Source organism: Maritimibacter sp. 55A14 (assembly GCF_003122205.1).
Lineage (GTDB): Bacteria > Pseudomonadota > Alphaproteobacteria > Rhodobacterales > Rhodobacteraceae > QEYE01.
The window spans coordinates 115343-171537 of record NZ_QEYE01000007.1 but is presented as its reverse complement, the minus strand read 5'-3'; the positions used below and the strand labels follow the sequence as shown (position 1 = coordinate 171537).

Here is a 56195-nt window from a genome sequence, read left to right as displayed (position 1 = left end):
CGCCAGTTGCGCGCCGATCGACCATGCGGAGAAGGAAAAACTGTCGCGCCAGTGGGATATGGTGAGGCGCGGCATCATCGGGGCGGCGCCGAAGGTGACGACACCGCGCGTGGCCTGGGCCAGGAAGCTCGCCGCCACGATCGACCAATAGTCGCGCCACAGCCAGGCTAGGAAGATCGCCGTGACGGAATAGACGATCCGGCTGGCGGTTTCCTCGGTCGCGGCATAGCCGAAGCGCAGGCCGCGCTCGAAAAGCAGGAAGCGCGGGCTGCGGATCGCCACCACGAGCGCCAGGAGCGACAGATAGGGCATCAATGCGACGAGCGCCGGGATTTCCAGCAGCGCCACCAGTGGTTGCGTGCCGAGGAAGAAGAGCGCACAGCAGAGCCCCAGACCGATTTGCAGCGTGAAGACCGTCGCCAGGTGGTCGCCGGTGACGTCCTCCAGCCGGATCAGCACCATCGTGATCTGGCGTTGCAGCATTTCCAGGAACATCACCGCGATCAGGAAATAGGCGACAACGCCGAAATCTTCGGGCGTGAGAAGCCGTGCCGTCACGGCGAGCGTCACCAGGCTCAACCCCTGACGGAACAAGCCGGAGGCGAAAAGCGTCGCCGCCCCGACGGCGAGCGCGGAACTGCGCCGCTGCCTGGTCTCTGGCGTGTCGTCCTGCTTGTCTGCGCCCAATGCCTGTTCTTTCTGCCACGGCACCAATGCCGGACCCGGTTAGCCCGTTCCGTGCCGCCGCAATTGTTTTTCAGATCAATATGGTAGAATTTTGATCTTGCAGCGGATAGTCAGGGCATCAACGGGGCCGGATAGCCCTGGATGGACAAGGACCGCGACCCCGATATGGCGGAAGATGTAGCTTTTTTGCGCCGCGATGTTCCAGATATTATTCGCCGGCCGGGCCGGAATGGGAGAAAATCCGCAGTCCGGACCGCCAGCAAGCGGGGTTTTTCAACCTTTACGTGTCGTTGCGCCGCCCTGCGCCCGCGCAAGGTTCCGCTGCCGTCAAGTTGCTGTCCGAAAATGACGCGCTTTATGTCCAGCTTGGGGCCAAAGACTGCCTTGATGGTCGGTGAAAACGGCCTTGGCATGGCGGGCGCCGCCGCCATGTTCAACTGTATTTCGGGAACGGGGTTATTGATGCGTGCGATTGAAACCAGAGGAACGTTGTCCGGGCCGGCGCGCAAGGGGGCACGGCCATGAAGATCGTCATTTTCGGCCTGGGGTATGTGGGCTTCACCGCCGCTTGTTGCCTGGCGCGCGAGGGGCATGAGGTTTTCGGCATCGACGTGAATGCCGACAAGGTGGACGAGATCAACCGCGGCCAGGCCCCGATCAAGGAGCCGGGCGTGGAGGACCTGCTGAAGGCCGCGCTGGAGCGTGGATTGATCCGCGCCGCGACCGGCATCGAATCGCTGGCAGAGACCGATCTGGCGATCGTCTGCGTCGGTACGCCGAGTGCCACCGACGGCTCTCACAACATGAGCTACATCGCCGAGGTCACGCGCCAGATCGCGGCGGCGGTACCGGAGGGCCGGGCGCGCCCGCTGACGGTGGCCTACCGGTCCACCTTCCGGCCCGGCACGATCACCGGGCTGGTGGAGCCGATCTTCCACAGCGCTCTGGGGCCGCGCACCGGCAATCTGGTGGAGATCGTCTATAACCCCGAGTTCCTGCGCGAATCCGTGGCGGTGGAGGATTTCTTCAACCCGCCGAAGATCGTCGTGGGCACCGCCGATGGCGGCCGTTCGGCAGTGATGGACAAGCTGCATGAAGGGCTGGACGCGCCGGTCTTCTACACCCGCTACGAGGAAGCGGAGATCACCAAATTCGTGGACAACACCTGGCACGCGGTCAAGGTGGCCTATGCCAACGAGATCGGTCGGGTCTGTCACCGCATGGGTGTGTCGGCGGGCAAGGTGCACGAGATCTTCGTCTCCGACACCAAGCTTAACATCTCGCCCTATTACACCCGTCCGGGCGGGGCGTTCGGCGGCTCCTGCCTGCCCAAGGACGTGCGCGCGCTGCAATACATCTCCAACGAGATCGGCGCGCATACGCATCTGATCGACAGCCTGCTGCGCACCAACGAGGCCCACAAGACCTATCAGGTGGACGACATCCTGCGGCAATTGCCGGAAAAGGGCAGGGTGCTGATGGCCGGGCTGGCCTTCAAGGCCGATACCGACGATCTGCGCGAGAGCCCGAACGTGGATATCGCCCGGCGGCTTCTGGAAAAGGGTCATGCGCTCTCGGTATACGACCCGTCGATCCGGCCGGCCGATCTGCGCGGCCAGAACCTAGGCTATGCCTTCACGCATCTGCCCGGCGTGGCCACGCTGCTGGTGGACCGCGAAACCGCCGAGGCCGGGCCCTGGGACCTGGTGATCGGGTCGAACCGCACGCTCGACGGGCTGCGGCTGGGCGACGCGCGGGTGCTGCGGACGGACCGGTATGAATAAGACCGCGGATATCCCAGTGCCCGTCACGCTGGAGGAGCTGCGCGAGACGCGGCCGCTGGCCGGCCTCAAGGTTCTGATCGTGGTGGAAAACCTGCCCGTACCCTTCGACCGCAGGGTGTGGATGGAGGCGCGCACGCTCAACGCCGCGGGGGCGCGCGTGACGGTGATCTGCCCCACCGGAAAGGGCCATGAGGAACGCGTCTGGGAGGATGAGGGCATCCGCGTCTACCGCCACGGGCTGCCGCTCGATGCCAGCGGGGCGATGGGCTATCTGCTGGAATACGGCGCGGCGCTCTTCTGGGAGACCGTGCTGGCGGTGCGCGCGAAGTTCACCCGCGGCTTCCATGTGATCCACGGCTGCAACCCGCCCGACCTGATCTTCCTGGTGGCGCTGCCCTTCCGTCTGCTGGGGGTGCGGTATCTGTTCGACCATCACGACATCAACCCCGAGCTCTACGAGGCCAAGTTCGGCAAGCGCGGCTTCTTCTGGAAGCTGATGCGCAGTTTCGAGCGCTGGACCTTCCGTGCCGCGCGCGTCTCCATCGCGACCAATGAAAGTTACCGCCGCATCGCCATCGAACGCGGCGGCATGGCGCCGGAGGACGTCTTCATCGTGCGCTCCGGCCCCGACCTGTCGCGGCTGGACCGGGTGCCCGAGAACCCCGCCTGGCGCAACGGGCGCAAGCATATGGTCGGCTATGTCGGGGTGATGGGCGATCAGGAGGGAATCGACCTGCTGCTGGAAGCGGTGGAGCATATCGTGCGGCGCACGGGGCGCGAGGATATCCAGTTCTGCCTCGTGGGCGGTGGCCCGAGCCTGGAGAAGCTGCGCCGGCAATCGGCCGATATGGGGCTGGCCGATTACGTGACCTTCACCGGGCGGGCGCCGGACCGCGATCTTTTCGAGGTGCTGTCCACCGCCGATGTCTGCGTGAACCCCGACCGGGTGAACGAGATGAACGACAAGTCTACGATGAACAAGATCCTCGAATACATGGCCTTCGAGAAACCCATCGTGCAGTTCGACGTGACCGAGGGGCGTTATTCCGCGCGGGAGGCCTCGCTCTATGCCCGCGCCAACGATGCCGGGGACATGGCCGCGAAGATCCTGGAGCTTCTGGACGATCCGGAGCGCCGCGCGGAAATGGGCCGCTACGGCCGCGCGCGCGTCGAGACGGAAATGTCCTGGCCCCACCAGGTGCCCGCGCTGATCGCGGCCTACAAGCGGGTCTGGAAGGGCTAAGACGTTTCGGGGAGATGCCTGAATCGTCGGGGATGCCCTTGAGCGGCCATGCGTGAAACCTCCTGTTCGGGAGGATCGATCATGTCGGCTCTATTGCGATCCGTTCCATCCGCAGGACCGTCTCTGGCACAGGCGCCGAACGGCAACGGGCCGGACCCTCCACTACCGATCGGGCGATCATGGTTCGGATTGCCCGATGTCGGACGCCTTGGTGGGTCAGAAAGAGCGGCGCAGGGCCATCGCCTGCCGGAGCCTTGCCTCGGCCAGCGAATTGGCGGCGTCCCGCGGCAGCACACCGTCGGCGTTGACCCGCTGAAATACCTCCCTCGTATTGTGGCGAATTCTCTCCGTGATTACCGCCAACGCCTGGCTCTCTGTCCCGCCACGATATTCGACCGATCCGCAGATCACGCCACCTGCATTGGCGATGAAATCCGGAATGACCAGCACGCCGCGCTCATGTAACGCGGCCTCGGATTCGGCGGTGGCTGGAATGTTCGCCCCTTCCACGACAAGCCTCGCCTTGATCGCGCCGGTATTCGAGCTGTCGATGGCATCGGGCCGTGCGGCGGGGACCAGAATGTCGCACTCGGCAACGATGACCGCCTTCCGGTCGCCCGCGTCGGCACCGGGATAGTCCGTGACCGACCGGCCGTCGGCCTTGATCGCATCGAGGCGGACCAGATCGAACCCATCCGGCGCGAAGGCAGAGCCGTGAGAATCGGCAACAGCGACGATCCGTGCGCCGTGCTCGGCCAGACATCTGGCCGCGTGTCTGCCGACCGCACCATAGCCCTGGATCGCCACACGGGCGCCGTCGAGCGGGACATCGCAGAATTCTTCGGCAACAGCCGCCGCGACGGCGACGCCGTACCCGGTGGCTCCGATCTCGTCGAGCGGTATGCCGCCGACGACGCGCGGCAGACCGACGGCGCGGCCGATCTCGTCCTGAACCCAGGCCATGCAGGTTTCGTTCGTGCCCATGTCCGGGCCGGGAATGTAGCCGGACAGCGGGGCGATTGCCTCCGCGAAGGCGCGGATCACGCTTTCCTTTGCGTCGGGTGGCATCGCGGGGTCGGCGACGATCACCGATTTTCCGCCGCCATTCGGCAGGCCCGCCGCAGCGTTCTTCAGGCTCATCGCCCGCGCGAGGCGCGCGCATTCCTCCAACGTCGCGTCCGGGGCCATGCGCACACCGCCAATGGCCGGGCCAGCCGCAGTGTTGTCGAGGACCACGATGGCCCTGAGCCCGGCGCCTGGATTACTGACGTGAAGAACCTTCTCCGGCCCGAGATCGTCCGCCATCTCGAAAATCGTCGCCATGATCTACTCCTTTGCCTCTTGCGCCGGGCGTTCGAGGTCGGTCCGCAGGGCGGCAAGAAACCGCGCGGCTTCGCCGCCGGTGACGGCCCGGTGATCGAAAGTCAGCGAAAGGGGCATCACCCGCCGCACCACCGGCTGACCGTCCTCAGCCAGGCACGCCTCGGAAATCCGTCCGGCCCCCAGGATCGCCACCTGCGGCGGCGAGACCACCAATGCCGCGAACTCGCCGCCCAACATGCCGAAATTCGACAGCGTGATCGTGGCGCCCTTCATGTCTTCGGGCGCGATGGACCGTGTCTCGACCGCGTGCCTGAGCTGGGCGATCCCGGCGTCGATATCCGCGGTGCCGCCGATATCCCGCAGAACCGGCGCGAAGAGGCCGTCTTCGGTATCCACGGCGATGGCCAGGTCGACATGATCGTGAAGTTGCCGTCGGCCGCCGTCGAACCAGGCATTCAGGGCGGGCTCCTCGGCACATGCGAACGCAATGGCCCGAACAAGCCGGGGTGTCGGTTCTTCACCCTCGGGCCAGGCCGATATGTCGGCCCGGTCCGTCACCGTCGCGGGAACGACATTCGCATGCGCGCGTGCCATCGCCTTGGCCATTGCCCGGCGCACGCCGCGCAGTTCCTCTCCGCCGGTCAGACCGGAGGCCGCCGCCTCGATATCGCTGGACACAACGGCGCCGCCCGGCCCGCTGCCGGTCACGGTCGAAAGATCGACGCCCTTTTCGCGCGCCAGTCTGCGCACGGCCGGTGTCGCCTTGCCCTGGGCGGGCGGGCGCTCTCGCGTTCTTCCGCTTCGGGCCGGTCACTGCCTTGCAACTGGCCGACGATCGCACCTGTGTCCTCGGCCGCGCCTGTCTCGATCTCGACCAGCGGGGCGCCGACGGCGACGACGGTGCCCTCCTCCGCGAGCAGCCGCGCGATGGTTCCGGAATTGGGCGCCGGAACCTCGACGACCGCCTTGTCGGTTTCCACCGAAACCAGCGGCTGGTCGGTAATGACATGATCGCCCTGCGAGACATGCCAGGTGACGATTTCGGCCTCTTGCAGGCCCTCGCCGAGATCGGGAAGTCTGAAGACCGTCATGCAAACTCCATCACATCGCGCACCGCCCGCAGGACGCGGTCGGTCGAGGGAAGATAACTGGCTTCGAGCCGCAGATAGGGCATCACCGTGTCATAGCCCGTTACCCGCCGGACCGGGGCCAGCAGGCTGATCAGGCAATGCTCGGCCAGATCGGCGGCAATCTCGGCGCCCAGTCCCGCCGTCAGGGGCGCCTCGTGCACGATGACGCACCGGCCGGTTTTCTCGACCGAGGCGCGCAGGGTAGCACGGTCGATCGGTTTCAGCGACGACAGGTCGACAAGTTCGGCGGAAATGCCTTCGTCCGCAAGCGTTTCGACCGCCTCCCGCGCCTCGGTCAACATCGCCCCCCAGCTGATCAGGGTAACGTCGTCGCCTTCCTGCAAGACCTCGGCCTGCTCGATGGGCAGCGCGGCGCCGGTATCTTCGACCGGCTCGCCCCCGGCGCGGTAGAGGCGCTTGGGTTCCAGGAACACAACGGGGTCGGGATCGCGGATCGCGGCGAGCAGCAGGCCGTAAGCGCGTGTCGGACTGCCGGGGACCACCACGCGCAGGCCGGGGATGTGGGCCAGCATCGCCTCCATGCTCTCGGAATGGTGTTCGGGGGCCTTGATGCCACCGCCGAAGGGCGCACGCAGAACCATCGGGCAACTCAGCCGCCCGCGCGTGCGGTTGCGCAACCGCGCGGCGTGGTTCGCAAGCTGGTCGATTGCCGAATAGAGAAACCCCATGAACTGGATCTCGGCCACCGGCCGCAGCCCGTGCGCGGCGGCGCCCACGCACATGCCGGCGATGACAGTCTCGGAAAGCGGCGTGTCACGGACGCGTCCCGAGCCGAAGCGCTGCATCAGCCCGTTGGTGGCCCGGAAGACCCCGCCGTCGATCCCGATGTCCTGACCGAAGAGGATAACGGTTTCGTCCTCGTCCAGTGCGCGGGAGAGCGCCATGCGAATCGCGTCGATCATCGTATGCTCAGCCATCGCCCGCCTCCCCGGCCTGGGCCGCAACGTCTTCGGGCAACGATGCGTAAAGATGGGCGAACATGGCGCGGGCGGGTTGCGGCGCGGTGGCGAGATAGCGCTCGGCGGCGGCTTCGATCTCGTCGTGGCAACTGCGCAGCAAGGCGTCCTCCTCCGCTTTGCCCCAGCCGTGTTCGGCCACGAGGTGGTTGCGCAGCCGGATGAGCGGTTCCTCTTTCCAGTGTGCGCTGACCTCTGCATCGTCGCGATAGCGGCTGGCGTCGTCGGCGGTGGTGTGATCGCCCAGCCGGTAGCTGACGCACTCGACCAGCGTGCCGCCCTCGCCGCCCCGCGCCCGCCCGATCGCCCGCGCGGTGGCCTCGCGCACTGCGATCACGTCGTTGCCGTCGACCTGTTCGCCCGGAAGCCCGGCGGCGACGGCCTTGTCGGCAAGCGTTCTGGCGCGGGTCTGCTCGGTGCGCGGCATGGAGATGGCCCATTGATTGTTGTTGATCACGAACACCGCGGGCAGATCCCACGCCCCGACCACGTTCAGCGCTTCGTAGAAATCGCCTTTGGACGTCGCCCCGTCGCCGCCGATGGCCACCGCGACGCCCTCGCCCGTCTGCTGCATGGCCAGAGCGACGCCCGCGGCGTGCGGGAACTGCGCGGCGACGGGGACGCAGACCGGGAAATCCTGGCGCGGGCCGGCGAAGTCGTTGCCGCGTTCGTCGCCGCCCCAATACAGAAACAGCTCCTCCGGCGTCACCCCGCGCCAAAGCTGCCCGCCATGCTCGCGGAAAGAGGGCAGGAACACATCCTCCTCGGCCATTGCGGCTGCCACGCCGACGCTGACCGCCTCCTGCCCCAGGCTGGAGGCATAGGTGCCGAGCCGTCCGGTCCGCTGCAGGGCGATGGCCTTGGCATCGAAGGTCCGGGCGCGCACCATGGCCGTATAGAGTGCGCGCAATGTCTCCGGCTCGCGCGCGAAGTCCGGCAGGTCGCGTAGGACTTCGCCGCGTGCGTCGAGGAAGGCAGTTTCAGGCATGGGCCACCTCCGCCGCTTCGGCCAGGTTCGACGCCCGGATCCCGATCCGGTCTCCGGGGTCAGGCCCCATGGCAATCAGCCCGGTCGCCAATTGATCGGCCTCGCGTGTCAGGTCGGCATTGGCCCACCGGACATCCTGACTGGGGACAATGCGGGTGACGTTCTCCGCAAGGCGCGCCACGGTCCGGCCCAGCAACCCGCCGACGGTTACCCCCATCAACGGTATGTGCGAGGTGCCATGCAGATAATAGCTCGGGGATGTCGATTGTTGTGCCATTCTGCACCTTCCTCCCATCCGAGGGGCGGAGTTCGGCTGCGCCCGCACGACCTGGGCGAAGGGCGAGGGATGCGAATGTCCGCGCCGACGATAGTCGAAAGCCCTTGCTCTCACTCTATCACCGATCTCCGGTTTCCAGCATATGCTTATGCGCCAAGACCGCATTGCTCTGGATCAATTGCGGCACATGGCCGAACCGGAATTGCCCCCGGAACAGGGGCCGGAGCGCACGAACTGGCGCAGCCATAATCAGGCCCTGAGGCAGCGATATATCGGTCCATCGCGTTGGCCTAACTGAGTTGGGCGGGTGGGTTGTGTCAGGCACGCTGGCTCCAAGAGGCATCTGCCCAGACTGCGGATTGCATTCGCGACGACGCCACGGGTGGAGGCGTCGGCGGTTTCAGGACTTCCCTGCTCACGGTGAAGCTGTCTGGGTGGAGTTACGCGTTTGGCGCTGGCGATGTTCGTCTTCTGGCTGTCGCCGCGGCACATTTTCCGATCAAGACCCCACGATTGCACCTCCGTTCACTCGCGCATTTCGCGAGTGGCACAGATTGCCAGTCATCTGGGGCATGCGCCTGGCGAGCGACCCGCCGAACGTCTCTTGCACCGATTGGGCATTGGGGTATCCGCTTACAAACTCGCCCCGCTCATCAGGTCTCGCATCGCTTTCCGGTACGTCCCGAAAATCATGTCTCGCGAGACATGCCGCCCCCCCTGCACCATGTGGCGTCCGGCAGACCAGACATCGGTGACGACATCGTCCTTGGCCGCGAAAACGAGCCCATCCAGAAGCTGTTCGCGGGTAAGGGCGCATAGGGCGGGGGCGGCGCTGTCGATTGCGACGAGGTCGCCCAGTTTGCCCTCGGCGATCTCGCCCGCATCGCGATCGAGCGCCTGTGCGCCGCCTTGCGCCGCTGCGGTGTAAAGGAACGCGCCGACAGACCCTTCGCCCGCGACCATCACGTTTCGGCCGGTGTCCCGCAAACGCTGCGCGTATTCCAGCGTCCGGAGTTCCTCGGTCAACGAGATGTTGACGTTGGAATCGGAACCGAGGCCGAACCGGCCACCCGCCGCGACGTAATCCGGCCCGTTGAAGGGGCCATCCCCCAGGTTGGCTTCGGTGATCGGACAAAGGCCCGCAACCGCGTTCGAGGCCGCGAGGGCACGGGTTTCGGCCCCGGTCATGTGGGTGGCGTGGATCAGGCACCAGCGCCTGTCCACCTCCGTGTTGTTCAGAAGCCATTCCACCGGCCGCGCGCCCAGCCAATCCTGGATGTCCGCTATTTCCTTGGGTTGTTCGGCAATGTGGATGTGAATCGGCCCATGCCCGTGCGCGGCGACCACCCGGTCCAGGTCTTCCGGCGCGGTAGCGCGCAGCGAATGCGGGGCTATGCCGATGCGGGCATCGGACGGCAGCGACAGCAGGCCCGCGGCGGCGGCCTCGACAAGCCTGGAGAAGCCGTCAACGCTGTTGCAAAAACGCCTCTGCCCCTCGGTGGCGTCAGCCCGTCCAGCCCCGCCATAGGTGTAGAGCACTGGCAGATGGGTCAGGCCGATGCCGGTCTCGCTCGCGGCGGCGAAGATCCGGTTGGACAGCTCGGCGAGGTTTTCATAGGGTCGGCCGCCGGGCTGGTGGTGGACATAGTGGAACTCACCGACGCTGGCATAGCCCGATTCCAGCATCTCGACATAGACCTGCGCGGCGATGGCCTGAATGTGGTCGGCCGTCAGCCGGTCCATGAAACGATACATCAGCGTCCGCCAGGTCCAGAAACTGTCACGTCCGGGCTGCCGGTACTCCGTCATGCCCGCCATTGCGCGCTGGAACGCGTGGCTGTGCAGATTGCCAAGCGAGGGCAGCAGCGTGTCCACCGTCACATCGCCCGGCTCCGCGCCGGAATTCGGGTGGATACCGGTGATCCGGCCATCCGTTACCGTCAGCCGGACGTTCTGTGCCCAGCCCTCTGCCAACAGGGCCTGTCTTGCATGTATCACGGGCTTTCTCTCGCGGTTAATCATGTTATGTCTAGACATATAAACGAGTCATCTGTACGAGAAAAGCAGATTGTTGAAGGAGACCCCATCAATGAACGCCCCGCCCCAACTGCTGACCAACCTGACCGCGGCGACCCTGACGCAGGACGCGGACCCTTACGGGCTGATCGGGGATGCGGCGATCGCGCTGGACGGCGGGACGATCCGCTGGGCCGGGCCGCTTGCCGAACTGCCGCAGGATCTGCGCGATGGTGAGCGGCACGACCTGGGCGGCCGGCTGGTGACGCCGGGGCTGATCGATTGCCACACGCATCTGGTGCATGGCGGCAACCGCGCGGCGGAATTCGAGATGCGGCTGAAGGGCGCCAGCTATGAAGAGGTGGCGCGCGCCGGGGGTGGCATCGTCTCGACCGTCTCGGCCACGCGGGGCGCCTCCGAGGATGCCCTGCTGTCGGATGCCCTGCGCCGCGCCGATGCGCTGATCGCCGAAGGGGTGACCACGCTGGAGATCAAGTCGGGCTACGGGCTGGATATCGAGACCGAGTTGCGGATGCTGAGGGTGGCGCGGGCCGTCATGGCGAACCGGGCGGTGCGGGTGAAGACCTCTTTCCTGGGCGCGCATGCGGTGCCACCGGAATACAAGGGCCGCGACGACGCCTATATCGACACGATCTGCATCCCGGCGCTGCGGGCCGCGCACGCGGAAGGGCTGGTCGATGCGGTGGACGGGTTCTGCGAGGGCATCGCCTTCTCGCCGGCCCAGATCGCCCGTGTCTTCGACGTGGCGGCGGCGCTCGGCCTGCCGGTCAAGCTGCATGCCGAACAGCTCTCCAACCTCGGCGGCGCGGCTATGGCGGCGGGGTACGGGGCGCTGTCGGCCGACCATATCGAATATCTCGACGAGGACGGCGTGAAGGCCATGGCACAGGCCGGTACCGCAGCGGTCCTGTTGCCGGGTGCCTTCTATACCCTGCGCGAGACGCAGGTGCCGCCGGTTGCCGCCCTGCGCGACCACGGCGTGCCCATCGCCCTGGCGACCGATGCCAATCCGGGCTCCTCGCCGCTGACCTCGCTGCTTCTGACGATGAACATGGGCTGCACCCTGTTCCGCCTGACCCCCGAAGAGGCACTGCGCGGCGTGACCGTCAACGCGGCCCGCGCGCTGGGGCTTTCGGACGTGGGCACCATCGCCGCCGGGCAGCGCGCTGAGCTGGCGGTCTGGGATATCGAGCATCCCGCCGAGCTGTCCTATCGCATCGGGTTCAACCCGCTTCACACTCGCATTTTCGGAGCATTGGAATGACCACGCTGACACTTACACCGGGCGAGGCGACCCTGGCCGATCTGGCGCGGGTCTATCACGAGGAAGCCGCGGTCCGCCTTGACCCGTCCTGCCACGCGGCGGTCAAACAGGCACAGGGCCGGATCGATGCCGCCGCGAAGGGCGACACGGCGGTTTACGGCGTGAACACCGGCTTCGGCAAGCTGGCCAGCGTCAAGATCGCGCCCCGCGACACCGCCACGTTGCAGCGCAACCTGATCCTGTCGCATTGCTGCGGCGTGGGCCATCCCATCCCGCGGGCCCATGCTCGGTTGATGATGGCGCTAAAACTCCTGAGCCTCGGGCGTGGCGCGTCGGGCGTGCGGATGGAACTCATCGCGCTGATCGAAGGGATGCTTGCCCGTGGCGTGACGCCGGTGATCCCGCAGCAGGGATCGGTCGGGGCCTCGGGCGACCTGGCCCCCCTGGCGCATATGGCGGCGGTGATGATCGGCAATGCGGAGGCCGTCTTCGAGGGCGAGACCATGCCGGGGGCGGAGGCGCTGCGGCGGGCCGGGCTCACGCCGGTGGAGCTGGGGGCAAAGGAGGGGCTGGCGCTGATCAACGGCACGCAATTCTCCACCGCTTTCGCGCTGGCCGGGCTGTTCGATGCTTGGCGTGCGATGCACGCCGCGCTGGTGACGTCTTCGATGTCCACGGACGCGATCATGGGGTCAACCGCGCCGCTTCAGCCGGAAATCCACGCCTTGCGCGGCCATGCCGGGCAGATCGACGCCGCCGCGACAATGCGGGCGTTGCTGAAGGGTTCCGAGATCCGTGAAAGCCACCGTGAGGGCGACACCCGGGTGCAGGACCCCTATTGCATCCGCTGCCAGCCGCAGGTGACGGGGGCGGCGATGGACATGCAGCGCATGGCGGCGCGCACCCTTCGGATCGAGGCCAATGCCGCTACCGACAATCCCCTGGTGCTTGCCGATGCCGGCCTGATCGTCTCGGGCGGAAACTTCCATGCGGAACCCGTGGGCTTCGCCGCCGACATGATCGCGCTGGCCGTGGCCGAAATCGGCTCGATCGCGCAGCGGCGCATCGCCCTGATCGTCGACCCGACGCTGAGCTTCGACCTGCCACCCTTCCTGACGCCCGATCCGGGCCTGAATTCCGGCCTGATGATCGCCGAGGTGACAACAGCGGCGCTGATGAGCGAGAACAAGCACCTCGCCAACCCCTGTGTGACCGACAGCACCCCCACCTCCGCCAACCAGGAGGACCATGTCAGCATGGCCGCCCACGGCGCGGTGCGGCTGGGCCGGATGGTCAGCAACCTGGAACGCATCCTCGGGGTCGAGCTGCTCTGCGCCGCGCAAGGGATCGAATTTCGCGCGCCGCTGACCACGAGCGCACCGCTGGCGCGGGTGCTGGCGCGGCTGCGCGACACGATCCCGACGCTGGCCGAGGATCGCTACATGGCCCCGGACCTGGAAGCGGCGGCCGCCCTTGTGCGGACCGGCGAGGTGACACGGACCGCCGGCGGCACCATGCCGGAGCTTGCCGCATGACCCCGGTCGAGATCACCCGTGGCGACGGCCCGGTGGTGCTGGGCCTGCCCCATACCGGCACCTGGCTGCCGGACGATATCCGCGCCCGGTTGAACGCAAGGGGGCAGGGGCTGGACGATACCGACTGGCACATCCACACCCTCTATGACGGGCTCCTGCCGGGCGCGACCACGGTGCGCGCCACCTTTCATCGCTACGTGATCGACGCCAACCGCGACCCCGGTGGGGTGAGCCTTTACCCCGGCCAGAACACCACCGGGCTGGTGCCGCTGACCGATTTCGACGGCGCGCCGATCTGGGACGCGCCGCCCTCCGGGGCCGAAATCGAGAACCGCCGCCTGGCATTTCACGCGCCCTATCACGCGGCGCTCGGGGCCGAGCTGGAGCGGGTGCGCGCCCGGCACGGCGTGGCGATCCTCTATGATTGCCATTCGATCCGCTCGCATATCCCGTTCCTCTTCGAGGGCACCCTGCCGGATTTCAACATCGGCACCAATGGCGGCGCGACCTGCGCGCCGGAGATCGAGGCCGCGACGCTGGAAATCTGCGAGGGGGCGGAGGGCTATTCCTCGATCCTCAACGGCCGCTTCAAGGGCGGCTGGACCACGCGCCATTATGGCCGCCCCAACGAAGGGCTGCACGCCATCCAGATGGAACTGGCGCAATCCACCTATCTGACGAAGGAAGCGGCGCCGTGGCGCTACGACGCGAAGAAGGCCGAAAGGCTGCGCTCCCGGCTTTCCGACATTCTGCAATCCCTGGCCGCGCTGGCCCCGAGACTTGGAGGCACAAGATGACCGATCCCCGCCACAACCTCCGCGACATCTATCCCCCGACCGGGCCGGAGATAACCGCCAAGAGCTGGCTGACCGAAGCGCCCATGCGGATGCTGATGAACAACCTTCATCCCGACGTTGCCGAGAACCCGCATGAGTTGGTTGTATATGGCGGCATCGGCCGGGCCGCGCGGACGTGGAACGATTTCGACAAGATCGTCGCCAGCCTCAGGGAACTGGAGGACGACCAGACGCTCCTGGTGCAATCCGGCAAGCCCGTGGGCGTCTTCCGCACCCACAGGGACGCGCCGCGCGTGCTGATCGCCAATTCCAACCTCGTGCCGCATTGGGCGACCTGGGACCATTTCAACGAACTCGACAGGAAAGGGCTGGCCATGTACGGCCAGATGACCGCCGGATCGTGGATCTATATCGGCAGCCAGGGCATCGTTCAGGGCACCTACGAGACCTTTGTCGAGGCCGGTCGCCAGCATTACGACGGCGACCTCGCGGGCCGCTGGATCCTGACGGCCGGGCTTGGCGGGATGGGCGGTGCGCAGCCGCTGGCCGCGGTCATGGCGGGGGCTTGCTGCCTCGCCGTGGAATGCGACGAGACCCGCGCCGATTTCCGCCTGCGCACGGGCTATGTCGATGAAAAGACCCATTCTCTCGACGATGCGTTGGCGATGATCGACCGCTGGACGAAGGCGGGCGAGGCGAAATCCGTGGCGCTGATCGGCAATGCGGCGGATGTCTTCCCCGAACTGGCCAAGCGCGGCGTGAAGCCGGATATCGTCACCGACCAGACCAGCGCCCATGACCCGATCCACGGCTACCTTCCCCAGGGCTGGAGCGTGGCGGAATGGCGCGAGAGGCAGGAGAGCGACCCCAAGGCGGTGGAAAAGGCCGCCCGCGCCTCGATAAAGGTCCACGTGGCCGCCATGGTCGATTTCTGGAATGCCGGGATACCGACGCTGGATTACGGCAACAATATCCGGCAGGTGGCGCTGGAGGAGGGGCTGGAAGACGCCTTTGCCTTCCCTGGTTTCGTACCCGCCTATATCCGCCCGCTGTTCTGCCGTGGCATCGGCCCGTTCCGCTGGTGCGCGCTGTCGGGAGACCCGGAGGACATCTACAGGACCGACGCCAAGGTGAGGGAGCTGGTGGACGACCCGCATCTGCACAACTGGCTCGACATGGCGCGGGCGCGGATCAGCTTTCAGGGCCTGCCGGCGCGGATCTGCTGGGTGGGCCTCGGCGTGCGGCACAAGCTGGGGCTCGCCTTCAACGAGATGGTCCGCAAGGGCGAGTTGTCCGCGCCGGTGGTGATCGGCCGCGACCACCTCGACAGCGGTTCGGTCGCGTCGCCCAACCGCGAGACCGAGGCGATGAAGGACGGCAGCGACGCCGTGAGCGACTGGCCGCTTCTGAATGCGCTTCTGAACACCGCCAGCGGGGCCACCTGGGTGAGCCTGCACCACGGCGGCGGGGTCGGCATGGGCTTCTCCCAGCATTCCGGCATGGTGATTTGCTGCGACGGGACCGAGGATGCCGACCGCCGCATCGCCAACGTGCTGTGGAACGATCCGGCCACCGGCGTCATGCGCCATGCCGATGCGGGCTACGAGATTGCGCTGGACTGCGCGCGCGAAAACGGGCTGAACCTGCCCGGCATCCTCTGAGCCCTTCCGTGTCGGGACTTTGTTTTTGCCCTGTCCCAGCTTGGGGCGGCGTCAGTAGCGGGTCGTCATCCGGTGTCCGCGCCGGTAGGTGAGCTGCACCAGCGTGATCGCGCGGTCCTGAAGCCAGGTGGTCCGCTCGATGCGGAACAGGGCGGCGCCTTCGCCGCAGCCGAGATGTTCGGCCAGGCCGTTCTCCGCCTCGACCGCCATGAAGGAGATCTCGGCATCGGAAAACGGGATCTCCGAGACCAGCCATTCGTTCGGACCGGAGGCCGTGAAATCCGCCTTCAGGACATTCGGCACCACCTCGGGATTGATCCAGCGATCCTCGTGCTGATAGGGAACGCCGTCGGCATAGTGCATGCAAACGAGGTGCAGCACATCCTGCCCCCTCTGCAGCCCCAGCCGGCCGCGCAGCCAGTCGGGAACCGGCAGCACATCGCGGCCGACCAGGGCATAGCGATACTTGGCGCCGAGCGCCTCGATCTCGTCGCGGACGATGGGGATTGCGAACCGCGCCTGCCGGATCGGCGCCATTCGGACCCGTGTGCCGGCCTTGCGCTTGCGCTCGATGATGCCTTCGTCGGCCAGTTCGCGCATCGCCCGGTTCACCGTGGCGCGGGCACAGCCGTAGCTTTCGGCCAGATCGGTTTCGTTCGGCATCAGGCTGCCCGGACGCAGCGCCCCGCGCGCAATCTGGTCGAGCAGGTCGGCTTTGACGTCCTTGAATGCCACGGTCATGAGCTCTGCCTCGTCTGGGGTTGGCCGATCTGGAGACCAGACCGGTCAGGGTAAGCAATCTTTGGCTATGGAGCGCATCGTGGCGCTGAATAAGGATATACATAATGAAATAAGAGCAGACAATAGGCTAGCCATGGCCGCCAATACTGCGGATTATCGTGCTGCGGCTTCTGATAGGCAGTCGATCCTGCCGGGCGCCATGTAGCTGTTCAACGCGGCGATGCGATAGCGCGCGGTCATCGAAGCGCTGAGCAGAAGGACGGACAGGCCAACGTTCTATTGCCCCGCGTTACGTTCCTGCCGTGGGAGTTCCTGTTGCGTTTGCTTCGATCAGTCTTCATACCGATTCATGTCAGGTGCCCCGCGAGGGGAGAATCGGGAAGCCGGTGAGAAACCGGCGCGGGCCCGCCGCTGTATGGGGGACTGGCCGGACCAAAGCCACTGGGGTTTCCCGGGAAGGCGTCCGCCCGGGAGAAACCCAAGCCAGAAGACCGGCCTGACGACATGGGTATCGCAACTGGACCTTGCGATACCGTTGTCATTTGCGGAGACCAAACATGCAGCAATCCACCGAGCCCAAGCCGGCGCGCGCCTTCTCTCCAGCCGAACGTCAGGCCCTCTATGACATCATCGCCGCGCGGCGCGATGTGCGGAACGAATTCCTGCCGGACCCCATCGCGCCGGACCTGCTGCTGCGCATCCTCCGGGCGGCTCATGCCGCGCCGTCGGTGGGGTTCATGCAGCCGTGGAATTTCATCCTGATCCGCGACGAGACCCGGCGCGCACAGATCCGAGATGCCTTTGCCACGGCAAATGAGGAAGCCGCCGCCATGTTCCCGCCGGACCGGCAGGCCGACTACCGCGCGCTAAAACTCGAAGGTATCACGAAGGCTCCCCTGAACATCGCCGTTACCTGCGACCGGACCCGCGGCGGCAAGGTCGTGCTGGGGCGCACGCATAACCGTGACATGGATCTCTACTCCACGGTCTGCGCGGTCCAGAACCTCTGGCTGGCCGCGCGGGCGGAGGGTGTGGGCGTTGGCTGGGTCAGTATCTTCCGCGCCGAGGATCTCCGCACAATTCTGGGCATTCCCGACCATGTGGAAATCGTTGCCTATCTCTGCCTCGGCCATGTCGAGGAACTGTTCGACAAGCCGGAACTGGCGGCGCGCGGGTGGCGGCAGCGGCTCTCGCTGGAGAGCCTGATCATGGAAGAACACTGGTCCCCCGCCGAGGATTGATGGCTCAGACCGGCAGCAGCACCGCGAGAACGGCCCAGCACGCGGTTTCGGACGCAAGCTGGGCCGCCCCAAGCACGTCGCCGGTCTGTCCGCCGATCCGGCGCATGGCCAAGGCACCTATGGCCAGCGCCACGATGGCCGAGGCCAGGATCGCCGAAATGCCAGCCAGCCCGCCGAGTGTCGCGATGGCCAGCACGGTCAGAATAACCACGGATCGGGCCGCCCAACTGCGCCCTTCCGCAAATTTGCCCAGCCCGTCCGCGCGGGCGGCGGGCAGGGCTTCTTGCAGGCAGACCATGGCGGCGCGGCTGAGCATTGCCACGGCGACGAACCAGCCCGCGCCTGCACGGGCCGCAAGATCGGTCAGCGCAGCGGCCCATAGTCCGGTCACGAGGATCATCGCCAGCGCGCCATAGCTGCCGATCCGGCTGTCGCGCATGATCTCCAGGCAATGCGCCTTGTCGCGGCCGCCACCGATCCCGTCGGCGAAATCCGCCAACCCGTCGAAATGCAGTGCGCCGGTGACCAGCGCCAACGCGGAAATCGCCAGCATCGCCGCCATCAGCGGCGCGGCGCCAAGCGCCAGCGCCCCTGCATGGGCGCCCCAGCCGATCAGTCCGACCGGCACGCCCACCAGGACGAATGCCCAGCGGGCGGCATTCAATGCGGGGCCTTCGCCCCTGATCCGGCCCGCAGGAAGGCGCGTCAGCAGCATCACGGCAAGCCGGGCTTCCTGCATCCGGGCTCGAAGCGCCTTCATCCGTCCGACACCCCGGCCTCGGCAAAGGTGGCCATGCCGTTATGGCATTCCAGCGCCGCCCTCAGCACCCCGAGCGCCAGGGCCGCCCCCGATCCTTCCCCGAGCGCCATGTCAAGCGACAGGATAGGAGCCTTGTCCAGTGCCGCCAGCAGCTTCGCATGGCCCGGTTCGCAGCTGACATGGCCCACAAGGCAATGATCGAGGAAACGCGGGTCGGCGGCGAAGAGCGGCGCGGTGGCGGCGGTGCAGATGAATCCGTCCAGGATCACCGGAATGCGCCGCGCCCTCGCCTCGATCACCGCGCCGCAGATCGCGGCCTGCTCACGCCCGCCAAGCGCGGCCAGCATGCCCAGTCCGCGCGTGTTTTCATGCCGTGCGCAGGCACGGCGCACCGCGTCGGTCTTGCGTGCCACCCCGGCTTCGTCCGAACCGGTTCCGCGCCCGATCCATCCCGCCGTCGCGCCGCCGAAGGCCGCGCAGGCCAGCGCCGCCGCGACGGTCGAGTTGCCGATCCCCATCTCACCCAGGATCAGCACCTGCGCGTCGCCCGGCACCGCCTCGGCCCCGCGGCGCATCGCCGCGAGGGTTTCGGCTTCGTCCATCGCGGCGGCTTCGGTGATGTCCGCCGTGGGACGGTCGAGGTCCAGCGCAATCACCGTGAGCTCGGCGCCGGAGACCCGGCAAAGCTGGTTGATCGCCGCGCCGCCGGTCTCGAAATTGGCCACCATCTGCGCGGTGACCTGCTGCGGGAAAGGGTTCACACCCTGCGCACAGACACCGTGATTTCCGGCAAAGACCAGCGCCTGGGCCTTGCTGATCGAAGGCCGCCCGGTGCCCTGCCACGACGCCATGAAGATCGCCAGCTCCTCCAGGCGGCCAAGCGCCTTGGGCGGCTTGGTCAGGCTGTTCTGGCGGTCGGTCGCCGCGCGCGCCGCATCGGCATCCGCCACGGGCAACGCGTCCACGAGGGACGCGGCCGCGTCCAGGGTTGCGATCTCAGAAAGAATGGTCATTCGGTTTCACCCTCATCGGGTGGCCCGCCACCGCAAGCCAGACCTCGTCGCAGGCTTCGGCAACGGCCTGGTTCATCCAGCCGGCCGCATCGCGGAAATCCCGCGCCAGCCGGTTTTCCGGGACGATCCCCGAGCCCACTTCGTTCGTGACGAGAATCACGCAAGCCCGCTGGCGGCCGATGGTTTCGACCAGCGCGGCGGTCTCGGCCCGCCAGTCCATCCCGGCCAACATCAGGTTGGTCAGCCAAAGCGTCAGACAATCCACCAGCCGGGGCAGGTCGCCATTGCTGTCGTCCAGCGCACCGCACAGGTCCATCGGCGCGTGGATGGTCTGCCACGCCCCCCCCCGCCGCGCGCGGTGGGCGGCGACCCTTTCGGCCATCTCGTCATCGCCGTCATGGACCTGCGCTGTGGCGATATAGATCGCCCGCCCGCAGGGTCGGAGCGCCCTGCGTTCCGCCAGCGCCGACTTGCCGGACCGCGACCCGCCAGTGAAGAGTATCGACTTTTCCATTGCGGCGTGGGAAAGCACTTTCGACGCAAAAAGGAAAGCTGAAAGCCGACATCTTGGGGAAAGACGCGCCACAGTCCGGGGAACTCATCCTGATCCGACATGCCCCGATTGCCGAACCCGGACGGCTATGCGGACAAAGGGATGTGGCGGCGCGGATCGATCCCGAGGCCATAATCCCGTTGCGCGATGCGCTGCCTGTTGTCGGCCGGGTCGTCACCAGCCCCGCCCTGCGCTGCCGGCAGACCGCCGACGCCCTTTGGCCCGACCACGACCAGACCCACGACCCCCGGTTGTGGGAACAGGATTTCGGTGCCCATGACGGCCTTCCCCACGACCGGCTGCCCGATCTCGGGCCGATGGATGCCCGGACCCTGTCCGACTGGACACCGCCAGGCGGCGAAAGCTTTTCCGATCTCTGCGCCCGTGTCGCACCGGCCTTGTCCGAACATGCCCTAACCGCCTGCGGGCTGGGTCGGCCACTTGCGCTGGTGGTCCATGCGGGTGTGGTCCGTGCGGCCGTTGCCCAAGTGACCGGGACCGTCCATGCCGGGCTTGCCTTCGAGGTGGCGAACCTGTCTGTCACCCGGCTGCGCTGCGGGGCGGACGGCCCGTTTTCGGTGATCGAGGTGAACCGCGAATGCCCCCGCCGGTCGTGAAGGTGGAGGGCCATTTCGGGGAGTGGCTGCAAGGACGCTTGGGCCCGGACGGCCCCGTCGTGCTGGTCACGGTGCGTTGTCCGCCGCTGAGCGTCGAGGCACCGGGCGAAGGCACGCCGCCCTTCACCCCGGCACAACTCGACCGGTTCGCGGGGCATCTCGGCCTTGGCGCGCTGCCGGGTGCCCGGCGGAACTTCCCGATGGGCGCGGGTGCCGGCGGCTCGACCGCGACGCTGGTCGCAATGGCACGCGCAGGCGGATTTGGCGGCCCCCCGGACACTTTGGCGGCGGCCTGCCTTGCGATCGAAGGGGCGAGCGACCCGCTTATGTTCGAGCGTCCCGACCGGCTGCTATGGGCTTCGCGAGAGGGGCGCATCCTGCGTGACATCGCCCCGCCGCCCCGCTGCGAGATCCTTGGCGGGTTCTGGGGGGAGCCGAGGCGCACCGATCCCACCGATATGGATTTCGACGATATCACCGACCTCACAGATGACTGGGCACAGGCGACCGAGGCCGCCGATCTGCCGCGCGCCGCCGCAATCGCGACCGAATCCGCCCGCCGCTGCACCGCCCGGCGCGGCCCGGCTGATCCGACGGCCGACCTGGCGGGTGCGCTTGGCGCGCTGGGATGGCTCCGGGCGCATACCGGCTCGGCGCGGGGGTTGATCTTTGCCCCCAGCGCCCTTCCCGCAACCGGCGCCGACGCGCTGTCCGAGGCGGGCCTGACCCAGGTCCTGACATTTCGCACGGGGTCGATATGAGCTTTGCCCTGATGATGCTGGCCGGCATGGCGCTCGACCTCGGTCTGGGCTGGCCGGACCGGCTTCATGCCCGGATCGGCCATCCCGTGACATGGCTGGGCAAGGCGATCTCTGCCCTCGAATGCCATCTGAACCGGGGCAGCCGCAACGTGCGGCTTTGCGCGGGCGCGCTGACCACGGGCGCGATCGTCCTGCTTGCCGTGCTGCCCGCGCTGGCCTTGCAGACAGCTTTGCCGGACAGCATCGCGGGCAGCCTGATCGGCGCTGTACTGGCCTGGCCCCTGATTGCGCTGCGCTCCATGCACGATCATGTGGCGGCGGTTGCACATGCGCTGGCCGGGGGCGATCTGCACGGCGCACGCCGCGCGGTTTCGATGATCGTAGGACGGGATCCCGCGCGGCTGGACACCGCGGGCGTTGCCCGCGCGGCCACCGAAAGCCTGGCCGAAAACAGCTCGGACGGGATCATCGCTCCGGTATTCTGGGGGGTGGTCGCGGGTCTTCCGGGGATCGCGGCCTACAAGGCCGTGAACACGCTCGATTCGATGATCGGTCACCGCACCGACCGCTACGAGGCCTTCGGCAAGGTCGCCGCGCGTCTCGACGATGTGGTGAACTGGGTGCCCGCCCGCCTGACCGGTGTGCTGTTCGCACTGGCCTCCGGACGGCATGTGGGGCGCGGGTTGAAGGCGATGATACGCGACGCGGCCAAGCACCGGTCCCCCAATGCGGGCTGGCCCGAAAGCGCGATGGCCGCTGCGCTGGACATCCGGCTTTCCGGCCCGCGCGTCTATGGCGACCGGGTCTCGGACGAACCGTGGCTGAACGACGGGGCCGCCGACCCAGCGCCACGGGACTTGTTCCGTGCGCTGTCGCTCTATCGACGCGCGATGTTTCTTTGCGCCCTTGCGCTCGGCGCTTTGGCGCTGCTCTAACGGCGGAATGACACGGATGACGACAGAGCGGGATCACGGGGGCAACCTCGACGTGGCGATGGCGCGATTCGGCGGCACGCATGCCGATTGGCTGGACCTGTCGACCGGCATCAACCCCGACCCCTACCGCGTGCCCCCGATCCCGGACGAGGCCTGGGCCATTCTGCCGCGCAAGACCGACATGGCCCGTCTGATCGCCGCCGCCCGCATCGCCTATGACACGCAGGCGCGGATCATCCCGACGAATGGCGCGCAAGGGGCGATCCAGACCGTGCCGTGGCTGCGTGCTCCGGGCCGGGCCGCCGTCCTGTCGCCCACCTACAACGAACATGCGGCCGCCCTGCGCGCAAGCGGCTGGCAGGTCGACGAGGCGGCGACAGAGGCGGCGCTGCACGGCTCGGATCTCGCCGTGGTGGTCAATCCGAACAACCCCGATGGCCGCTGCACAACGCCGGAGTCGCTGTTGACGCTGGCACAGAGCGTGGGGTTGCTGATCGTCGACGAAAGTTTTGCCGACCCGGAACCGGGACTGTCCATGGCGCCCCATCTGGCGGATGCGTCCGGCAACATCGTCGTCCTGCGGTCCTTCGGAAAGTTCTACGGGCTCGCCGGTCTGCGGCTGGGCTTTGCGCTGGCAACCGGACAGATCGCCGACAGGCTGGCCGCCCTGGCCGGACCATGGCCCGTCTCCGGCCCCGCTATCGAGATCGCCTCGGCCGCGCTCACCGACACCGATTGGCAGGCCGCCACAACGACCCGGCTGCGCGACGGCGCCGCGCGGATGGATCGCCTGGCCGAGGACGCCGGGTGGCGGATCATCGGCGGCACGCCGCTATTCCGCACGTATGCCACGCCGGATGCACAGGCGGCGCAGGACGCGCTGGCGCGGGACCGCGTCTGGTCGCGCAGCTTCCCCTATTCGCGGCACTGGATCCGGCTTGGCCTTCCCCCGTCAGACCGCTGGGGCCGGTTGCAACGAGCCTTCGCGGCGCCTGGATAAACGCTACCTGGCCAACGATAGCAGCCCGGCAATGTCGAGATGCGTTTCGAGGTGCCGGGCCAGTGCATCCAGCGTCGTCTCGACCGTGGCTTCGTATGCGAGGTCGGACGCCGCCACCCCCATCCGCCGCAGCCAGGCCCGCCGGAATCCGTCATCCGAGAACATGCCGTGCAGGTAGCTGCCCGCCACGCGCCCGTCCGCGGAAACCGCGCCTTCGGGCGCACCATCCACATGGGCGAAGGGCCGTGCCCGGTCCGCCCCGTCCGAGCGCCCGATATGGATCTCGTAGCCGGTGAAGGGCAGGCCAAGATCCGCATGGACCGCCGCAACCTGTCGCAAGCTCTTGTCGCCGCCCATTTCGGTTCGGATGTCGAGCAGTCCCAGACCGGGTGTCTCGCCCGGCGGACCTTCGATACCCGCAGGATCGGCCACGACCCGCCCCAGCATCTGGTACCCGCCGCAAATGCCAAGCACGCGCCCCCCGCGCCGGTGATGCGCAAGCAGGTCGATGTCCCAGCCCTGCAGCCGAAGAAATTCCAGATCGCCACGGGTCGATTTCGATCCGGGCAGGATCACCAGACCGGCATCGGCCGGGATCGGCTGTCCCGGCGGCAGCATGGTCACCCGCAGGCCCGGTTCCTGCGAAAGAGGGTCGAGGTCGTCGAAATTCGCGATACGCGACAGGCGCAGGCAGACAACGTGAAACGAGCCGCTGGACGGGCTGGCCGTCATGTCCAGCGCGTCCTCGGCGGGCAGGCGCCATGCCTCGGGGAACCACGGCGCCACGCCGAAGCCGCGCCAGCCGGTGCGATCCTCGATCATCCGGTAGCCTTCGTCGAAGAGCGACGGATCACCGCGGAACTTGTTGATGACAAAGCCCTTGATCCGCGCCTCGTCCGCTTTTGACAACACCGACTGCGTGCCGACGATCTGCGCGATCACCCCGCCCCGGTCGATATCGCCGCACAGAACGACCGGCACATCCGCCGCCTCGGCAAAGCCCATATTGGCGATGTCGCCCTTGCGCAAATTCACCTCGGCCGGGCTGCCTGCACCTTCGACGATGACAAGGTCGTGGCGCGCCTTGAGATTCTGGAAACTGCCGAGCACCGCGTCCAGCAGCGCCGGTTTCAGGCTGGCATATTCCCGCGCCTTCGCAGTGGTCAGCCGCCTGCCCCGAACGATCACCTGCGCGCCGATATCGGTTTCGGGTTTCAGAAGAACCGGGTTCATGTCTGCCTGCGGCGGCAATCCGCAGGCCCGCGCCTGCAAGGCCTGCGCGCGGCCAATCTCGGCGCCGTCGGCTGTCACCGCCGCATTGTTCGACATGTTCTGGGGCTTGAACGGTGCGACCGACAGCCCACGCAGCCGCGCCGCGCGGCAGAGCCCCGCCACGAGCATTGATTTGCCCACGTTGGAACCGGTTCCCTGGATCATCAGCGCACGGGTCATGTCCGGTCCCCGATCACGGGACCCATACGGGGCCGGAAGAACCGCGGGGCATCAGAACTCCACCCCCTTCTGGGCCTTCACCCCGTCACGGAACGGGTGTTTGACCAGGGTCATCTCGGTCACGAGATCGGCGGCTTCGATCAATTCCGGTTTCGCATTACGGCCCGTCAGACAGACATGGGTCATGTCCGGCTTTTCGTTCAACAGGAACTCCACCACCTCATCGATATCCAGATAATCGTAACGCAGCGCGATGTTGATCTCGTCCAGCAAGACGAATCGGATTTCCGGGTCGAGGATCTGTTCCTTCGCGATCTCCCAGCCCTTCCGCGCGGCGGCGATATCACGCTCACGGTCCTGCGTTTCCCAGGTGAAGCCCTCGCCCGAAACGAAGAACCGGCATTCCTGCTGGAACCGACCCCGGATCAACTCGGCCTCGCCGGTGATCCAGTTGCCCTTGATGAACTGCACCACCGCGCAGGGCATCCCGTGGGCGATACATCGCAGGATCATGCCGAAGCCGCTGGACGACTTGCCCTTGCCCGGCCCTGTGTGAACGATGATCAGGCCCTTGTCCCCGGATTTGGTCGCCATCATCCGATCGCGCGCTGCCTTGATCTTCTTCATCTTCTCCGTGTGGCGGGCGTTCTGGTCCTCGCGCATGGAACACTCCTTTATCTTGACAAGGTCGCGGGTTTTGGACCATGTGCTGAAACGCTGGTGCCTGTCCAGACAGGTGAAAAGGGAATGTGCAGCCGCAAGATGCGTGGTCAAGCACAGCCGCCCCCGCGACCGTAAGCGATGAGGGTGCTCAGCGCCACTGGCCATCAGGCCGGGAAGGCAGAGCAACCGTCGGGCCCACTGCCCGAGATTCGTGAGCCGGGAGACCTGCCAGCCACGGATTTTGAGACCGGACGGGGTGTTCCGGTGTCGGAATGCGCCTTTGATCAGGGTCCGTTCCGCCATCAGACCCGCGTCCCATGACAAGTGGGACCGAGGAAATTGAACGACGTGGTCAATGGGCGAGCCAGCCCCGCGACAGAGCTTCTTGTTTGCGTCAAATGCCGGCGCGGATGCGAGACCCGCGAGGATGACCGCCGTCCCGGACAGGCGCTCTATGACGGCATTGCCGCGCGCGGGCTGCCCGACGGCGTGCGACTGACCCCGGTGGACTGTCTGCAGAACTGCGATTACGGCTGCACCGTCGCCCTGCGCGGTGGCGACGCGAAATGGACCTATGTCTTCGCGAATGTCGATGAAGTGTCGCATTCCGGGATGATCCTTCAGGGCGCGGCGCAGTATCACGCCACAACGGATGGCATAATTCCGTGGCGCGAGCGCCCCGATCACTTCAAGCGCAACTGCGTGGCGCGCATTCCCCCCGTAACCCGACCCAAGGAGGCCTGATTTGACCGATCTGGCAAAACTTCCCGTCACCGTGATCACCGGCTTTCTCGGCTCCGGAAAGACCACGCTGATCTCCCACCTGATGCGCAACCCCGGCGGCAAGCGTCTTGCCGTGGTGGTGAACGAATTCGGCAATGTGGGCGTCGATGGCGAGATTCTGAGAAGCTGCGCGATTCCGGACTGCCCGGCTGAGAACATCATGGAACTGGCAAACGGCTGCATCTGCTGCACCGTGGCCGATGACTTCATTCCCACCATCGAGGCGCTGATGGCACTCGACCCGCGCCCCGAACATATCCTGATAGAAACCTCGGGCCTTGCCCTGCCGAAACCGCTGCTGAAGGCTTTCGACTGGCCGGACATCCGGTCGAGGATCACCGTCGATGGCGTGATCGCGCTGGCCGATGCCGAGGCGGTGGCCGCCGGCCGGTTCGCGCCCAATGTCGCGGCGGTGGATGCGCAGCGCCGGGCCGATGACAGTATCGACCACGAAACGCCGCTGTCGGAGGTCTTTGAAGACCAGATATCCTGCGCGGACATCATCCTGCTTACCAAACCCGACCTCGCCGGATCGGAAGGCGTGGCAAGGGCCAGGGCAATCATCGCGGGGCTTGCCCCGCGCCCCCTGCCTGTCGTCGAGGTCGCGGAGGGCATTGTCGATCCCCGCGTGATCCTCGGTCTCGAAGCGGCGGCGGAGGACGACATGGACGCGCGTCCCTCGCATCATGACGAGCCGCACGACCACGATCACGAGGACTTCGAATCCGTGGTCATCGACATCCCCGAAATCAGCGATCCGGCAGAACTGGTCGCCCGCATCGAAGAGCTTGCCAAGACCCAGAATATCCTGCGGGTGAAGGGCTATGCCAGCGTTGCGGGCAAACCCATGCGCCTATTGGTGCAGGCCGTGGGCGCGCGCGTCCGTCATCAGTACGACCGTCCATTGAAGCCGGGGGAGGCCCGCACCGGGCGCCTCGTGGTGATCGCCGAGCATGACGATATCGTCGATAACAGGATCCGCGCCGTGCTTTGTCCCGCCGCGGAGGCGGCGGAGTAAGGCAGCCCGCCATGCATGTCATCTTCCGCGAAAGCCACGGCCTCGACGAGACCGATGCACCGACCGACCTGGGTCAGAGCCCGGCGGATCTGGTGGTGTTGTCTTTCTCGGACAGTGATCTCGGGGCATTCGCGGAAGGCTGGCATCGCGGCGGCGGGACGGACGGGCGGCTGCCGACGCTGCGGCTGGCCAATCTTTCGGCCCTGCGCCATCCCCTGTCCGTCGATACCTATGTCGAACGGACGCTTGAAGGCGCGAAAGGCATCCTGATCCGGCTGATCGGCGGAGTGCCCTACTGGGAATACGGCCTGCAACAGGTGCTGGCGCTGGCGCAGCGCAAGGGTATCGCGCTGGCGATCCTTCCCGCCGACGGCCGCCCGGATCCACGGCTGGACGCGCTTTCCACCTTGCCCGTCTCGACCCTCCGACGGTTGGCCGAACTGTGCGACAACGGCGGCGCGGTCGCAGCGCAGGCCGCCTTGGCGCAGCTATCGTTGGCCGCCGGTCATTACGCCGCCCCGGTGCGTGGCACCAAGGTCTTGCCCGTGGTCGGCGCGTGGACGCCCGAGGACGGCGTCGTTTGCCCATTGGCCGACATCCCCGCCGGTGCGGCACAGCGCGTCCTGATCGTCTTCTATCGGTCCTATCTCGTGGCTGCCGATCTCGCCCCGGTGAACGATCTGTTCAAGAGCTTCCGTGACCGGGGTTACCACGTGCGCGCGCTCTTTGCGCCCTCGCTCAAGGCCCCCGAGATCGCGGGCTGGTTGCGCCGGCAGGTCCGGACCTATGCGCCCCATGCCATCGTCAACGCCACCGCCTTCAGCGGCAAGGGTTCCGAAGGCGGCTCTCCGCTCGATGCCGCCGATGTCCCGGTCTTTCAGGTGACGCTGGCCACCTCCGGCCGTGCCGCGTGGAAAACAGCAGAGCGTGGTCTCTCCCCCGCCGATCTGGCCATGCACGTTGTCCTGCCCGAGGTCGATGGCCGCATCATGGGCGGCGTCGTTTCCTTCAAGGAACCCGGCGAACGCGACCCGGATCTGCAATTCGCCCGCCATGCCCACCGTCCCGACGCCGAGCGCATTTCGGCGCTGGTGAACCGCGTTGAGGGCTGGCTGAAACTTGCGGCCAAACCCCCGCGGGAGCGCCGAGTCGGTCTGATCCTGTCGACCTATCCCGGCAAGGACTGGAACATGGGCCACGCGGTCGGGCTCGATGCGCCGGCCTCGGCCCGTGCGATCCTGACGGACCTCGTGCAGGCAGGCTATGACCTGCCGGAAACGGCGCCGGATCTGGAGTTGCGCCTGCTGGCGCGGAACATGCGCCTGCCGCTTTCGGACTATCGGGCCCTCCTCGAGAGACTGCCCGGCAGTCTCCGTGCCGATCTGACACGGGCATGGGGCCGGCCCGAGGACGACGACCACGTCGAAGACGGCGCCTTTCGCTTTGCGGCGCTGCGGCACGGCAATGCCGTTGTCGCCCTGCAACCCGAACGCGGCACGCCCAACACCCGCGACGACGACTATCACGACCTGTCCCGCACGCCCCGCCATGCCTATGTGGCCTTCTACCTCTGGCTTCAGACCCGGACAGACGCGCTGATCCATATCGGTGCGCACGGCACGCTGGAATGGCTGCCGGGCAAGTCCGTCGCCCTGTCCCGGCACTGCTGGCCAGAGGCGCTGACGGGCCGTCTGCCCGTGCTCTACCCGTTCATCGTGAACGATCCCGGCGAAGCCGCGCAGGCCAAGCGCCGCATAGGCGCGGTGACACTGGGCCATGTGCCGCCTCCGCTGCGCGACAGCCGGACGCCGGACCGGCTTGCCCGGCTGGAAGCCCTGCTCGACGAGTTTTCCAGCGCCGACGGGTTGGACCCGAAACGCCGCGACCGCCTGCAAGCCGACATCCGGGACGAGGCGCGGTCGCTCGGCGTCGAGAACGATCTTGGCCTCGACCGCGCGACTTCGATCGCCGAGGCCATCACCCGGATCGACCGCTTCGTCTGTGACATCAAGGAAAGCCAGTTCGGCGAGGGGCTGCATGTCTGGGGCCGATCCGACATGGCCGGTGGCCAGCCCCTGCACGAGGACAGCGCCGCGGCGGAACGCCGGTCCCTGCTGGACGCACTGGATGGGAAACGCATCGCTGCCGGGCCTTCGGGCTCGCCTTATCGGGGCCGCGGCGACGTGCTGCCCACGGGCCGCAACCTCTTTACCACCGACCCGCGATCGGTCCCGACCCGGTCTGCCCACGCGCAGGGTGTCAAACTGGCCGAAGAACTGGTCCGTCGCCACCTTCAGGATGAAGGCGACTGGCCGCGCGGCCTGATTGTCGATCTCTGGGGCTCGGCCACCATGCGCACCGCGGGCGAGGAATTCGCCATGGCGCTGCATCTGCTGGGGGTGAAGCCCGTCTGGGACACGGGGTCCGGGCGCGTCTCGGGATTGGAGGTTCTGCCCATCGCGGAACTGGACCGCCCCCGGATCGACGTGACCCTTCGCGTGTCCGGTCTGTTCCGCGACATCTTCCCCACGCTCTCGGCGCTGTTCTCGCAGGCTGTTCGCGCGCTCGCCCTCCGCGACGAGGCGCCCGACTGGAACCCCTATGCAGGCCAGGCGGCGGCGTCCCGTGTCTACGGCCCCGCTCCGGGCAGTTTCGGCCTTGGCATGGGCGCGGCGCTGGAGGATTACACGCCGGAGGCCCGCCGGCAGGCCGGCGAAGCCTGGCTTTCGTCCTCGGCCTGGGCGCTGGATGGCGACCACGCCATGCGCGACGACGACGGCCTGCGCGACCGCGTTGCCCGCGCGGACAGTTTTGTCCACCTGCAAGACCTACCGGAAACGGATCTGCTGCTGGCCTCGGATTATGCCGCGCATGAGGCGGGCTTTGCCGCCGCGCAATCCGTGACCGGCGGGCGGGCCGCGCTCTACCATCTCGACAACACCGAGCCGGATCGCCCCCGCGCCCGCGCCCTGCCCGAGGAAATAGCCCGCGTCGTGCAGGCCCGTGCGGCGAATCCCGATTGGATCAGGGGGATGCGGGCGCATGGTTTCCGGGGTGTGGCCGAAATCGCCGCCACCCTGGACCACATGGCCAGCTTCGCGCATCTGGCCGGCGTCGTGGGACCGCATCTCTTCGACCTGTATCATGCCGCCACGCTGGGCGATCCGGAAACCGAAGCCTTCCTGCGCGACGCCAACCCCGCCGCCCATGCTGCCATGCTCGACCGTTTCCGTGCATTGCAGGACGCCGGGCTGTGGCAAACGCGGCGCAACTCGATCCTCGCCAGCCTGGAGGGCAGCGCATGAGCACCCCCATCGTTCAGGGCTGGTGCCCCGGCGCCCATCGCCCGATGATGTCCGGCGACGGTCTGGTGGTCCGCGTTCGCCCCTTCCGGGCCGAGCTTTCGGCCGGACAGGCGCTTGCGCTCTGCGAACTGGCGCGGCGGTTCGGCAACGGCACACTGGATCTGACGTCGCGCGGCAATCTCCAGGTCCGGGCCGTGACCGAGGCCGGTTATCCCGCGCTGTTGCGCGAACTGGGCGCACTTGGGCTGATCGACGCCGATCCGGCGGTCGAAGGGCGGCGCAACATCCTGATGCCCGCCGATTGGCAGGATCGGGACCTGACGGATCGCCTTTGCACCGCCCTTCTGTCGGCATTGCCCGGTTTCCCGGTGCTGCCGGAGAAAATGGGCTACGCGCTCGATACCGGCGGGACGGTCCAACTTGCCGATGGATCCGCCGATTTCCGGTTCGAACTGGATGCCGCGGACAACCTGATCCTGCGCGCCGACGGGGCCGCCCTGGGCCGCCGGATCGTTGCGGCGACGGCAATGCGGTCCCTGGCCGAGATGATCCAGTGGTTCCACGAAACCGGCGGCCCGTCCAACGGCCGCATGGCCCGTCACCTCAGGACAGTGCCTCTGCCCGACGACTGGCAGCAAGCCGCGCCGCGCATCTCGGTCAGGCCCTTTGCGCCGGGTCCGGCGCCGGGCGGGACGATCCTTGGTGCTCCGTTCGGCAGCATCGACGCAACCGCGCTGGGGTCGCTCATCGACCGCACGGGTGCCAGCGGCATTCGGCTCATGCTCAACCGGCTCTTCTGGCTGCGCGGCGCCTCTGTCACCGAGGCGCCCGGTTTTGTCACCACGCCCGGCAGTGCGCTTCTGGCCGCTCATGCTTGCCCCGGCGCGCCCTTTTGCCCGCAGGCGACGGTGGAGACCCGTGCGCTGGCCGCACGGCTTGCCGGGACGGTCCCGGTCGCCCTGCATGTATCGGGCTGCGCCAAGGGTTGCGCCCTGCCCCGTGCCGCCGCGGTGACCCTGACAGGCCGCAACGGCCGCTTCGACCTCATCCGCGATGGCGCGCCGTGGGACACACCCACGGCCCGCGCCCTGCATCCCGACCAGATCACCGACCTGACCGAGGCTCTCTGAATGCCATACGATTATGAAAAAGACGGCGCAGCCATCTACAAGGAGAGCTTCGCCACGATCCGGGCCGAGGCCGACCTGACCCGGTTCGACCCCGAGGAAGAACAGATCGCTGTCCGGATGATACATGCCGCCGGCATGATCGGGCTGGAACGGCACATCCGCTTTTCGCCCGGCTTTGCGCAGGCTGCGCGCGCGGCGCTCGGGAACGGGGCGCCGATCTTCTGCGACGCGCGCATGGTCTCCGAAGGCGTCACCCGCCCGCGCCTGCCCGCCGAAAACGAGGTGATCTGCACCCTGCACGCCGAAGGCATCCACGATCTGGCGAAGAAAATGGGCAACACCCGCTCCGCCGCCGCGCTGGAGCTCTGGCGGCCGCGACTCGAAGGCGCGCTGGTGGCCATCGGGAACGCGCCCACGGCGCTCTTCCACCTGCTCAACATGCTCGAGGATCCGGATTGCCCCCGCCCCGCCGCGATCATCGGCTGCCCGGTGGGGTTCGTCGGCGCGAGGGAATCGAAGGACGCGCTCTGGGCCGATCAGCCCGTGCCCTGCTGTATCGTCGAGGGCCGTCTGGGCGGCAGCGCCATCACCGTCGCCGCCATCAACGCCATCGCGAGCCGCGCCGAATGACCGGTCCGGGCACCATTTCGGGTGTGGGGCTGGGCCCCGGCGATCCCGAACTGATGTCGGTCAAGGCCGACCGCCTGCTGCGCAACGCGAGGCATGTGGCGTTTTTCCGCAAGGAGGGGCGCACGGGGCAGGCACGCAAGATCATCGACGGAATGCTGCGCCCCGACGTGACCGAGATTGCCATGGAATATCCGGTGACCACGGAAATTCCGCTGACCGATCCGCGCTACAACGAACTTCTCTCGGCCTTCTACGACGACAGCACCGCCCGCCTGCGCGCCCTGTCCGATGCGGGGGAGGATGTGGTCGTGGTCTCCGAAGGCGATCCGTTCTTTTACGGCTCCTTCATGCATCTTTACACGCGCCTGCGCGATGTCTGCCCCGTGCGGCTGGTCCCGGCCATTACCGGCATGGCCGCCGCATGGACCGCCACGGGCGAGCCGATAACCTGGGGCGATGATGTGCTCACGACGCTCATGGGGACGTTGCCCGAGGATGATCTGGTGGAACACATGCGCCGCTCGGACGCGCTGATCGTCATGAAGATTGGCCGCAACATCGACAAGATCCGCGGCGCGCTGCGCAAGGCGGGTCGTTATGACGCCGCATGGCTGGTGGAATACGCGTCGATGCCCGGCCAGACGGTGCAGAAGCTTTCCGAGGCCGCGGACAAGGTAACCCCCTATTTCTCGATCATCGTCGTGCATGGGCAAGGAAGACGGCCATGAGCGGCAGTGTTACCATCGTGGGCCTTGGCCCCGGCGCGGAAAGGCTCGTGACGCCCGAGGTGACCGAGGCGCTGGCAATCGCCACGGACGTGGTGGGCTACATCCCCTATGTCGCCCGCGTGGCCGAACGCCCCGGTCTGACGCTGCATCCTTCCGACAACCGGGTCGAACTGGACCGCTCTCGTCTCGCGCTGGACATGGCGATGCGAGGCAAGCGGGTCGTGGTCGTCTCGTCCGGCGATCCGGGCGTCTTCGCCATGGCCTCGGCGGTATTCGAAGCGGTCGAGGCCGGCCCGGCGGCGTGGCGCGACCTCGACATTCGGGTGCTTCCCGGCATCACCGCCATGCTGGCCGCCGCCGCGCGCGCCGGTGCGCCACTGGGGCACGATTTCTGCGCCATCAACCTGTCCGACAACCTCAAACCATGGAGCCTTATCGAAAAGCGCCTGCGGCTTGCCGCCGAGGCGGATTTCGCCATGGCCTTCTACAATCCACGGTCCAGGTCGCGGCCCGAGGGCTTTGCCAGAACGCTGGATATCCTGAACGACGCCTGTGGCGACACCCGTCCGGTGATCTTCGCCCGATCGGTCAGCACGCCTCAGGAAGACATCCGCGTCGTTCCCCTGCCGAATTGCAGGCCGGAAATGGCGGACATGCGCACCGTTGTGCTGGTGGGGTCGTCCAGCACGCGGATCGTCGAACGAAACGGCGCCCCCATCGTCTACACGCCGAGGTCCGTTACCTCATGACCCAGCCAGCGCATCACATCATCGACGAAATGCGTCTCACGGCGCGGCGGGATCGCGGGCCGGTCTATCATGATCACCGGCAGTCCAAGCTGGCGCGCCGCGATGATCTTGGCCTGCGCGCCGGTCCCGCCCGCGTTCTTCGCGACGATCACCGCGATCCGGTGATGCCGCATCAGCGCCATGTCCCCTTCGACGGTGAACGGGCCGCGATCCACGACGGCGTGGCAATCGGGCAAGGGCAGCGGCCCGTCGGACGCATCCACCAGCCGCAGCAAGTGGAAATGCTGCGGGTTCGCGGAAAACTCGGCCAGGTGCATCCGCCCCACCGCCAGCATGACGCGCCGCTTCGGTCCATCGAGCGCCGCCACCGCGCCCGCGATGTCCGGCACATGCTGCCACCGGTCTCCCGGTTGCGCCTGCCAGGGCGCACGGGTCAGGGCCAGCAGGGGAACGCGGGTTTCGGCGCAGGCTGCCACCGCATTGGCGCTCATCTGCGCGGCGAAAGGATGGGTCGCATCGACCAGATGGGTCACGTCATTCCGGCGCAGGTAGTCCACCAGCCCGGCCACCCCGCCGAAGCCGCCGACACGGAGGGGCAGCGCCTGCGGGGCCGGCCGGTCGACACGCCCGGCCATGGATACCTTGCCCGTCAGCCCCGCCTGAGCCGCGGCGCCGCACAACCGTCGGGCTTCGGTCGTGCCACCCAGGATCAGGAGATTCGGCGTCATGTCTGAGGCTCCGTGGCTTACCATCATCGGCATGGGCGAAGATGGCCTGGACGGCCTGTGCGGCGCAAGCCGATCGGCGCTTGAGGCCGCAGAGATCGTCATGGGCCCGAAACGCCACCTGTCCCTGATCCCGGAAGGCAAAGCCCGCCGCATCCCCTGGCCGGTGCCGTTTTCGGACGGGGTCGAACGCCTGATGGCGCTGCGCGGACAACCCACCGTGGTCCTCGTCTCCGGCGATCCGTTCTGGTTCGGAGCGGGCACCACGCTGGCCAGACGGCTGGGACGGAACGAATGGCACGCCTATCCGGGGCGGTCGGCCTTCTCGCTGGTTGCCGCCCGCATGGGCTGGGGGCTGGAGGCCACCTTGTGCATAGGGCTGCACGCGGCGCCGCTTTCCCGGCTGAAACCGCAGCTCGCTCCGGGCCGGCAGATGATCGTCCTGCTGCGCGATGGCGCGGCGCTGCGCGACCTTGCGGGCTACCTCGCCGCGCAGGGGATCGGCGCCTCTTCGCTGACCGTGATGGAATCCCTCGGCGGCCCGCGCGAACGTCTGACCGAGACCACCGCCGACACCCTGCCCGATATCGCTTTTTCCCATCCGGTCTGCGCCGCGCTCCGTGTGGCGGGGGACGGCGCGGTGCTGCCGCTGGCTTCCGGTCGTCCGGACGATGCGTTCGACAGCGACGGCGTGATGACCAAGCGCCCGGTGCGCGCGCTGACCCTCTCGGCGCTCGCGCCCCGCCCCTTCGAACATCTCTGGGACATCGGCGGCGGTTCGGGAACCATCGGGATCGAGTGGCTGCTGTCCGACCCGTCCCTTCGGGCCACTGCCATCGAGCCACGCGGCGACCGCGTCGCGTTGATCCGCGCGAATGCCGACCGGCTCGGCGCCGACCGCCTGACCATCGTTCATGGCACGGCGCCCGACGCGCTGGAGGACCTGCCTGCGCCGGATGTGGTTTTCGTGGGCGGCGGCCTTTCGCCGCAACTGCTGGCATATCTGGAAACCCTGCCGAAGGGCACGCGCCTTGTCGCCAATGCCGTCACCCTGGAGTCGGAGGCGCTGCTCACCGCCAGCCATTCCCGCCTTGGCGGCGAGCTGATGCGGGTCGAGATCGCCCACTCCGCCCCGATCGGACCGAAGCGGGGCTGGCGGTCCAGCTTCCCCGTCACGCAGTGGAGCCATGTCCTGTGATCGTCGCGGGGTTCGGGTTCAGCAACAGGGCGACCGCCGACAGCCTGCGCGATGCGCTCGACCGCGCGTCGCAGGGGATGCGGCCCGACGCGCTTGCCACGGCCGAAGACAAGACCCCGACGCTCGGCGAACTGGCCGCAGAGCTTGGCCTGCCCCTGCATGGCATCGCCGCAGACCGGCTTTGCGCGCAGCATACCCCCACGCACTCCGCGCGTGTTCTGACCGAACGCGAGACCGGTTCCGTCGCCGAGGCCGCTGCCCTGGCAGCCGCCGGTCCCGGCGCGCGGCTTCTGACCCGGCGTATCCATTCAACCGACCGTATGGCCACCTGTGCCCTGGCCCAAGGAAAGACACCATGACCGTTCACTTCATCGGCGCCGGCCCTGGCGCGCCCGACCTTCTCACCCTGCGCGGCCGCGACATCATCGCCGCCTGCCCGGTATGCCTCTATGCCGGCTCTCTGGTACCCGAGGCGATGCTCGGCCATTGCCCCGAGGGCGCGAGGATCGTGAACACCGCGCCGATGGATATCGAACAGATCATGGACGAGATCCGAACCGCCCACGCCGCCGGCCACGACATCGCGCGGCTGCATTCCGGCGACCTGTCGGTTTGGTCCGCAATGGGCGAACAGATGCGGCGCCTGAAGGCCGAGGGCATCCCCGTCTCGGTCACGCCGGGCGTGCCCGCCTTCGCCGCCGCCGCCGCGGCGCTCGGAACCGAGCTGACCCTGCCGGGCGTCGCCCAATCCGTGGTGCTGACGCGCACGCCCGGCCGCGCCTCGTCGATGCCCGAAGGCGAGACGCTGACCAACTTCGCCGCCACCGGCGCGACCCTGGCCATTCACCTTTCGGTCCAGAACATCGCCCGCGTCGTCGATGACCTGACCCCCGCCTATGGTGCCGATTGCCCGGTGGCCGTGGTCTACCGCGCCTCCTGGCCCGATCAGGAGATTATCCGCGGCACCCTTTCGGACATCCGGTCGAAGCTGGGCGAGAACATCACCCGCACGGCGCTGATCCTTGTCGGCCCGGCATTGTCGGGCGAGGGCATTGACGAAAGCTGTCTCTACTCCGTCGATTACGACCGCCGGTACCGGCCCCAAGGCGCCGGATCGCCGTGGTCCGGATGGACGCCCGAATCCGAAGCCAAGTCATGAGGTCCGCGCCCGGCCTTCTGGTATCGGCCCCCTCGTCGGGGACGGGCAAGACCACCTTGATGCTGGGCCTGTTGCGGGCGCTGGCCGAGGACGGTTTGACGGTGCAACCCTTCAAGTCCGGACCCGACTACATTGATCCGGCCTTCCACAAGGCGGCCTGCCGGCGGAACAGTTTCAATCTCGACGGCTGGGCCATGGGGCGCGATCTCTGGCACGTGATCGCGGCGCAGGCGGCTGGCGCGGACATATGCGTCGCGGAAGGCTCCATGGGTTTGTATGACGGTGTTGCCACGCGCGGCCAGCAGGGCTTTGGCAGCAGCGCCGAAACCGCGCGGGCCATGGGGTGGCCGGTGGTGCTGGTGCTGGATGTGGGGGGACAGGCGCAATCCGCCGCCGCGACGGCCCTGGGGTTCCGGAATTTCATGCCGGACCTGCCCTTTGCCGGGGTGATCCTGAACCGTGTGGCCTCGCCCCGGCACGAACGCCTGACCCGGCTCGGAATGGAGCGCGCGGGTCTGCCGGTGCTGGGCGTGCTGCCGCGCCGTGGCGATCTTGCCCTGCCGGAACGCCATCTCGGCCTGATCCAGGCGGTCGAGCATCCCGACCTCGATACCGCGATAGCGGGCTACGCCGCCTTCCTGCGCGAGAATGTCGATCTGGACGCGATCAGGGCCGCGGCGAGGGGCGCGCCACTGGTTTCAGGCCCCCGCGCACTGCCGAAACCCCCGGCACAGCGCATCGCCATCGCTCGGGACGCTGCGTTTTCGTTCACCTACCCGCACCTGCTGGAGGGCTGGCACGCAGCCGGGGCGGAAATCCTGCCCTTCTCGCCGCTCGCCGATCAGGCGCCGGACCCCGACGCCGACCTTGTCTGGCTGCCCGGCGGCTATCCCGAACTGCACGCAGGACGGATCGCCTCCGCCGGGACGTTCCTTGCGGCCCTCCGCCGTCATGCCGGGACGAAGCCGGTCCATGGCGAGTGCGGCGGCTACATGGCGCTCGGCGAAATGCTGATCGACAAGGACGGCACACGTCACCGGATGGCGGGGCTGCTGGGCCTCGCGACCAGCTACGAGACGCGCAAGTTCCATCTGGGCTATCGCCGCGCCGTCCTTCAGGCCCCACTGCCCGGCCATGCCGCGGGCGAAGCCCTGCGGGGCCATGAATTCCACTATTCCACCATCCTCGACCAGCCCGATGCGCCGCTCGCACAGGTGACGGATGCGGATGGCAACCCGGTGCCAGAGACGGGTTCGATCCGGGGCAATGTCAGCGGCACCTTCTTCCACCTCATCGCGACAGAGGAAAACACATGACCGGTTTCGTCAGCTTCGTCAGTTCCGGCCCCGGGGACCCCGAGCTTCTGACCCTCAAGGCGGTTGACCGGCTGAAACGTGCCGACGCCGTGCTGTTCGACGATCTGTCCGCCGGACCGATCCTGGACCATGCCCAGCGTGGTGCCGACCTCGTGGGAGTGGGCAAACGGGCGGGGCGGCCTTCGCCCAGGCAGGACCATGTCAGCCGCCTGCTGGTCGACTACGCCCGGATGAACCATCGGGTCGTCCGCCTGAAGTCCGGGGATAGCGGGCTTTTCGGGCGGCTCGAAGAGGAGACCGAGGCGCTCAGACAGGCCGGGATCGCTTTCGAGATCATCCCCGGTGTTCCGTCTGCCTGCGCCGCGGCGGCCGCGGCGGGCATTCCCCTGACACGACGCCTGACCGCGCGGCGGGTCCAGTTTGTCACCGGCCACGACGTGACCGGCTCCCTGCCCGAGGACATCAACATGGCCGCGCTTACGGATAGCGGGGCCACAACCGTGGTCTTCATGGGCAAGCGCACGTTCCCGAAACTCGCGCAGCGCCTGATCGACGGCGGCCTGCCGCCGGAGACCCCCGCGCTTCTTGCCGAATCCGTCAGCCGGCCCGAACAATCCGTCACGCGCCACACGGTGCAGACGCTTGCGCGCGCTCTGGAAAAGGAAACCGGCGACATGCCCGCACTTATCCTGTTCGGGCCGCTGGCGAACGATGACCGCTGAAATCAGCATCATCCTTTGCGGAACCTGCCCGCTGGGCCGATCGGACTTCCGGAGCAGGCTCGCCGATACCCTGTCGGCAGACGATCCCTTGCTGCGGATATCGACCGTGGAGTGCATGTCCGGTTGCGCCCGCCCTTCGACATTGGCCGTCCGGGCACCGGGCAAGACGGCCTATCTGTTCGGCGACCTGACCGAGGCCGACCTGCCGCTGATCCGCAATTTTCTCGCGCTTTACCGCTGTTCGGATGACGGAAATTTCCCTGACGCGCGCGTGCTGGGCGATCTGCGGTTCAAGGCCGTCGCCCGGATCCCCGGCTGATGGCACGCCCGGTCCGTCAGGTGTCGCTTTGGGAGGCCATGCCGTCTGTTTTGCGGATTGACTAGTCATGGGCCCGACCTGCATAAGTGACGGATGTGGTGTCCTTCCGCGTGCTGCGGCGGGACTGAAACGGGAACAGGGACGAGTGCGGGTATCTTGCCGGACTCAAGCCCTGACCGCCCCCGCGACTGTGTGCGGCGAGCGGCCTTTCACAATCCCACTGCCGGGGTCCAGACCCTGGTGGGAAGGGGAAAGGTTTGCGACGACCCGCGAGTCAGGAGACCGGCCACAGGAAACGTAACTTGAACGGCCGTCGGGTGTGACGGCAAGGAGAAACCAATCATGACGCAAGTTATCGCCAAAAGCACTGGAACCCAGACCAAGGCATTGAGCATCCTGTTTGTCGCCATCGTCGGCGCGGGCATCGTGTTCTTTTCAGGCCATGCGCAATCGGCGGCGCTGCACGACGCTGCCCACGATATGCGCCACGCGACCGGCTTCCCCTGCCACTGAGCGAACAAGGAAAACCTGATGTTCAAGCGCATGCTGGCCGGCGGGCTGATCGCCGGCTTCGGCGCAGGGCTGTTCGCGGCCGTGTTGCATTTCGCCTTCGTGCAGGAGCTCATTCTCCACGCGGAACTCTATGAAACCGGGGAGCTGGTCCATTTCGACACCCATGCCGTCGGGGACGAGTCCGAGGCCGTCAGCCATGACGGCCACGATCACAGCCATGGCGATGCGGATGGCGCCGACACTTCTGCCCTCACGCGCAACGTGATGACCGTGCTCTTCACCGGGCTGATCTACGCGGGCTACGGGCTGATCCTGGCCGCGGCCTATCAGGTCGCCGGGCTGTTCGGGCGGCAGATTTCGCTGCAACAGGGCATCCTCTGGGGCATCGCGGGTTTCGCCTGTTTCCAGTTGGCCCCGGCCATGGGGCTCGCACCCGAGTTGCCGGGGACCACCGCCGCGGATATCACACTGCGTCAGATCTGGTGGCTGGGCACCGTCCTGGCCACGGGTGCGGGGCTGGCGCTGATCGGCTATGGCCGCAGCCTGCCCTTCGTGGTCGGCGGTGCCGTCCTGCTTGCCCTGCCCCATGTCATCGGGGCGCCGGTGCTGGACGAGTTCCACGGCATCGCGCCGCCGGAACTGGCGGGCGAGTTCTCGGCCCGCGTGCTGGGCGTCGGGCTGGCCGTCTGGGCGTTGCTCGGCTGGCTCACCGCGCGGTTTGCAGCCCCCGAAGCCGCCTGACAAGGGCCGTGCCGATGGTTCGAGGTTCGCAATGATCCGTGACCTTTGGCTCATCGGTATCGGCACCGGAAGCGAAGCGCATGTTACCATCGAAGGCATGCAGGCGCTTCGCGACGCGGCGGTCATCCTCCTTCCGCTCAAGGGAGAAGAAAAGCAAGCGCTGGCGGCCCTTCGCCAGCGCATCATCGCGGCAAGCGGAACCGGCGCGCAGGTTCTGACCTTCGATTATCCGGAACGCGATCCCGCCCTGCCCTATCTGGAACGGGTCTCGGCCTGGCACGACGAAATTGCCCGACGGTGGCAGGCCGCCCTGGAGACCACGCAGGCAAGCGGCCCCGTCGCGCTACTGGTTTGGGGCGATCCCTCGCTCTATGACAGCACCATCCGCATTGCAGAGCGTCTGGTGCCACGCCCGGCGATCCGGGTGCTGCCGGGGATCACCGCAATTCAGGCTCTGACAGCAGCCCATGCGATTCCGCTGAACGCGGTAAACGGCCCGGTCCGGATCACCACCGGGCGCCGGTTGCGCGATCACGGATGGCCCGAGGGCGAAGATACCGTTGTCGTCATGCTGGACGGGGAATGCTCTTTCCAGGGTCTCGACCCGGCGGGACTGTCGATCTGGTGGGGGGCTTATCTAGGGAGCGCGGATCAGATCCTCTGTGCCGGGCCTCTTGCAGAGGTGGCCGACCGTATCGTCGAACTCCGTGAAAAGGCGCGCGTCAAACACGGCTGGATCATGGACACCTATCTTCTTCGCCAGTCGTGATACGTTTTACGGCTCCTGGGGTTGGCCGGCAGGGTGGATGTGAAGAGAAAACCATCGACCCCCGAGGCCGCCGGACAAGTTACGGATTAGTCCACAAACGCCCTACCGCGTGCGGTTGTTGCTCACGTGCCAGTCGCTCTGTCCCTCGTAGCCGACATAACCCAGGGCGATGTTGTCGGTAATGGTGACATTGCGCGAGGACGGGATCACCCGGATGCGCGGCATGCCCACTTTACCTTTGTTCCCCGCAAATTTATAGGCCAGCACGTTGTTGCGGATAGTCAATCCGTTGGCGGCATTCACCGTGATTCCGTGCGTGTGGTTGCCGATGATCGAGTTGTTCTCGATCAGGATGTTGCGGTAATGCCACCGGGGGTCCTGCGTCCGATCCTTGCCGTTGCCCATGAAGATGTTCTGAATGTAATCGCCGTCACCCACGTCAATCGTGTTGCCCCGGATGACGACATCCGAACTGGAGGGTCGTTTCGTGGTCTTCCAGAACTGGATCATGTCGCCGTGATCCCTGGAATTCAGCGACCGCTTGAAATCGTGCAGGTAGTTGTTTTCGATCACCACCGACTGCACATCGACGAAATTCATCCCGTCCGACCGGATCGAGTGAAACTCATTGCCGAGAACAGCAACGTCTCTCGAATTTGTAACCAGTAAAGCCTTCCACCAGCGCGTAAATGTGGAGTTAACAATGGAGATTGCGTCTGAGTCTCTTATTGAGAGCCCTTTCCCGGACCCGTAACCATTGGCACTGGGAGACATTCCCTCAGCTAAGGCACCAACAAAGCGGCATCCGCTGAATCCGATTTCACGACTTCCGACTATGAAGTTAAGCCTGTGGCGCACCGGCTCGCCGCCGAAACGGTAGGTGAAGAGGATGCCCTCGAAATTGATCCGCGCCGCATTGCGGAGTGTCATGCCCGTGAAACAGGCCGGCCGCCCGGGGTCGGCAGAACGCAGCGTGACAGTGGCGCGGAACTTCGAGGACAGGTTCAGCACGCCATAATCGCCGGGCGCGAGAAGCAGCACCTTTCCGCCCGAGGCCGAGGAAAGTGCGCGGTCGAGTTCCGCCGGGCCGGAAACCGGCTTGTGATTGGCCGGGCGGTCGGGGTCGGGGGCGATGCGCGCGGCCTCGCAGGCGGGTGCGGCGGCGACTGTCCCCGGCCACAGCGAGACGGCCGTGGCGATCGCCAAGGCGCGCAACAGCGATTTCAGAAAACCCGATTTCCCGATACCGATACCGGACATGGTCCAACCCCCCGATGTTCGGGCCTCGGAACCCGAAGGCCCGTCGCTGCCATCGTAATCCAGCGTGGCGTTTGACGAAAGGGCGAGCCTATTCCGGCACGAAACGCGGCAGGCGCGGCAGGCTCAGTGCCATGAACTCCTGAAGCCGGGCGTCGGCCTCCGCCTCGGTCTCGTCGGGGCGGATCGGGGTGACGAAGCGCACCAGCGCGCCATCGGTGCGACCCATGGCCAGGCTGTCGTAGAGCACGCTCATCTTGGCGGAGAAATCGTTGACCATGCGCTTGCCGCGCTGCTCGAACCAGTAATAGACTAGCTGCTCGGACAGCTCCTTTCGGATCACCGCGCGGTTGACGGTGAAGGTACCATAGGGCGTGTCGCCCGGCGTGATCTCGGTGGGGTCGAAGCTGTAGATCTCCCAGCCGCCCACGGGCAGGCAAACCTCGGGCGAATGGATGCCGCTGCCGTCGGTCTGCTTGTCGTAGAAGGCCACGAACATGTTGACATAGGACATCCCGCCCGGCGCGATATAGCTGGTGTTGAGGTAGTCGCTGGCGCCCAACGTCTTTTCAACCTGCGGGTCGAGCCGCGCGCTGGATCCCGACCAGCCGGAAATCTGCTGCGGGAAGAGTGCGAAGGGATCGCGGTCCACCCGCGCCGCCTCGCCCGCGTTCTGGCTGACCCAGGCCAGCGACACGGCCAGCGTCAACAGCGCGCCCGCCGCCAGCGCCGCCGAGGCCCGGATCCCGAGGATGCGCGTGGAAATGGTGCCGAAGCCTTCGAAATCGAGGTCGATCGCTTCGGCCAGCGGCTTGGGATCGCGGGTCAGCCGTTGCAGTGCGACCGCCATGCCGAAAAGGATCGCCACGCAGGACAGGAAGATCACCCAGCCCTCGAAGAAATGCAGGAAGCCTTCGGCCTGTTCGATCCCGTAGCGGTCCACCAGCACGCCGATCACCCCGATGCGGAAGGAGTTCATCAGCACCGTCAGCGGCGCGGCGGAGAGAAGCAGCACTATCTTGTGCCAGAACGGGCCGCGATAGAGGATCGCGAAGAGATAGGAGAAGCTGAGGATTGGGAAGAGGTAACGCAGCCCCGAGCAGGCCTCGGCCACCTGAAGCTTGTAGACGCCCAGGTCGATCACGTTGCCTTCCAGATAGACCGGCACGCCCGCAAGGCTGACGAACCACACCCCGATCACGGATGAGACCTGTTGCAGGAAAATGGTGAGCTGCCAGTAGACGAATTGCGGCAGCGGCAGCATGAAGACCAAGTGCACGACGGGCAGCTGATGCGTGATCCCGCGGCGCCATCCGAAGACCGTCAGCATTACGCCGCCGACCCAGACGATCATCGCATAGGTCACGATGTCGGGGATGCGGGTGAGGTTGCCCAGAACAGCGACGACCAGCGCCGCGAGGATCACCGCGACGCCGGGCCAGCGGTCGGTCACGTTCGGGTCGGGCAACGGCCTGCGTCGCAACTCCCGCAGGAAGAGATAGAGCGAGATCGCCGGGATCAGGGGCCCGTGGCTGTATTCGGCGGTGGACCAGGCCTGCGCCAGCGACACGATCCCGATCCAGAAGATCGGCACGGATCCGGCCACGAGCAGCACGAACCAGAGAAGCCCAGGCAGGTTCACCGAGACGCCCCCGCCCAGCCGCATCGTGCTGTCCATCGTCTTGAGGTCGGCCATCACTTCCCCTCGTCGGCCGGCGCGGGCACCCGCCGCACCGGTTACTTACCGATCCGAACGCCCCGCCGCGGTATTCTAGAGCCACGCGCTCCCGAATTCGACATTAAGTTGCCCATGCCCCTATGACTTTTCATTGGCTCTTCCAGACTGGATCGCTTCGCGGATGCCGGTTTCAACGGGGTGGGAAGATGTTGGATTTCTCGCGAATCGTACAGGTAAGTCTTGGATTTCCGTGCATTATCTGGCCGATTGCGACGGCCATGACACGAAAAAACTGCGAATGTCTGAACCCCAGCGAGGGAATCGGCGATTTCCCCCGCATTGTTTCTGCCGGGAAACAGGCCGTTACGGCTTCAGGGTGAATTGCCGCTGCAAGGTCAGGAACACCATGTTCCCCGTGGCCGAACCGCTGCCGCTCTCGTCGGACATCCGGAACTCGTAGCCGGCCGAGAGCCCCCAATCCTTGGTCAGGCTGCGGTTGTAGGTGGCGCGCAGGTTGGTGCGCTCCCGCTCGACCGCGGTGCCGATGCCGGCATCGGCGTTCTGGGCATAGAAGGCGTCGAAGGCCATGCTGGAATCGTTGTTGATCGTGACGGTGTAATTCACATTGGCCGTCGTGGTGCGCACCTCGTTGTTGAGCGAGCTGGTGCGTACGCGGCGTTCCACCGAAGCGCCGATCTGGCTGCGCGGCATCACATGCGTGACGTTCAGGCTGCCGATCGCGGTCACGCTGTCCTGGGCGCCGCGGGTTACGCCGGCGCTGAAGGAGAGCGTGCCCGAAGGCAGGGCCATGTCGCGAATGACCCGCGCAGTGGTGCGCCCGCCATTGGTGCCGAAGACCCGGTCCACAGAGGCGGCGATCGTGCCGTTGCCTAGCGTGCGCGTCACGGTGAGCGAGCCCGTCGCGCCGGTATCGGTGTCGGAAACCGGGATCGCGGCCAGGGTTTCGTCGACGCGCGAGAAGCCCACGGTGGCGTCCACGGTCGTCACGGGCGAAAGCAGGTGGTTCACCCCGGCGAGCACGTCGATGGTTTCGCGGTTGGTCTGTTCGGGGTCTTCGGCCTCGTAGTCGGTGAAGCCCAACTGGACCCGGCCTTGCGTAACCTGCGTGAGTTGCAGGAAGGAAGTTACCGTCCCCGTCGTGCTGCGCACATCGAAGAGGTTGGGATTGATCGTGTCGCGGAAATCGCGGTCGCGGTGGCGGACCTCGAAGAGGAAGCCCAGCGGCGCATTGACTCCGGTGCGCAGGCTCAGGTTCAGCCGCGTGTCGTTGCGGGTGCCGTTGTCGTCGACCAGGTCGCTTTCGTCGATGATCCCGTCCAGGTTCACGTCGGTCAGCGGCCGGAAGAAGTCGAGATCGACCTCGCGGTAGTTGGCGCTGCCCTGGAAGGTACTGTTGGCGCCCTGGCGGGCATAGGAAAGCCCCACGGACGGATCTTCGAAAACGCCGCCATCGGTGCCGGTATTGGGTTTGTCCACGATGCGGGCAATGCCGCTCAGATCGAACTGGAGCTGTTCATTGGCCTTCAGGCTGCTGACATTGAGCGACAGCCGGTTCTCGAAACGCTTCGTGTCGCCGTCGGACGGATCGTCGAGCCCCAGATTGTCGTCATAGCGCAGCGACGAATCCAGCCCCAGCGTGACCGTCAGGCCAGTGCCAGTGCCCTGCGGAACGCCGGTGGTCGTCTGCTGCTGCTGTTGCTGCTGCTGCGCCGGAGTGACGGTTCCGGCGGCTGTGGTGCCGCCGGTCGTCAGTTGCTGGCCAATCGCGGGCGAGAGTGCCGTGACGCAGGCCGCCCCCCCTGCTACGATAAAGGACAGCCTTGCTTGCCGTTTTTTCACTTGCTCTCCTTATTCGAACAAACGGCGCTGCGGTACGACGACGACATCTCCGGGCTGAAGTTCCGTACTTCCTTTGATGCTCTTGCCCCGTCCCGTGCCCCGATAATTGAAAAGATATTTTTTCATCACACCCGTATCCGGGTCAGCCCTGCGCAATTCGATGCGCTTGGAGGCTGCGAATTGTGTCAGACCGCCGGCCTCGGCCAGGATCTGAAGGATTGTCGTGCCGGGCGTTACCAGCAATTTGCCCGGCGCCCCGACCTCACCCATGATATAGGCGTCGATGGTCGGTCCCGTGGCGACAGTGCCAAACGCGGTCAGCGGCGGCGGCGCCAAGGCCGCGACCGAGACGAAGACCGTCGGCGCGGTCGCGAAATTGGGCGCCAACCCCGAGGTCAGCGCCGCACGGACGGCATCGACCGAACGGCCGCCCGCCTGCACCGTGCCCACCAGCGGAAAGCTGAAACTGCCATCGGGCAGGATCAGAACCCTGCGGTTGAGGTTGGGGTCTTCCAGCACTTCGATCTGAAGAGCGTCCCCCGGTTTGATCTGGTAGCCACTCTGGGCCATGGCGCTGGTCGCCAGCACCGAAGCCATAAGGAAGCTCAAGAGAAACCTGATCATTGCTCGCGCTTGCAGTTTTTCCATTTCGTTACTCCCTTCGTACCCTGTTTCCCATTCTGCACCAATCCGTCGCCGACACAAAACATCATCACTGCGGCAGATTTGCAGCGTATTTTCGGCACCCGGATGGAGGTTCCGGGCCTTATTCGGTGGCCGTGGCGCCCTCGGCGGGTGCGCTGAGCCGGGCGACCTCCGCCTCGACCTCGGCCATGAATTCGGGCGGGTTGGCCGGATCGACCAACTCAATCACCTTTCGATAGGTTTCCAGCGCCGCGGCGTCCTGTTCCAGCGCGGCGTAGGTCCGCGCCAGGTGGTAGCGCACCGCCGGGTCGCCGGGCATGCCCTCGCTGGCCGGCAGCAGGTGGTTGAGCGCGGCGTCGTTATCGCCCATCCGGTGCGCGATCCACCCGAACGTGTCCTGGAATTGCGGCACGTCCGAGCCGCGCAGGCGCTTGGCGATGAGATAGGCGCGTTCCAGCGCCTCCGGCTCGTCGCGATGGGTCGAGAGCAGGCTGGCCAGGTTGTTGGCGATCACCGCGGAATTGCTGTTCTGCTCATAGAGCTGTTCATAAACGGCGATGGCACCCTCGATGTCGCCCACCTTCTGCAATTCGCCCGCCAGCGCCCATTGCAGGTTCAGGCTTTTGGGCAGGCGGGTGAGGCCGTCCTGAAGCACCTTCTGCGCCCGGTCCGGGTTGCCCTCGGCGGTGTGGAGGCGGTAGCGCGCCATCCAGAACTGTTCGTTCTCCGGGAACTCGTCGTTCAGGTTTTGGTAGACCTCGTCGGCGGCCTCGGTCTGGCCATCGACCGAGAGCGCGAAGGCCCGCACGAAGCGCAGCCCGGCATTGCCCGGATCGTCCGCGAGCAGCGACTCGACGCGGGTCAGCGCACCTTCCACATCGCCCCGCGCCAGGAGCGTACGGATCAGCGCGATCCCGGCGCCGGAGCCCAGTTCCGGGTCGCGCGACAGCTCGTCGAGGAAATCGGTCAGCTCCTCCGTCCGGTTCTGTGCGGCCAGGCGGCGCGCCGTCAGTTCCTTCGAGATCACATTGGCCTCGGCTGAGCCGATGCCTTCGAGCGACGAGACAACCGAATCGATCCGGCCCCAGTCCTGCATCTCGATATAGACATTGCCGAGTGCGGCCAGCAGGTCAGTGTTCGCGGGCGCCAGCCGCAGTGCGTCGATCAGCACCCCCTCGGCGGTGAGATAGCTTTCCTCCTGCACCAGATGCGCGGCGTAGCGCAGCGAGGTGTCGGGCGCGTTGCGGGACGCTTCGACAGCCAGCGCCAGCATCTCGCCCATCAGGCGGCGGTTGCCGTCGCGTTCATGCGCGCGCGCCATCAGCGTCAAAAGCTCGGGGTCGCGCGGCGCCTGCCCCAGCCCGGTGCGCAGCAGGATGATCGCGTCGCCCGTCTTGTCGTCCTCGATCAGCCAATGCGCCTTGAGCTTGATCGCACCGACATTGCTGCGATCCTCCGCCAGGACCTGTTCCACCAGCGCACGCGCGCCCACGGCGTTGCCGCTGCGAAAGAGCATCCGCGCCAGGTCCACCTCGATCTGGCGGGTGGTTTGCGTGCGCTCGGCGCCCTCCAGGATCGCCTCCATCTCGGCGATGGCGTCCTGCTCGTTGCCGGCATTGAAATTCAGCTTGGCGCGCAACGCCCGGAAAAGCGGCTCGTTCGGTCCGCCGCCTGCGATGATCATGTCCAGCTCGCCAATCGCGGCCTCGCGCCCGCGGAACGTTTCCAGAAAGCTCAGCAATTGCTCGACCGGGGCGGTGTCCTCGGCCTCCGGGTCGGCCTCGCTGCGCAGGAATGCCTCGGCATCGTCGATCTTGTCCTGCGAGACATAGACCCGCACCAGGAGTTGCTTGACCCCCGGATCGTCGGGAAACTCCACGAGCATTTCCTCGAGCTGCGCCTCGATCGCCGCGACGTCGCCCAGTTCCTGCAGGACCCCCAGCCGCAGGGAATAGAGGCTTTCGCGCTCCCCGCCCTCGACATTGGCGAAGGCGGCGTCGATATCCGTCAGCGCGCGGGTCCAGTCCTCGGCGCGGATCGCGTCGTCGATGCGCACCTGCCAGGCGCTGTACAAGCCCGGATTGTCTTCCAGCAAGACCAGCGCCTTCTCGGCGCCGGCGGCGCGGCCCTTGGCGTCGCGGTCGCGCGCGGCGCGGAAATAGGCGGCGGTGTTGTTGATCGACTGCACCAGCGTGTCGTCCGGGTCGATCTCGGCGGCGGCCTTTCCGTGGCGTTCCACCTCTTCCCAGTTGCCGGTGCGCAGGGCCATCTGAGCCAGGGCGCGGCGACCCTCCAGGTTGTCGGGATACTGTTCGACCAGGCGCAGATACTGGCTGTAGGCTTCCTGCACATTGCCGCGTTCGCGTTCGACGCGGGCATAGGCCAGGCGGGCCTCCTTGTGCTGGCCGTTCAGCTTGAAGACATTGCGGAATTCGACGAGCGCGCGCTCGACATCGCCCTCTTCCAGCAGGGCCATGCCGGTCTGGAAATGTTTCTCGGCGCGCTCTTCCGCCGATTCACAGGCACTGAGCAGTCCCACACCCAGCATCAGAGCCGTAACCAGAAGAAGCCGCTTGAGCGTCGCCGCCAGTTTTGTCATCCGGGTCATGTTCCACCAGTCCGATTTACCGCGAGCCGCTGCCGCGCGGGTGCTGCCGGCGGTTGGGCTCAATATCCCGTGCCGCGAACCACCACGAGAATCGTTCTCAGCAGGATAGCGCAATCGGAAATGAGGGAAATGGCGCGATAATACTGCGTGTCGTAACCGGCGCGCGCCATGAAGGACGTGTTGTTGCGGTCCTTGACCTGCCACAGTCCGGTGATGCCGGGGCGGATCTTGTAATAAGCCTTGCCGGGATAGAGCGGCGCCTGGTCCACCATCATCGGGCGCGGCCCGACAAGGGACATCTCGCCGCGCAGGACATTCCAGAATTGCGGCAGCTCGTCCATGGAGGTCTTGCGCAGCAGCCGGCCGACCAGCGTCACGCGCGGGTCGTTCTTGAGCTTCTGCGTCAGGTCCCATTCGCGCCGGGCTTCGGGATTGGCGTCCAGGTATTCCTGGAAGATCTTGTCGGCATCCGGGACCATCGTGCGCAGCTTGAGCAGCTTGAAGGTCTTGCCGTTCCGGCCCAGTCGCTTCTGCCAGTAGAACGGCGCCGCGCCGTCGCGCAGGACAGCGAGCGCCAGGATCAGCGTCAGCGGAAGGACGATCGGCGCGGAGAGCAGCACGAAGCACAGATCGAAGAGACGCTTGCCATATTGTTCGTAGAATGTGGCGGACCGCCTGGTCGCGGCGGTGAAACCAAAGGCAGAGGGTACGCCAACATCTTCGTTGGCAATATTCTTAAGGTGCAACGTCACTGTGGTTCCCCTCGACAGCAGCATACTCATAACACTTATGTGATCCGTCCCTGTCCCGGACGCTGAAGACCACCGCTCTACCCTCTAACAATCATTAACAAAGAACGGATGAAACTCAAACGCTATTTGGATTTCGCCACAATCGTGAAATTCGTGTAACATATTGGAAACAAACACTGTTTCTTGAAAATACACAATAAAAATCGACCTTTGCGCCCAGGAATGTGGCAAAGTTGGGACGGAAGTCGGGAAGATTCAGCAGAATGTGACTGGCGCATTCGCCAAAGATTGTCCCGAAGACGGCAACAGTACCCATGTTAACCGGCTCACTGTTCCGTGATGATACTGTGATGCGTCCGTGAGTCGCAAGTTTTCGGAAATTTGAAAGCTGATACCGTGTCACAACCGGGCGGCGCAGAGGGGGCGGCGGCCGGGCGATTCGTTGGAGACATCGGTACAATCTCGACTCTGCCTTTGAATTGTCTCGAAGTCTCCTAGAATCGCTGCATATTATGGGACGAAAGGGATGCTGCGCTTGCAAGATCACCTGATTCCGGCGCAACCTTGGCGGGCTGTTTCAGCGCGCCGGTTAGTATTGGGGGACGTGCGGGCCGGACCCGTGCGTGCGAGGGGCCTCATGGTTTGCGGGGTGGGTTTTAAAAGGTGGAAGGCGCATTGCGGGATATGGCCTTGACAGGGTTCTACGTGGATTTCTTCGGTCTCGACCAGAGGCCCTTCACTCTGCTGCCTGACCCTGACTTCCTGTTCTGGTCGGCGCAGCACAAGCGCGGCTATTCGATCCTGGAATTCGGCATTCTGTCGCGGGCGCCGATCACCATCCTGACCGGCGAGATCGGGGCAGGAAAGACGACGCTGCTGCAATTCCTGCTGCGCCAGATGGAACCGTCGGTCACCGTCGGGCTGGTCTCCAACGCCCAGGGCGGGCGCGGGGAATTGCTGCAATGGGTGCTCAACGCGCTCTCCGTGCCGATAGAGCGGGGCGCGAGCTATGTGCAGATGTTCCAGACATTGCAGGATTACCTGGTCAGCGAATACGCCGAGGGCCGCCGCGTCGTGCTGATCTTCGACGAGGCACAGAACCTGTCGCTGGAAGGGCTTGAAGAGCTCCGGATGCTGACAAATATCAATGCCAACAAGGATGAAGTGCTGCAACTCATCCTTGTCGGCCAGCCGGAGTTGCGGGATCTGATCCTCAAGCCCGAGCTTCGCCAGTTGACACAGCGCGTCGCGGCCAGCTTCCATCTGGAGCGGATGAACTTGGAAACGCTGCGCGGCTATATCCGGCACCGGCTCCAGAAAGCCGGCGGCACGGGGGACGAATTCGACGCCGATGCCTGCACGCTCATCCACAAGACCACCAGGGGCGTGCCGCGGCTGACAAACCAGTTGTGCGATTTTTCAATGCTCTATGCCTGGAGCGCCGAAACGAAGGTCGTCACCGAATATGTCGTCCAGTCGGTCATAGACGACGGCGTTTTCTTCGGCGGCCAATCGCTTGAACAGGAGACTACCGAGTAGATGGACAACATCCGGTTTTACCTGTCGATTTTCATCCGGCGGCTGCCCTATTTCCTGGCCGTCGCCACGGTGGTCTCCGCCGTGTCGGTGATCGTCGCGAAGACCCTGCCGCCAGCCTATGTCTCGCAGATGCGGCTGATCGTGGAATCGCCGCAGATCCCGACCAACCTGGCGCCCAGCACGGTCGCGACCCCGGCGCTGGAACAGTTGCAGATCGTCGAGCAGCGCCTGCTGACGCGGCCCAACCTGCTGGACATTGCGAACCGTCTGAAGGTCATGCCCGACCAGGACCGCATGAACCCCGATCAGATCGTGGACGGGATGCGCGCACGCACCCAGATCCGCACCAGCGCGGGCCGCGGCCAGGCGACGCTGATGCAGATCTCCTTCGAGGCGATCTCCGCGCAGAACGCGGCCGGGGTGCTCAACGAGTATCTCACCGAGATCCAGCAGGAGGACGTGGAATACCGCAAGGGCCGCGCCATCCAGACGCTGGAATTTTTCGAGCAGGAGGTCGATCGGCTGAGCGACGCGCTGGAAAAGCGCAGCGCCGCGATCCTGACCTTCAAGCAAAACAACTCCGACGCGCTGCCGGCGAGCCTGCCGTTCCGCGAAACGCAGCAGGCGGCGCTCCAGACCAATCTGGAACAGATCGACCGGCAGATTTTCTCGCTGGAGAGCCAGCGCGAGAAGCTGATGGAGGTCTACAATTCCACCGGCCAGGTCGTCGGCACGGCCAACCAGAATCTCAGCCCGGCGGAGCAACAGCTCCAGCAGCTTCGCGCGCAGCTCAACAACGACCTGGTGGTTTATTCGGAGACCAACCCGCGCATCAAGCTGCTCAGGGCGCGGATCGCCAGCCTGGAGGAATCCGTGGCCGCCCAGCAGGCCGCGCAGCCGACGCAGTCGAACACGCAGACAGGCAATTCCGCGCTCGACATCCAGCTTGCGCAGCTCGACGCTCAGCTCATCACGCTCAAGGACCAGAAGAAGACGCTGGAAGAGCGGATCGCGAAGCTGACCGATTCGATCCAGCGGACGCCGGCGAACGCCGTGACGCTGGACGATCTGCAACGCGACTACGACAACATCCAGGCGCAGTACAACACCGCCGTCGCGCGGCTCTCGGCGGCCTCCACCGGGGAGCGGATCGAGGTCATGTCGCGCGGGCAGCGCATTTCCGTCGTCGAACAGCCTGCCGTGCCCAGCGCACCGACCAAGCCCAACCGGATGCTGATCGCCGGCGGCGGCACCGCCTTCGGAATTCTGCTGGGTCTGGCGCTGGTGCTGCTGCTGGAATTCCTCAACCGCACGCCGCGCCGGCCCGAGGATCTGATCAACAAGCTGGAGGTCTGGCCGATCGCCACGATCCCCTATGTCCAGACCCGAAGCGAGGTGATGGTGCGCCGCATCCGGCGGCTGCTTCTGGTTGCCGTGATCCTGGTGGGCATACCGGCTGCGGTGTGGGCCGTTCATACCTATTATCAACCGCTTGATCTGATCGCGGATCGGGTCATGGACAAGTTGGGCATGCGCTGGTGATGCAGGATCTCATGAGGGAGGTGTCATAATGGACAGGCTTCAGATGGCACTGGAAAAGGCCCGCGCCAAACGCGAACAGGCAGGGGCGCCCGGACCCGAAACGCGGCCCTTCGGCGACGGCTCGAAGCCGTCGGCGGTGGAGCCCGCCAAGCCGGAGCCGCCCCGCGAGAAACAGGCCACGCCAGTGGAAATGCCTGAGGTCTGGAAGGTGCTGGCGCCGCTGCATATCAACGAAAAGGAAATGATCCAGAACCGTCTGGTGTCCTTGCAGGGTGGCCCGGAAGCCGCACCCTATGACATGCTGCGCACCAAGATCGCGCAGCAGGCCAGGGTACGCGGCTGGCGGCGCATCGCGCTGGTCTCACCACACAGCGCCTGCGGCAAGAGCACGACGGCCGCCAATCTGGGCTTCAGCTTCGGACGCCAGGAGGACAAGCGCACCATGGTGCTGGATTTCGACCTGCGCCGCATGGGGCTGGCGCGCATCCTCGCACAGCGCTGTCAGAACAGCATGGGCGACGTGCTCACGCGGCGGGTCTCGTTCCAGGCGCATGCTTTGCGGCATGGCCATAACGTGATTTTCGGGCTGAACTGCAGTGAGGTCAGCAATCCGTCGGAGATTCTGCAAAGCCGACAGGCGGACGAGGTCCTGTCGGAGATCGAGGATACCTACGAGCCGGATTTCGTGTTCTTCGATACGCCGCCGCTGATGGCCAGCGACGACAGCCACGGGTTCCTCAAGAACGTGGACTGCGCGCTGCTGATCGCCGCCGCGGAACAGACCACGATGGACGAGATCGACGTGGCGGAACGCCAGCTTGCCGAGCTTACGAACGTGATGGGCATCGTGTTGAACAAGTGCCGGTACACGAGCGGGGCCCACGGCTATGAATACGGCTATTACTGAGGGCCGGCCCGACGCCGCGGTCATCATCCCGCATTACAACGACGTCACCCGCCTTGGCCGCTGCCTCGACGCGCTGCTGCGCAACGACACGACAGACGCCGAGATCGTGGTCGTGGACAACGGCTCCACCCAACCGCTCGACGATCTGCGCGCGCGCTTCCCCGCCGTCCGCTTCCTGGTGGAGGCGGAAAAGGGCGCCGCCGCCGCGCGCAATCGCGGCGTGCGGGAGACGACGGCGCCGCTGCTCTGTTTCATCGACGCGGATTGCGTCCCGGACCATGATTGGCTGAGCGTTGCGCGGGAGGTGGCGGACCGCGCCGACCTGGTCGGGGGCCGGGTGGACGTATTCGACGAGACCCCGCCACCGCGGTCCGGCGCCGAAGCGTTCGAGGCCATCTTCGCCTTCAATTTCCGCCGCTATATCGAGGTGCAGGGGTTTTCCGGCGCTGGCAATCTGGTGACGCGCCGCGATGTCTTCGACGCGATCGGCGGCTTCGTCAACGGCGTCTCGGAAGATCGCGAATGGACCATGCGCGCGGTGGCCCGCGGTTACAGCCTGGTCTACGAGGACCGGCTGCGCGTCACCCATCCCTCGCGCCAGGACTGGCCCGCGCTGCGGGTGAAATGGCAGCGCATGACGCGCGAGGGCTTCCAACTCAACGGGACATCGCCGGGGCGGCGGCTGCGCTGGGGATTGCGCGGGCTGGCCATGCCGGCCAGCGCCGTGGCGCATACGCCCAAGGTGCTGCTCAGCGGCAAGCTGGACACGCCGGGCGAATATCTGCGGGCGGTCGCGACGCTGGTGCGGCTCAGATGCCTGCGGATGGTCTGGATGCTGCGCCAGTCTCTCGGCCTGCCGATCTGAAGGGGCGGGCGTTGCCCACAACAAAGAAAGGGGCCGCGAACGGCCCCTTTCCAGATCTTGATTGCCGGTATGGCGTTACGCGGCCTTGCGGCGGCGCCGTGCCAGCCCGATGCCGCCGAGCGCGGTCAGCAGGAGGAGGCCACCCGCGGGCAACGGAACCTGCGACACGATCACATCAACATTGGCCAAGCTTCCGACCTGATCACCGAAGAAGACGGTCAGCGTGCCCGTCGATCCGGCTGTCAGCACCGTGTTGGTCTGACCACCTTCCAGCGCGACACTCGTCCCGCCGCTCCACGACAGGGTGCCGCCCGGGAAGGACCCGGTCGGGTTCACCGTGGCAGGCAGACCCGCGCCGAGGGTCAGGTTACTGCCAGTGTCGTTGGAGAACGTGAAAATCGCCTGTTGACCGGAGACCACATTCTGAAGCGACGCATCGTAGATGAAAATGTCGCTCTGATTGGTGATCGAGACATTGGTCGCGACCGCATCCGTGATGTCGTCGGTGATGTTCACGACGGCGGCTTTCGCGGCGACCGGAGCAAATGCCAGCGATGCTGCGAGAGCCACACCAGCCAGTTTCATTAGTTTCATTACTCAGACCCCTCTTGAATTGTACAGGACGAACCCAAACAAGCACGAAGCGGTCCACCCTCGGATTTCCAAGGTATCACGGACCCGTGAATCCGCAAGGGATTCCATTAACAAACATGGCGAAATCCGGGCGGTGCGATGTTTTGCGGCAACGAAAAGCGCTTATCCACAGCTCTGTTTCCATACAGTGAACGATCATCACCGATTCGCGCAGAAGTTGGGCAGGATCATGGCGAATCTACTGATCGGGCGATTCCTTGCCACCCCAGGCTGAACAACCATCCCGTGACGAAGCCGCCCAGATGCGTCTCCCAGGCGAGCAATCCGTCCTCCAGCACCCAGAAGACGGCGTTCAGGATCACCAGCCCGATCAGGTCGAAAATGACCGGCCAGCGGGTCAGCCCGCGGCGGGTCCGGGTGCTCCAGTCCCGGTGCTTCCAGGCGCCGACCAGCCCGAAAAGCGCGCCCGAGGCACCGACCATCGGATGCACGCTGTCGCTGAGCAGCGCCAGCCCCAGCCCGCCGCCGATGCCCGAGAGGACATAGAGCAGCACAAAGCGCGCCTGCCCGACCTGCCGGACCACGACCCGGCCCAGGATCAGCAGCACCAGCATGTTGCCGCCCAGATGCACCAGTCCGGCATGCAGGAACGGATAGGTGAAGAACATCAGCACCGGCTGCGCGGCATAGTTCGGCTGCCAGTT

Annotated in this window: 55 protein-coding genes, 1 pseudogene and 3 riboswitches (2 of these 59 running past the window's edge); of the genes and pseudogenes, 33 read left to right on the top strand and 23 right to left on the bottom strand. The window is 66.2% G+C overall.

Annotated features, from left to right (window positions below):
• Positions 1-687 carry the beginning of an oligosaccharide flippase family protein gene (locus DDZ14_RS08040; RefSeq protein ID WP_158275488.1) on the bottom strand. The gene continues 834 nt to the left of window position 1, outside the view, so 687 of the gene's 1521 nt are visible here — the first part of the coding sequence; its start codon is at positions 685-687; the stop codon falls past the left edge of the window.
• 141 nt (positions 688-828) lie between these two features.
• Here DDZ14_RS08040 and DDZ14_RS19365 point away from each other — a divergent pair, with 141 nt between their 5' ends.
• Genes DDZ14_RS19365 through DDZ14_RS08030 form a run of 3 tightly spaced genes read left to right on the top strand, consistent with a single transcriptional unit; the run spans position 829 to position 3714 of the window.
• Positions 829-1212, top strand: a complete 384-nt coding sequence (locus DDZ14_RS19365; protein WP_146193111.1) for a hypothetical protein — start codon at positions 829-831, stop codon at positions 1210-1212.
• Positions 1209-2471 carry a nucleotide sugar dehydrogenase gene (locus DDZ14_RS08035; RefSeq protein WP_109424439.1) on the top strand — a complete coding sequence of 421 codons (1263 nt, stop codon included), beginning with the start codon at positions 1209-1211 and terminating at the stop codon, positions 2469-2471. Before DDZ14_RS19365 ends, DDZ14_RS08035 begins: the two co-directional genes overlap by 4 nt.
• The gene (locus DDZ14_RS08030; protein WP_109424438.1) at positions 2464-3714 is read left to right on the top strand and encodes a glycosyltransferase family 4 protein; all 1251 of its coding nucleotides are present in this window, start codon (positions 2464-2466) and stop codon (positions 3712-3714) included. Before DDZ14_RS08035 ends, DDZ14_RS08030 begins: the two co-directional genes overlap by 8 nt.
• Positions 3715-3930: 216 nt before the next feature.
• Here DDZ14_RS08030 and DDZ14_RS08025 read toward each other — a convergent pair whose 3' ends face one another.
• From DDZ14_RS08025 to DDZ14_RS08005, 6 genes are read right to left on the bottom strand one after another with little or no spacing between them, the layout of a single operon-like run.
• Positions 3931-5037: a Glu/Leu/Phe/Val dehydrogenase gene (locus DDZ14_RS08025; protein ID WP_109424437.1), complete on the bottom strand. Its 1107-nt coding sequence runs from the start codon at positions 5035-5037 to the stop codon at positions 3931-3933.
• A 3-nt stretch (positions 5038-5040) separates the two neighbouring features.
• Positions 5041-5787: a dihydrolipoamide acetyltransferase family protein gene (locus DDZ14_RS08020; RefSeq protein WP_199221308.1), complete on the bottom strand. Its 747-nt coding sequence runs from the start codon at positions 5785-5787 to the stop codon at positions 5041-5043.
• Complete coding sequence (locus DDZ14_RS19865) at positions 5742-6128, bottom strand: biotin/lipoyl-containing protein (RefSeq protein ID WP_199221307.1); 387 nt, start codon at positions 6126-6128, stop codon at positions 5742-5744. Before DDZ14_RS19865 ends, DDZ14_RS08020 begins: the two co-directional genes overlap by 46 nt.
• A complete protein-coding gene (locus DDZ14_RS08015) occupies positions 6125-7105 on the bottom strand; it encodes an alpha-ketoacid dehydrogenase subunit beta (RefSeq protein WP_109424436.1) in 981 nt (326 codons plus the stop codon). Before DDZ14_RS08015 ends, DDZ14_RS19865 begins: the two co-directional genes overlap by 4 nt.
• The gene (pdhA, locus tag DDZ14_RS08010) at positions 7098-8132 is read right to left on the bottom strand and encodes a pyruvate dehydrogenase (acetyl-transferring) E1 component subunit alpha (protein ID WP_109424435.1); all 1035 of its coding nucleotides are present in this window, start codon (positions 8130-8132) and stop codon (positions 7098-7100) included. The genes DDZ14_RS08015 and pdhA overlap by 8 nt, the downstream gene beginning before the upstream one ends.
• Positions 8125-8409 carry a hypothetical protein gene (locus DDZ14_RS08005; RefSeq protein ID WP_146193110.1) on the bottom strand — a complete coding sequence of 95 codons (285 nt, stop codon included), beginning with the start codon at positions 8407-8409 and terminating at the stop codon, positions 8125-8127. The genes pdhA and DDZ14_RS08005 overlap by 8 nt, the downstream gene beginning before the upstream one ends.
• Before the next feature lie 314 nt (positions 8410-8723).
• Between DDZ14_RS08005 and DDZ14_RS20255 the strand changes: the two are divergent.
• A pseudogene (locus DDZ14_RS20255) lies at positions 8724-8867 on the top strand (transposase family protein); the annotation flags it as partial.
• 175 nt (positions 8868-9042) lie between these two features.
• Here the strand turns inward: DDZ14_RS20255 and DDZ14_RS07995 are convergent.
• Positions 9043-10431 (bottom strand): formimidoylglutamate deiminase, encoded by a 1389-nt coding sequence (locus tag DDZ14_RS07995; RefSeq protein ID WP_109424432.1) that lies wholly within the window; start codon positions 10429-10431, stop codon positions 9043-9045.
• A 67-nt stretch (positions 10432-10498) separates the two neighbouring features.
• Here DDZ14_RS07995 and hutI point away from each other — a divergent pair, with 67 nt between their 5' ends.
• Genes hutI through hutU form a run of 4 tightly spaced genes read left to right on the top strand, consistent with a single transcriptional unit; the run spans position 10499 to position 15703 of the window.
• A complete protein-coding gene (gene hutI, locus DDZ14_RS07990) occupies positions 10499-11710 on the top strand; it encodes an imidazolonepropionase (protein ID WP_109424431.1) in 1212 nt (403 codons plus the stop codon).
• Complete coding sequence (gene hutH, locus DDZ14_RS07985) at positions 11707-13245, top strand: histidine ammonia-lyase (protein WP_109424430.1); 1539 nt, start codon at positions 11707-11709, stop codon at positions 13243-13245. Before hutI ends, hutH begins: the two co-directional genes overlap by 4 nt.
• The gene (gene hutG, locus DDZ14_RS07980; protein WP_109424429.1) at positions 13242-14042 is read left to right on the top strand and encodes an N-formylglutamate deformylase; all 801 of its coding nucleotides are present in this window, start codon (positions 13242-13244) and stop codon (positions 14040-14042) included. The genes hutH and hutG overlap by 4 nt, the downstream gene beginning before the upstream one ends.
• Positions 14039-15703 (top strand): urocanate hydratase, encoded by a 1665-nt coding sequence (hutU, locus tag DDZ14_RS07975; RefSeq protein ID WP_109424428.1) that lies wholly within the window; start codon positions 14039-14041, stop codon positions 15701-15703. The genes hutG and hutU overlap by 4 nt, the downstream gene beginning before the upstream one ends.
• A 51-nt stretch (positions 15704-15754) precedes the next feature.
• Here hutU and DDZ14_RS07970 read toward each other — a convergent pair whose 3' ends face one another.
• Positions 15755-16444 (bottom strand): GntR family transcriptional regulator, encoded by a 690-nt coding sequence (locus DDZ14_RS07970; protein ID WP_109424427.1) that lies wholly within the window; start codon positions 16442-16444, stop codon positions 15755-15757.
• A gap of 337 nt (positions 16445-16781) precedes the next feature.
• A riboswitch (cobalamin riboswitch) is annotated at positions 16782-16959 on the top strand.
• Positions 16960-17001: 42 nt separating this feature from the next.
• On the opposite strand from DDZ14_RS07970, the gene bluB reads away from it, so the two are divergent.
• A complete protein-coding gene (gene bluB, locus DDZ14_RS07965; protein WP_109424426.1) occupies positions 17002-17685 on the top strand; it encodes a 5,6-dimethylbenzimidazole synthase in 684 nt (227 codons plus the stop codon).
• A 4-nt stretch (positions 17686-17689) separates the two neighbouring features.
• Here the strand turns inward: bluB and DDZ14_RS07960 are convergent, their stop codons facing one another.
• From DDZ14_RS07960 to cobU, 3 genes are read right to left on the bottom strand one after another with little or no spacing between them, the layout of a single operon-like run.
• Complete coding sequence (locus DDZ14_RS07960; RefSeq protein WP_109424425.1) at positions 17690-18445, bottom strand: adenosylcobinamide-GDP ribazoletransferase; 756 nt, start codon at positions 18443-18445, stop codon at positions 17690-17692.
• Positions 18442-19458, bottom strand: a complete 1017-nt coding sequence (gene cobT / locus DDZ14_RS07955) for a nicotinate-nucleotide--dimethylbenzimidazole phosphoribosyltransferase (protein ID WP_109424424.1) — start codon at positions 19456-19458, stop codon at positions 18442-18444. The genes DDZ14_RS07960 and cobT overlap by 4 nt, the downstream gene beginning before the upstream one ends.
• Entirely contained in the window at positions 19442-19972 is a 531-nt protein-coding gene (gene cobU, locus DDZ14_RS07950) for a bifunctional adenosylcobinamide kinase/adenosylcobinamide-phosphate guanylyltransferase (RefSeq protein ID WP_109424423.1), read from the bottom strand. Before cobU ends, cobT begins: the two co-directional genes overlap by 17 nt.
• 143 nt (positions 19973-20115) lie before the next feature.
• Here cobU and DDZ14_RS07945 point away from each other — a divergent pair, with 143 nt between their 5' ends.
• From DDZ14_RS07945 to cobD, 4 genes are read left to right on the top strand one after another with little or no spacing between them, the layout of a single operon-like run.
• The gene (locus DDZ14_RS07945; protein ID WP_233252524.1) at positions 20116-20628 is read left to right on the top strand and encodes a histidine phosphatase family protein; all 513 of its coding nucleotides are present in this window, start codon (positions 20116-20118) and stop codon (positions 20626-20628) included.
• Positions 20610-21389, top strand: a complete 780-nt coding sequence (locus DDZ14_RS07940; RefSeq protein WP_109424422.1) for a propanediol utilization protein — start codon at positions 20610-20612, stop codon at positions 21387-21389. Before DDZ14_RS07945 ends, DDZ14_RS07940 begins: the two co-directional genes overlap by 19 nt.
• Positions 21386-22324: an adenosylcobinamide-phosphate synthase CbiB gene (gene cbiB, locus DDZ14_RS07935; protein ID WP_109424421.1), complete on the top strand. Its 939-nt coding sequence runs from the start codon at positions 21386-21388 to the stop codon at positions 22322-22324. The genes DDZ14_RS07940 and cbiB overlap by 4 nt, the downstream gene beginning before the upstream one ends.
• Before the next feature lie 16 nt (positions 22325-22340).
• The gene (cobD, locus tag DDZ14_RS07930; protein ID WP_109424420.1) at positions 22341-23324 is read left to right on the top strand and encodes a threonine-phosphate decarboxylase CobD; all 984 of its coding nucleotides are present in this window, start codon (positions 22341-22343) and stop codon (positions 23322-23324) included.
• Between the two features lie 3 nt (positions 23325-23327).
• Here the strand turns inward: cobD and DDZ14_RS07925 are convergent, their stop codons facing one another.
• Positions 23328-24776 carry a cobyric acid synthase gene (locus DDZ14_RS07925; RefSeq protein WP_109424419.1) on the bottom strand — a complete coding sequence of 483 codons (1449 nt, stop codon included), beginning with the start codon at positions 24774-24776 and terminating at the stop codon, positions 23328-23330.
• Between the two features lie 51 nt (positions 24777-24827).
• On the bottom strand, positions 24828-25439 hold the full coding sequence (cobO, locus tag DDZ14_RS07920; protein WP_109424418.1) for a cob(I)yrinic acid a,c-diamide adenosyltransferase: 612 nt from the start codon (positions 25437-25439) through the stop codon (positions 24828-24830).
• A 38-nt stretch (positions 25440-25477) separates the two neighbouring features.
• A riboswitch (cobalamin riboswitch) is annotated at positions 25478-25687 on the top strand.
• A gap of 100 nt (positions 25688-25787) precedes the next feature.
• On the opposite strand from cobO, the gene DDZ14_RS07915 reads away from it, so the two are divergent.
• From DDZ14_RS07915 to cobJ, 7 genes are read left to right on the top strand one after another with little or no spacing between them, the layout of a single operon-like run.
• Positions 25788-26183 (top strand): DUF1636 domain-containing protein, encoded by a 396-nt coding sequence (locus tag DDZ14_RS07915; protein ID WP_109424450.1) that lies wholly within the window; start codon positions 25788-25790, stop codon positions 26181-26183.
• 1 nt (position 26184) lies between these two features.
• Entirely contained in the window at positions 26185-27240 is a 1056-nt protein-coding gene (gene cobW / locus DDZ14_RS07910) for a cobalamin biosynthesis protein CobW (RefSeq protein ID WP_109424417.1), read from the top strand.
• 11 nt (positions 27241-27251) lie between these two features.
• Entirely contained in the window at positions 27252-30545 is a 3294-nt protein-coding gene (gene cobN, locus DDZ14_RS07905; protein ID WP_109424416.1) for a cobaltochelatase subunit CobN, read from the top strand.
• Positions 30542-31675: a cobalamin biosynthesis protein CobG gene (locus DDZ14_RS07900; protein ID WP_109424415.1), complete on the top strand. Its 1134-nt coding sequence runs from the start codon at positions 30542-30544 to the stop codon at positions 31673-31675. The genes cobN and DDZ14_RS07900 overlap by 4 nt, the downstream gene beginning before the upstream one ends.
• Positions 31676-32305, top strand: coding sequence for a precorrin-8X methylmutase (locus DDZ14_RS07895; RefSeq protein ID WP_109424414.1), 630 nt, complete (start codon positions 31676-31678; stop codon positions 32303-32305).
• Positions 32302-33033: a precorrin-2 C(20)-methyltransferase gene (gene cobI, locus DDZ14_RS07890; protein ID WP_109424413.1), complete on the top strand. Its 732-nt coding sequence runs from the start codon at positions 32302-32304 to the stop codon at positions 33031-33033. The genes DDZ14_RS07895 and cobI overlap by 4 nt, the downstream gene beginning before the upstream one ends.
• Positions 33030-33782, top strand: coding sequence for a precorrin-3B C(17)-methyltransferase (gene cobJ / locus DDZ14_RS07885; protein WP_109424412.1), 753 nt, complete (start codon positions 33030-33032; stop codon positions 33780-33782). The genes cobI and cobJ overlap by 4 nt, the downstream gene beginning before the upstream one ends.
• On the opposite strand, the gene DDZ14_RS07880 is transcribed toward cobJ, so the two are convergent.
• The gene (locus tag DDZ14_RS07880; RefSeq protein WP_109424411.1) at positions 33755-34510 is read right to left on the bottom strand and encodes a cobalt-precorrin-6A reductase; all 756 of its coding nucleotides are present in this window, start codon (positions 34508-34510) and stop codon (positions 33755-33757) included. The two genes, cobJ and DDZ14_RS07880, sit on opposite strands and share 28 nt — an antisense overlap.
• Between DDZ14_RS07880 and cbiE the strand changes: the two genes are divergently transcribed.
• The 9 genes from cbiE (at position 34509) to cobF (ending at position 41244) form a co-directional block, all read left to right on the top strand.
• The gene (cbiE, locus tag DDZ14_RS07875; RefSeq protein ID WP_109424410.1) at positions 34509-35705 is read left to right on the top strand and encodes a precorrin-6y C5,15-methyltransferase (decarboxylating) subunit CbiE; all 1197 of its coding nucleotides are present in this window, start codon (positions 34509-34511) and stop codon (positions 35703-35705) included. The two genes, DDZ14_RS07880 and cbiE, sit on opposite strands and share 2 nt — an antisense overlap.
• Positions 35702-36064 carry a cobalamin biosynthesis protein gene (locus DDZ14_RS07870; RefSeq protein ID WP_109424409.1) on the top strand — a complete coding sequence of 121 codons (363 nt, stop codon included), beginning with the start codon at positions 35702-35704 and terminating at the stop codon, positions 36062-36064. The genes cbiE and DDZ14_RS07870 overlap by 4 nt, the downstream gene beginning before the upstream one ends.
• Entirely contained in the window at positions 36061-36864 is an 804-nt protein-coding gene (gene cobM, locus DDZ14_RS07865) for a precorrin-4 C(11)-methyltransferase (protein WP_109424408.1), read from the top strand. The genes DDZ14_RS07870 and cobM overlap by 4 nt, the downstream gene beginning before the upstream one ends.
• Complete coding sequence (locus DDZ14_RS07860) at positions 36861-38180, top strand: cobyrinate a,c-diamide synthase (protein ID WP_109424407.1); 1320 nt, start codon at positions 36861-36863, stop codon at positions 38178-38180. Before cobM ends, DDZ14_RS07860 begins: the two co-directional genes overlap by 4 nt.
• On the top strand, positions 38177-38902 hold the full coding sequence (gene cobA, locus DDZ14_RS07855) for a uroporphyrinogen-III C-methyltransferase (RefSeq protein ID WP_109424406.1): 726 nt from the start codon (positions 38177-38179) through the stop codon (positions 38900-38902). Before DDZ14_RS07860 ends, cobA begins: the two co-directional genes overlap by 4 nt.
• Positions 38892-39221 (top strand): DUF1636 family protein, encoded by a 330-nt coding sequence (locus DDZ14_RS07850; RefSeq protein WP_109424405.1) that lies wholly within the window; start codon positions 38892-38894, stop codon positions 39219-39221. Before cobA ends, DDZ14_RS07850 begins: the two co-directional genes overlap by 11 nt.
• 79 nt (positions 39222-39300) lie before the next feature.
• A riboswitch (cobalamin riboswitch) is annotated at positions 39301-39527 on the top strand.
• Positions 39528-39563: 36 nt separating this feature from the next.
• Positions 39564-39734, top strand: coding sequence for a CbtB domain-containing protein (locus DDZ14_RS07845; RefSeq protein WP_109424404.1), 171 nt, complete (start codon positions 39564-39566; stop codon positions 39732-39734).
• Positions 39735-39752: 18 nt separating this feature from the next.
• Positions 39753-40475: a CbtA family protein gene (locus DDZ14_RS07840; protein WP_109424403.1), complete on the top strand. Its 723-nt coding sequence runs from the start codon at positions 39753-39755 to the stop codon at positions 40473-40475.
• Positions 40476-40506: 31 nt separating this feature from the next.
• Positions 40507-41244, top strand: coding sequence for a precorrin-6A synthase (deacetylating) (cobF, locus tag DDZ14_RS07835; protein WP_109424402.1), 738 nt, complete (start codon positions 40507-40509; stop codon positions 41242-41244).
• Positions 41245-41346: 102 nt separating this feature from the next.
• Here cobF and DDZ14_RS07830 read toward each other — a convergent pair whose 3' ends face one another.
• From DDZ14_RS07830 to DDZ14_RS07805, 6 genes are all read right to left on the bottom strand, one after another.
• Entirely contained in the window at positions 41347-42504 is a 1158-nt protein-coding gene (locus DDZ14_RS07830; protein WP_109424401.1) for a right-handed parallel beta-helix repeat-containing protein, read from the bottom strand.
• A gap of 88 nt (positions 42505-42592) precedes the next feature.
• A complete protein-coding gene (xrtD, locus tag DDZ14_RS07825) occupies positions 42593-44197 on the bottom strand; it encodes a VPLPA-CTERM-specific exosortase XrtD (protein WP_233252523.1) in 1605 nt (534 codons plus the stop codon).
• A gap of 345 nt (positions 44198-44542) precedes the next feature.
• Positions 44543-46039: a hypothetical protein gene (locus DDZ14_RS07820; RefSeq protein WP_109424400.1), complete on the bottom strand. Its 1497-nt coding sequence runs from the start codon at positions 46037-46039 to the stop codon at positions 44543-44545.
• Positions 46040-46048: 9 nt separating this feature from the next.
• Positions 46049-46744 carry a polysaccharide biosynthesis/export family protein gene (locus tag DDZ14_RS07815; RefSeq protein ID WP_233252522.1) on the bottom strand — a complete coding sequence of 232 codons (696 nt, stop codon included), beginning with the start codon at positions 46742-46744 and terminating at the stop codon, positions 46049-46051.
• A 61-nt stretch (positions 46745-46805) separates the two neighbouring features.
• Positions 46806-49292, bottom strand: coding sequence for a tetratricopeptide repeat protein (locus DDZ14_RS07810; protein WP_109424398.1), 2487 nt, complete (start codon positions 49290-49292; stop codon positions 46806-46808).
• Positions 49293-49351: 59 nt separating this feature from the next.
• Positions 49352-50044, bottom strand: coding sequence for a sugar transferase (locus tag DDZ14_RS07805; protein WP_233252521.1), 693 nt, complete (start codon positions 50042-50044; stop codon positions 49352-49354).
• Between the two features lie 684 nt (positions 50045-50728).
• Between DDZ14_RS07805 and DDZ14_RS07800 the strand changes: the two genes are divergently transcribed.
• The 4 genes from DDZ14_RS07800 to DDZ14_RS07785 are packed head-to-tail and all read left to right on the top strand — an operon-like array spanning position 50729 to position 54897.
• Positions 50729-51583, top strand: a complete 855-nt coding sequence (locus DDZ14_RS07800; protein WP_109424396.1) for an ExeA family protein — start codon at positions 50729-50731, stop codon at positions 51581-51583.
• On the top strand, positions 51584-53125 hold the full coding sequence (locus tag DDZ14_RS07795) for a lipopolysaccharide biosynthesis (protein WP_109424395.1): 1542 nt from the start codon (positions 51584-51586) through the stop codon (positions 53123-53125).
• Between the two features lie 28 nt (positions 53126-53153).
• A complete protein-coding gene (locus DDZ14_RS07790; protein ID WP_109424394.1) occupies positions 53154-54032 on the top strand; it encodes a CpsD/CapB family tyrosine-protein kinase in 879 nt (292 codons plus the stop codon).
• A complete protein-coding gene (locus tag DDZ14_RS07785) occupies positions 54013-54897 on the top strand; it encodes a glycosyltransferase family 2 protein (protein WP_109424393.1) in 885 nt (294 codons plus the stop codon). The genes DDZ14_RS07790 and DDZ14_RS07785 overlap by 20 nt, the downstream gene beginning before the upstream one ends.
• A 75-nt stretch (positions 54898-54972) precedes the next feature.
• Here DDZ14_RS07785 and DDZ14_RS07780 read toward each other — a convergent pair whose 3' ends face one another.
• Positions 54973-55491, bottom strand: a complete 519-nt coding sequence (locus DDZ14_RS07780; protein ID WP_109424392.1) for a VPLPA-CTERM sorting domain-containing protein — start codon at positions 55489-55491, stop codon at positions 54973-54975.
• Between the two features lie 227 nt (positions 55492-55718).
• Positions 55719-56195 carry the 3' portion of a rhomboid family intramembrane serine protease gene (locus tag DDZ14_RS07775; protein WP_109424448.1) on the bottom strand. Its footprint extends 204 nt past the window's final position, so the window shows 477 of its 681 coding nt (coding positions 205-681); its start codon lies off the right edge, out of view; it ends in the stop codon at positions 55719-55721.

Bases quoted from the DNA above. Each gene is read 5' to 3' on its own strand.
- DDZ14_RS08025 (WP_109424437.1), bottom strand. From the start codon at position 5,037: ATGGCGACGATTTTCGAGATGGCGGACGATCTCGGGCCGGAGAAGGTT.
- cobU (WP_109424423.1), bottom strand. From the start codon at position 19,972: ATGGAAAAGTCGATACTCTTCACTGGCGGGTCGCGGTCCGGCAAGTCG.
- xrtD (WP_233252523.1), bottom strand. From the start codon at position 44,197: ATGGCCGACCTCAAGACGATGGACAGCACGATGCGGCTGGGCGGGGGC.
- DDZ14_RS07780 (WP_109424392.1), bottom strand. From the start codon at position 55,491: ATGAAACTAATGAAACTGGCTGGTGTGGCTCTCGCAGCATCGCTGGCA.
- DDZ14_RS08015 (WP_109424436.1), bottom strand. From the start codon at position 7,105: ATGGCTGAGCATACGATGATCGACGCGATTCGCATGGCGCTCTCCCGC.
- pdhA (WP_109424435.1), bottom strand. From the start codon at position 8,132: ATGCCTGAAACTGCCTTCCTCGACGCACGCGGCGAAGTCCTACGCGAC.
- DDZ14_RS07845 (WP_109424404.1), top strand. From the start codon at position 39,564: ATGACGCAAGTTATCGCCAAAAGCACTGGAACCCAGACCAAGGCATTG.
- DDZ14_RS07850 (WP_109424405.1), top strand. From the start codon at position 38,892: ATGACCGCTGAAATCAGCATCATCCTTTGCGGAACCTGCCCGCTGGGC.
- cobN (WP_109424416.1), top strand. From the start codon at position 27,252: ATGCATGTCATCTTCCGCGAAAGCCACGGCCTCGACGAGACCGATGCA.
- cobM (WP_109424408.1), top strand. From the start codon at position 36,061: ATGACCGTTCACTTCATCGGCGCCGGCCCTGGCGCGCCCGACCTTCTC.
- DDZ14_RS19865 (WP_199221307.1), bottom strand. From the start codon at position 6,128: ATGACGGTCTTCAGACTTCCCGATCTCGGCGAGGGCCTGCAAGAGGCC.
- DDZ14_RS07895 (WP_109424414.1), top strand. From the start codon at position 31,676: ATGCCATACGATTATGAAAAAGACGGCGCAGCCATCTACAAGGAGAGC.
- cobF (WP_109424402.1), top strand. From the start codon at position 40,507: ATGATCCGTGACCTTTGGCTCATCGGTATCGGCACCGGAAGCGAAGCG.
- DDZ14_RS07995 (WP_109424432.1), bottom strand. From the start codon at position 10,431: ATGATTAACCGCGAGAGAAAGCCCGTGATACATGCAAGACAGGCCCTG.
- cbiE (WP_109424410.1), top strand. From the start codon at position 34,509: ATGTCTGAGGCTCCGTGGCTTACCATCATCGGCATGGGCGAAGATGGC.
- DDZ14_RS07960 (WP_109424425.1), bottom strand. From the start codon at position 18,445: ATGAAGGCGCTTCGAGCCCGGATGCAGGAAGCCCGGCTTGCCGTGATG.
- DDZ14_RS07810 (WP_109424398.1), bottom strand. From the start codon at position 49,292: ATGACCCGGATGACAAAACTGGCGGCGACGCTCAAGCGGCTTCTTCTG.
- cbiB (WP_109424421.1), top strand. From the start codon at position 21,386: ATGAGCTTTGCCCTGATGATGCTGGCCGGCATGGCGCTCGACCTCGGT.
- DDZ14_RS08005 (WP_146193110.1), bottom strand. From the start codon at position 8,409: ATGGCACAACAATCGACATCCCCGAGCTATTATCTGCATGGCACCTCG.
- DDZ14_RS07785 (WP_109424393.1), top strand. From the start codon at position 54,013: ATGAATACGGCTATTACTGAGGGCCGGCCCGACGCCGCGGTCATCATC.
- DDZ14_RS07880 (WP_109424411.1), bottom strand. From the start codon at position 34,510: ATGACGCCGAATCTCCTGATCCTGGGTGGCACGACCGAAGCCCGACGG.
- cobD (WP_109424420.1), top strand. From the start codon at position 22,341: ATGACGACAGAGCGGGATCACGGGGGCAACCTCGACGTGGCGATGGCG.
- hutH (WP_109424430.1), top strand. From the start codon at position 11,707: ATGACCACGCTGACACTTACACCGGGCGAGGCGACCCTGGCCGATCTG.
- DDZ14_RS07900 (WP_109424415.1), top strand. From the start codon at position 30,542: ATGAGCACCCCCATCGTTCAGGGCTGGTGCCCCGGCGCCCATCGCCCG.
- cobO (WP_109424418.1), bottom strand. From the start codon at position 25,439: ATGCGCGAGGACCAGAACGCCCGCCACACGGAGAAGATGAAGAAGATC.
- DDZ14_RS07800 (WP_109424396.1), top strand. From the start codon at position 50,729: ATGGCCTTGACAGGGTTCTACGTGGATTTCTTCGGTCTCGACCAGAGG.
- DDZ14_RS07860 (WP_109424407.1), top strand. From the start codon at position 36,861: ATGAGGTCCGCGCCCGGCCTTCTGGTATCGGCCCCCTCGTCGGGGACG.
- DDZ14_RS07840 (WP_109424403.1), top strand. From the start codon at position 39,753: ATGTTCAAGCGCATGCTGGCCGGCGGGCTGATCGCCGGCTTCGGCGCA.
- cobT (WP_109424424.1), bottom strand. From the start codon at position 19,458: ATGACCATTCTTTCTGAGATCGCAACCCTGGACGCGGCCGCGTCCCTC.
- DDZ14_RS07940 (WP_109424422.1), top strand. From the start codon at position 20,610: ATGCCCCCGCCGGTCGTGAAGGTGGAGGGCCATTTCGGGGAGTGGCTG.
- DDZ14_RS07790 (WP_109424394.1), top strand. From the start codon at position 53,154: ATGGACAGGCTTCAGATGGCACTGGAAAAGGCCCGCGCCAAACGCGAA.
- DDZ14_RS07925 (WP_109424419.1), bottom strand. From the start codon at position 24,776: ATGACCCGTGCGCTGATGATCCAGGGAACCGGTTCCAACGTGGGCAAA.
- DDZ14_RS07795 (WP_109424395.1), top strand. From the start codon at position 51,584: ATGGACAACATCCGGTTTTACCTGTCGATTTTCATCCGGCGGCTGCCC.
- hutU (WP_109424428.1), top strand. From the start codon at position 14,039: ATGACCGATCCCCGCCACAACCTCCGCGACATCTATCCCCCGACCGGG.
- DDZ14_RS08035 (WP_109424439.1), top strand. From the start codon at position 1,209: ATGAAGATCGTCATTTTCGGCCTGGGGTATGTGGGCTTCACCGCCGCT.
- bluB (WP_109424426.1), top strand. From the start codon at position 17,002: ATGCAGCAATCCACCGAGCCCAAGCCGGCGCGCGCCTTCTCTCCAGCC.
- DDZ14_RS08030 (WP_109424438.1), top strand. From the start codon at position 2,464: ATGAATAAGACCGCGGATATCCCAGTGCCCGTCACGCTGGAGGAGCTG.
- cobI (WP_109424413.1), top strand. From the start codon at position 32,302: ATGACCGGTCCGGGCACCATTTCGGGTGTGGGGCTGGGCCCCGGCGAT.
- hutI (WP_109424431.1), top strand. From the start codon at position 10,499: ATGAACGCCCCGCCCCAACTGCTGACCAACCTGACCGCGGCGACCCTG.
- DDZ14_RS07970 (WP_109424427.1), bottom strand. From the start codon at position 16,444: ATGACCGTGGCATTCAAGGACGTCAAAGCCGACCTGCTCGACCAGATT.
- hutG (WP_109424429.1), top strand. From the start codon at position 13,242: ATGACCCCGGTCGAGATCACCCGTGGCGACGGCCCGGTGGTGCTGGGC.
- DDZ14_RS07830 (WP_109424401.1), bottom strand. From the start codon at position 42,504: ATGTCCGGTATCGGTATCGGGAAATCGGGTTTTCTGAAATCGCTGTTG.
- DDZ14_RS19365 (WP_146193111.1), top strand. From the start codon at position 829: ATGGACAAGGACCGCGACCCCGATATGGCGGAAGATGTAGCTTTTTTG.
- cobA (WP_109424406.1), top strand. From the start codon at position 38,177: ATGACCGGTTTCGTCAGCTTCGTCAGTTCCGGCCCCGGGGACCCCGAG.
- cobJ (WP_109424412.1), top strand. From the start codon at position 33,030: ATGAGCGGCAGTGTTACCATCGTGGGCCTTGGCCCCGGCGCGGAAAGG.